At 63.5% G+C, this 54967-nt stretch carries 55 protein-coding genes, 2 tRNA genes and 1 pseudogene (1 of these 58 only partly in view); 26 read left to right on the top strand and 32 right to left on the bottom strand.

Annotated features, from left to right (window positions below):
- Positions 1 to 79 precede the first annotated feature (79 nt).
- Entirely contained in the window at positions 80 to 1420 is a 1341-nt protein-coding gene (gene gdhA, locus FEM01_RS08875; protein ID WP_138219048.1) for an NADP-specific glutamate dehydrogenase, read from the top strand.
- 361 nt (positions 1421 to 1781) lie between these two features.
- Here the strand turns inward: gdhA and FEM01_RS08865 are convergent, their stop codons facing one another.
- From FEM01_RS08865 to FEM01_RS08850, 4 genes are all read right to left on the bottom strand, one after another.
- Positions 1782 to 2279 (bottom strand): GreA/GreB family elongation factor, encoded by a 498-nt coding sequence (locus FEM01_RS08865; RefSeq protein WP_138219047.1) that lies wholly within the window; start codon positions 2277 to 2279, stop codon positions 1782 to 1784.
- A 134-nt stretch (positions 2280 to 2413) separates the two neighbouring features.
- Positions 2414 to 2770, bottom strand: coding sequence for a hypothetical protein (locus FEM01_RS08860; RefSeq protein WP_138219046.1), 357 nt, complete (start codon positions 2768 to 2770; stop codon positions 2414 to 2416).
- A 137-nt stretch (positions 2771 to 2907) separates the two neighbouring features.
- Entirely contained in the window at positions 2908 to 4761 is a 1854-nt protein-coding gene (locus tag FEM01_RS08855; protein WP_138219045.1) for a DUF4105 domain-containing protein, read from the bottom strand.
- A 79-nt stretch (positions 4762 to 4840) separates the two neighbouring features.
- Entirely contained in the window at positions 4841 to 5329 is a 489-nt protein-coding gene (locus FEM01_RS08850) for a DUF3015 domain-containing protein (RefSeq protein WP_138219044.1), read from the bottom strand.
- A 243-nt stretch (positions 5330 to 5572) separates the two neighbouring features.
- Between FEM01_RS08850 and FEM01_RS08840 the strand changes: the two genes are divergently transcribed.
- The 5 genes from FEM01_RS08840 to FEM01_RS08820 all read left to right on the top strand — a co-directional run bounded on the left by FEM01_RS08840 (position 5573) and on the right by FEM01_RS08820 (position 10468).
- Positions 5573 to 8011, top strand: a complete 2439-nt coding sequence (locus FEM01_RS08840) for a Lon protease family protein (protein WP_138219042.1) — start codon at positions 5573 to 5575, stop codon at positions 8009 to 8011.
- Positions 8012 to 8172: 161 nt separating this feature from the next.
- Positions 8173 to 8511 (top strand): hypothetical protein, encoded by a 339-nt coding sequence (locus FEM01_RS08835; RefSeq protein ID WP_138219041.1) that lies wholly within the window; start codon positions 8173 to 8175, stop codon positions 8509 to 8511.
- Between the two features lie 301 nt (positions 8512 to 8812).
- Positions 8813 to 9301 carry a TIGR00645 family protein gene (locus FEM01_RS08830; RefSeq protein WP_138219040.1) on the top strand — a complete coding sequence of 163 codons (489 nt, stop codon included), beginning with the start codon at positions 8813 to 8815 and terminating at the stop codon, positions 9299 to 9301.
- A gap of 158 nt (positions 9302 to 9459) precedes the next feature.
- Positions 9460 to 9765 carry a DUF6482 family protein gene (locus FEM01_RS08825; protein ID WP_138219039.1) on the top strand — a complete coding sequence of 102 codons (306 nt, stop codon included), beginning with the start codon at positions 9460 to 9462 and terminating at the stop codon, positions 9763 to 9765.
- An 85-nt stretch (positions 9766 to 9850) separates the two neighbouring features.
- The gene (locus FEM01_RS08820) at positions 9851 to 10468 is read left to right on the top strand and encodes an FKBP-type peptidyl-prolyl cis-trans isomerase (protein WP_138219038.1); all 618 of its coding nucleotides are present in this window, start codon (positions 9851 to 9853) and stop codon (positions 10466 to 10468) included.
- Positions 10469 to 10606: 138 nt separating this feature from the next.
- Here the strand turns inward: FEM01_RS08820 and FEM01_RS08815 are convergent, their stop codons facing one another.
- From FEM01_RS08815 to FEM01_RS08805, 3 genes are all read right to left on the bottom strand, one after another.
- Complete coding sequence (locus tag FEM01_RS08815; protein ID WP_138219037.1) at positions 10607 to 10852, bottom strand: PA4570 family protein; 246 nt, start codon at positions 10850 to 10852, stop codon at positions 10607 to 10609.
- A 146-nt stretch (positions 10853 to 10998) separates the two neighbouring features.
- On the bottom strand, positions 10999 to 11340 hold the full coding sequence (locus tag FEM01_RS08810; RefSeq protein ID WP_138219036.1) for a zinc ribbon domain-containing protein YjdM: 342 nt from the start codon (positions 11338 to 11340) through the stop codon (positions 10999 to 11001).
- A gap of 196 nt (positions 11341 to 11536) precedes the next feature.
- A complete protein-coding gene (locus FEM01_RS08805) occupies positions 11537 to 12505 on the bottom strand; it encodes a polyprenyl synthetase family protein (protein WP_138219035.1) in 969 nt (322 codons plus the stop codon).
- 244 nt (positions 12506 to 12749) lie between these two features.
- Between FEM01_RS08805 and rplU the strand changes: the two genes are divergently transcribed.
- The 5 genes from rplU to FEM01_RS08780 all read left to right on the top strand — a co-directional run bounded on the left by rplU (position 12750) and on the right by FEM01_RS08780 (position 16435).
- Positions 12750 to 13064, top strand: coding sequence for a 50S ribosomal protein L21 (rplU, locus tag FEM01_RS08800; RefSeq protein ID WP_003247466.1), 315 nt, complete (start codon positions 12750 to 12752; stop codon positions 13062 to 13064).
- 37 nt (positions 13065 to 13101) lie between these two features.
- Positions 13102 to 13359, top strand: coding sequence for a 50S ribosomal protein L27 (gene rpmA / locus FEM01_RS08795; RefSeq protein ID WP_003247464.1), 258 nt, complete (start codon positions 13102 to 13104; stop codon positions 13357 to 13359).
- A 188-nt stretch (positions 13360 to 13547) separates the two neighbouring features.
- Positions 13548 to 14771, top strand: a complete 1224-nt coding sequence (gene cgtA, locus FEM01_RS08790) for an Obg family GTPase CgtA (protein ID WP_138219034.1) — start codon at positions 13548 to 13550, stop codon at positions 14769 to 14771.
- 78 nt (positions 14772 to 14849) lie between these two features.
- Complete coding sequence (proB, locus tag FEM01_RS08785) at positions 14850 to 15968, top strand: glutamate 5-kinase (RefSeq protein WP_138219033.1); 1119 nt, start codon at positions 14850 to 14852, stop codon at positions 15966 to 15968.
- A gap of 23 nt (positions 15969 to 15991) precedes the next feature.
- Complete coding sequence (locus FEM01_RS08780; protein ID WP_138219119.1) at positions 15992 to 16435, top strand: CreA family protein; 444 nt, start codon at positions 15992 to 15994, stop codon at positions 16433 to 16435.
- 143 nt (positions 16436 to 16578) lie between these two features.
- Here the strand turns inward: FEM01_RS08780 and mksF are convergent, their stop codons facing one another.
- From mksF to mksB, 3 genes are read right to left on the bottom strand one after another with little or no spacing between them, the layout of a single operon-like run.
- Positions 16579 to 19410: an Mks condensin complex protein MksF gene (gene mksF, locus FEM01_RS08775; RefSeq protein ID WP_138219032.1), complete on the bottom strand. Its 2832-nt coding sequence runs from the start codon at positions 19408 to 19410 to the stop codon at positions 16579 to 16581.
- On the bottom strand, positions 19407 to 20114 hold the full coding sequence (mksE, locus tag FEM01_RS08770; RefSeq protein WP_138219031.1) for an Mks condensin complex protein MksE: 708 nt from the start codon (positions 20112 to 20114) through the stop codon (positions 19407 to 19409). Before mksE ends, mksF begins: the two co-directional genes overlap by 4 nt.
- Positions 20104 to 21390, bottom strand: coding sequence for an Mks condensin complex protein MksB (gene mksB, locus FEM01_RS08765; protein WP_138219030.1), 1287 nt, complete (start codon positions 21388 to 21390; stop codon positions 20104 to 20106). The genes mksE and mksB overlap by 11 nt, the downstream gene beginning before the upstream one ends.
- Before the next feature lie 285 nt (positions 21391 to 21675).
- Between mksB and FEM01_RS08760 the strand changes: the two genes are divergently transcribed.
- Positions 21676 to 22461 carry an energy transducer TonB gene (locus tag FEM01_RS08760; RefSeq protein ID WP_138219029.1) on the top strand — a complete coding sequence of 262 codons (786 nt, stop codon included), beginning with the start codon at positions 21676 to 21678 and terminating at the stop codon, positions 22459 to 22461.
- On the top strand, positions 22454 to 22909 hold the full coding sequence (rimI, locus tag FEM01_RS08755; RefSeq protein ID WP_138219028.1) for a ribosomal protein S18-alanine N-acetyltransferase: 456 nt from the start codon (positions 22454 to 22456) through the stop codon (positions 22907 to 22909). Before FEM01_RS08760 ends, rimI begins: the two co-directional genes overlap by 8 nt.
- A gap of 30 nt (positions 22910 to 22939) precedes the next feature.
- Here rimI and FEM01_RS08750 read toward each other — a convergent pair whose 3' ends face one another.
- Together FEM01_RS08750 and FEM01_RS08745 are read right to left on the bottom strand one after the other, a co-directional pair.
- Positions 22940 to 23194, bottom strand: coding sequence for a hypothetical protein (locus FEM01_RS08750; RefSeq protein WP_138219027.1), 255 nt, complete (start codon positions 23192 to 23194; stop codon positions 22940 to 22942).
- 395 nt (positions 23195 to 23589) lie between these two features.
- Entirely contained in the window at positions 23590 to 24750 is a 1161-nt protein-coding gene (locus FEM01_RS08745; protein WP_138219026.1) for a hypothetical protein, read from the bottom strand.
- Between the two features lie 65 nt (positions 24751 to 24815).
- Between FEM01_RS08745 and FEM01_RS08740 the strand changes: the two genes are divergently transcribed.
- Positions 24816 to 25385: a D-Ala-D-Ala carboxypeptidase family metallohydrolase gene (locus FEM01_RS08740; protein ID WP_138219025.1), complete on the top strand. Its 570-nt coding sequence runs from the start codon at positions 24816 to 24818 to the stop codon at positions 25383 to 25385.
- Here FEM01_RS08740 and FEM01_RS08735 read toward each other — a convergent pair.
- Positions 25340 to 26230: a LysR substrate-binding domain-containing protein gene (locus tag FEM01_RS08735; protein WP_138219118.1), complete on the bottom strand. Its 891-nt coding sequence runs from the start codon at positions 26228 to 26230 to the stop codon at positions 25340 to 25342. The genes FEM01_RS08740 and FEM01_RS08735 overlap by 46 nt on opposite strands.
- A 132-nt stretch (positions 26231 to 26362) precedes the next feature.
- Between FEM01_RS08735 and FEM01_RS08730 the strand changes: the two genes are divergently transcribed.
- Positions 26363 to 26980 (top strand): LysE family translocator, encoded by a 618-nt coding sequence (locus tag FEM01_RS08730; RefSeq protein WP_138219024.1) that lies wholly within the window; start codon positions 26363 to 26365, stop codon positions 26978 to 26980.
- Positions 26981 to 27135: 155 nt separating this feature from the next.
- On the opposite strand, the gene FEM01_RS08725 is transcribed toward FEM01_RS08730, so the two are convergent.
- Both FEM01_RS08725 and FEM01_RS08720 read right to left on the bottom strand, forming a co-directional pair.
- A tRNA-Met gene (locus FEM01_RS08725) sits at positions 27136 to 27212 on the bottom strand.
- Positions 27213 to 27308: 96 nt separating this feature from the next.
- Positions 27309 to 28238: a FecR family protein gene (locus FEM01_RS08720; RefSeq protein ID WP_240791738.1), complete on the bottom strand. Its 930-nt coding sequence runs from the start codon at positions 28236 to 28238 to the stop codon at positions 27309 to 27311.
- Between the two features lie 194 nt (positions 28239 to 28432).
- Between FEM01_RS08720 and FEM01_RS08715 the strand changes: the two genes are divergently transcribed.
- The 3 genes from FEM01_RS08715 to FEM01_RS08710 all read left to right on the top strand — a co-directional run bounded on the left by FEM01_RS08715 (position 28433) and on the right by FEM01_RS08710 (position 31266).
- Positions 28433 to 29638 carry an MFS transporter gene (locus tag FEM01_RS08715; RefSeq protein WP_138219023.1) on the top strand — a complete coding sequence of 402 codons (1206 nt, stop codon included), beginning with the start codon at positions 28433 to 28435 and terminating at the stop codon, positions 29636 to 29638.
- A 195-nt stretch (positions 29639 to 29833) separates the two neighbouring features.
- Positions 29834 to 29977 carry a hypothetical protein gene (locus FEM01_RS24155; protein WP_171030921.1) on the top strand — a complete coding sequence of 48 codons (144 nt, stop codon included), beginning with the start codon at positions 29834 to 29836 and terminating at the stop codon, positions 29975 to 29977.
- A 125-nt stretch (positions 29978 to 30102) separates the two neighbouring features.
- The gene (locus FEM01_RS08710) at positions 30103 to 31266 is read left to right on the top strand and encodes an MFS transporter (RefSeq protein WP_138219022.1); all 1164 of its coding nucleotides are present in this window, start codon (positions 30103 to 30105) and stop codon (positions 31264 to 31266) included.
- Here the strand turns inward: FEM01_RS08710 and FEM01_RS08705 are convergent.
- Together FEM01_RS08705 and FEM01_RS08700 are read right to left on the bottom strand one after the other, a co-directional pair.
- Positions 31239 to 32195, bottom strand: a complete 957-nt coding sequence (locus FEM01_RS08705) for a FecR domain-containing protein (protein ID WP_138219021.1) — start codon at positions 32193 to 32195, stop codon at positions 31239 to 31241. The two genes, FEM01_RS08710 and FEM01_RS08705, sit on opposite strands and share 28 nt — an antisense overlap.
- Positions 32182 to 32697 (bottom strand): sigma-70 family RNA polymerase sigma factor, encoded by a 516-nt coding sequence (locus FEM01_RS08700; RefSeq protein ID WP_138219020.1) that lies wholly within the window; start codon positions 32695 to 32697, stop codon positions 32182 to 32184. Before FEM01_RS08700 ends, FEM01_RS08705 begins: the two co-directional genes overlap by 14 nt.
- Positions 32698 to 32864: 167 nt before the next feature.
- Here FEM01_RS08700 and FEM01_RS08695 point away from each other — a divergent pair, with 167 nt between their 5' ends.
- From FEM01_RS08695 to FEM01_RS08685, 3 genes are all read left to right on the top strand, one after another.
- On the top strand, positions 32865 to 33491 hold the full coding sequence (locus FEM01_RS08695; protein ID WP_138219116.1) for a DNA-3-methyladenine glycosylase family protein: 627 nt from the start codon (positions 32865 to 32867) through the stop codon (positions 33489 to 33491).
- 113 nt (positions 33492 to 33604) lie between these two features.
- Positions 33605 to 34648, top strand: coding sequence for a bifunctional DNA-binding transcriptional regulator/O6-methylguanine-DNA methyltransferase Ada (gene ada, locus FEM01_RS08690; protein ID WP_138219019.1), 1044 nt, complete (start codon positions 33605 to 33607; stop codon positions 34646 to 34648).
- A 54-nt stretch (positions 34649 to 34702) separates the two neighbouring features.
- Positions 34703 to 37102 carry a DUF3772 domain-containing protein gene (locus FEM01_RS08685; protein ID WP_138219018.1) on the top strand — a complete coding sequence of 800 codons (2400 nt, stop codon included), beginning with the start codon at positions 34703 to 34705 and terminating at the stop codon, positions 37100 to 37102.
- A 118-nt stretch (positions 37103 to 37220) separates the two neighbouring features.
- On the opposite strand, the pseudogene FEM01_RS08680 reads toward FEM01_RS08685, so the two are convergent.
- The 13 genes and pseudogenes from FEM01_RS08680 to FEM01_RS08620 all read right to left on the bottom strand — a co-directional run.
- Positions 37221 to 37373 (bottom strand): annotated as a pseudogene (locus FEM01_RS08680) (DUF3422 family protein); the annotation flags it as partial.
- 121 nt (positions 37374 to 37494) lie between these two features.
- Positions 37495 to 37749 (bottom strand): hypothetical protein, encoded by a 255-nt coding sequence (locus FEM01_RS08675; RefSeq protein WP_138219017.1) that lies wholly within the window; start codon positions 37747 to 37749, stop codon positions 37495 to 37497.
- Between the two features lie 471 nt (positions 37750 to 38220).
- A complete protein-coding gene (locus FEM01_RS08670; RefSeq protein WP_138219016.1) occupies positions 38221 to 39651 on the bottom strand; it encodes an aldehyde dehydrogenase family protein in 1431 nt (476 codons plus the stop codon).
- Between the two features lie 13 nt (positions 39652 to 39664).
- Positions 39665 to 41164: a purine-cytosine permease family protein gene (locus FEM01_RS08665; RefSeq protein WP_138219015.1), complete on the bottom strand. Its 1500-nt coding sequence runs from the start codon at positions 41162 to 41164 to the stop codon at positions 39665 to 39667.
- An 86-nt stretch (positions 41165 to 41250) separates the two neighbouring features.
- Positions 41251 to 41640 (bottom strand): YybH family protein, encoded by a 390-nt coding sequence (locus FEM01_RS08660; RefSeq protein ID WP_138219014.1) that lies wholly within the window; start codon positions 41638 to 41640, stop codon positions 41251 to 41253.
- A 232-nt stretch (positions 41641 to 41872) separates the two neighbouring features.
- Entirely contained in the window at positions 41873 to 42973 is a 1101-nt protein-coding gene (ychF, locus tag FEM01_RS08655; RefSeq protein WP_138219013.1) for a redox-regulated ATPase YchF, read from the bottom strand.
- A 23-nt stretch (positions 42974 to 42996) separates the two neighbouring features.
- Entirely contained in the window at positions 42997 to 43581 is a 585-nt protein-coding gene (gene pth, locus FEM01_RS08650) for an aminoacyl-tRNA hydrolase (protein ID WP_138219012.1), read from the bottom strand.
- Positions 43582 to 43660: 79 nt separating this feature from the next.
- Positions 43661 to 44257: a 50S ribosomal protein L25/general stress protein Ctc gene (locus tag FEM01_RS08645; protein ID WP_138219011.1), complete on the bottom strand. Its 597-nt coding sequence runs from the start codon at positions 44255 to 44257 to the stop codon at positions 43661 to 43663.
- A gap of 123 nt (positions 44258 to 44380) precedes the next feature.
- Complete coding sequence (locus FEM01_RS08640) at positions 44381 to 45322, bottom strand: ribose-phosphate pyrophosphokinase (protein ID WP_016391678.1); 942 nt, start codon at positions 45320 to 45322, stop codon at positions 44381 to 44383.
- A 45-nt stretch (positions 45323 to 45367) separates the two neighbouring features.
- Positions 45368 to 45442: transfer RNA gene (locus FEM01_RS08635), tRNA-Gln, on the bottom strand.
- Between the two features lie 19 nt (positions 45443 to 45461).
- On the bottom strand, positions 45462 to 46322 hold the full coding sequence (gene ispE, locus FEM01_RS08630; RefSeq protein ID WP_138219010.1) for a 4-(cytidine 5'-diphospho)-2-C-methyl-D-erythritol kinase: 861 nt from the start codon (positions 46320 to 46322) through the stop codon (positions 45462 to 45464).
- Between the two features lie 4 nt (positions 46323 to 46326).
- Positions 46327 to 46947, bottom strand: coding sequence for a lipoprotein insertase outer membrane protein LolB (gene lolB, locus FEM01_RS08625; protein ID WP_138219009.1), 621 nt, complete (start codon positions 46945 to 46947; stop codon positions 46327 to 46329).
- 3 nt (positions 46948 to 46950) lie between these two features.
- Entirely contained in the window at positions 46951 to 48672 is a 1722-nt protein-coding gene (locus FEM01_RS08620; protein ID WP_138219008.1) for a tetratricopeptide repeat protein, read from the bottom strand.
- A 257-nt stretch (positions 48673 to 48929) separates the two neighbouring features.
- Here FEM01_RS08620 and hemA point away from each other — a divergent pair, with 257 nt between their 5' ends.
- The 5 genes from hemA to murI are packed head-to-tail and all read left to right on the top strand — an operon-like array spanning position 48930 to position 53657.
- Positions 48930 to 50207, top strand: a complete 1278-nt coding sequence (gene hemA, locus FEM01_RS08615) for a glutamyl-tRNA reductase (protein ID WP_138219007.1) — start codon at positions 48930 to 48932, stop codon at positions 50205 to 50207.
- The gene (gene prfA, locus FEM01_RS08610; protein WP_138219006.1) at positions 50204 to 51286 is read left to right on the top strand and encodes a peptide chain release factor 1; all 1083 of its coding nucleotides are present in this window, start codon (positions 50204 to 50206) and stop codon (positions 51284 to 51286) included. Before hemA ends, prfA begins: the two co-directional genes overlap by 4 nt.
- Position 51287: 1 nt before the next feature.
- Positions 51288 to 52118, top strand: a complete 831-nt coding sequence (gene prmC / locus FEM01_RS08605; protein ID WP_138219005.1) for a peptide chain release factor N(5)-glutamine methyltransferase — start codon at positions 51288 to 51290, stop codon at positions 52116 to 52118.
- A complete protein-coding gene (locus tag FEM01_RS08600) occupies positions 52112 to 52867 on the top strand; it encodes a molybdopterin-synthase adenylyltransferase MoeB (RefSeq protein ID WP_138219004.1) in 756 nt (251 codons plus the stop codon). Before prmC ends, FEM01_RS08600 begins: the two co-directional genes overlap by 7 nt.
- Positions 52860 to 53657 carry a glutamate racemase gene (gene murI, locus FEM01_RS08595; RefSeq protein ID WP_138219003.1) on the top strand — a complete coding sequence of 266 codons (798 nt, stop codon included), beginning with the start codon at positions 52860 to 52862 and terminating at the stop codon, positions 53655 to 53657. The genes FEM01_RS08600 and murI overlap by 8 nt, the downstream gene beginning before the upstream one ends.
- Before the next feature lie 92 nt (positions 53658 to 53749).
- On the opposite strand, the gene FEM01_RS08590 is transcribed toward murI, so the two are convergent.
- On the bottom strand, positions 53750 to 54442 hold the full coding sequence (locus FEM01_RS08590; RefSeq protein WP_138219002.1) for an SDR family oxidoreductase: 693 nt from the start codon (positions 54440 to 54442) through the stop codon (positions 53750 to 53752).
- A 321-nt stretch (positions 54443 to 54763) separates the two neighbouring features.
- On the bottom strand, positions 54764 to 54967 hold the final stretch of the coding sequence (gene phrB / locus FEM01_RS08585) for a deoxyribodipyrimidine photo-lyase (RefSeq protein WP_138219001.1). Its footprint extends 1209 nt past the window's final position; 204 of the gene's 1413 nt are visible here — the last part of the coding sequence; its start codon lies off the right edge, out of view; it ends in the stop codon at positions 54764 to 54766.

The following is a 54967-nucleotide window of genomic DNA, read 5'->3' as shown; positions in this document are numbered from 1 at the left end:
TGCCCTGTTGTAGTGCGATTGCTTCTTGGTACATTCGCGAAAAAACCAATAAACAATCCCTCTTGGTGAGACGTCTACCATGATCGAATCTGTCGACAATTTCCTCGCACGCCTGCAACAACGTGATCCCGGACAACCGGAATTCCACCAGGCGGTGGAGGAGGTGCTGCGTACCCTGTGGCCGTTCCTCGAGGCCAACCCGCACTACCTGCAAGCCGGTGTCCTCGAGCGTATCGTCGAGCCCGAGCGCGCCGTGCTGTTCCGGGTGTCGTGGGTCGATGACCAGGGCAAGGTCCAGGTCAACCGTGGGTACCGCATCCAGATGAACAGCGCCATCGGCCCGTACAAGGGCGGCTTGCGCTTCCACCCGTCGGTGAACCTGAGCGTGCTCAAGTTCCTGGCCTTCGAGCAGACCTTCAAGAACTCCCTGACCTCGTTGCCCATGGGCGGCGGCAAAGGCGGCTCGGACTTCGATCCAAAGGGCAAGAGCGACGCCGAAGTGATGCGCTTCTGCCAGGCGTTCATGAGCGAGCTGTACCGCCACATCGGTGCCGACTGCGACGTGCCGGCCGGTGACATCGGTGTGGGCGCCCGTGAGATCGGCTTCATGTTCGGCCAGTACAAGCGCCTGGCCAACCAGTTCACTTCGGTGCTGACCGGTAAAGGCATGACCTATGGCGGCAGCCTGATCCGCCCGGAAGCCACCGGCTACGGTTGTGTGTACTTCGCCGAAGAAATGCTCAAGCGCCAGGACAAGCGCATCGACGGTCATCGCGTGGCGATCTCCGGTTCGGGCAACGTCGCCCAGTATGCGGCGCGCAAGGTGATGGATCTGGGCGGCAAGGTGATCTCGCTGTCCGACTCCGAAGGCACGCTGTTCTGCGAAGCTGGCCTGAACGATGCCCAGTGGGAGGCGCTGATGACGCTCAAGAACGTCAAGCGTGGTCGCCTCAGCGAACTGGCCGGCGATTTCGGCCTGGAGTTCCGCAAGGGCCAGACTCCGTGGAGCCTGCCGTGCGATATCGCCCTACCGTGCGCGACCCAGAACGAGCTGAACCTCGACGATGCCCGCACGCTGCTGGGTAATGGCTGCATCTGCGTGGCCGAAGGCGCCAACATGCCGACCACGCTGGATGCCGTGGACCTGTTCATCGAAGCAGGCATTCTGTACGCACCGGGCAAGGCATCCAACGCCGGCGGCGTCGCCGTGTCGGGCCTGGAAATGTCGCAGAACGCCATGCGCCTGCTGTGGACGGCTGGTGAAGTGGACAGCAAGCTGCACAACATCATGCAGTCGATCCACCACGCGTGCGTGCACTACGGGCAAGAGGCCGATGGCACGGTCAACTACGTCAAGGGCGCGAACATCGCGGGCTTCGTCAAGGTGGCCGATGCCATGCTGGCGCAAGGCGTGGTCTGATCCGAGATCGCAGGGGGCCGCTTTGCGGCCCTTTCCGGCCGGTCCGGCGCCCCGGCAAGGCCGCTCCTACAGTGGAACGCGATAGCTGAATGATCGCAGGCCCCTGTAGGAGATCACCCAGCCCTTTGGGCTGCGCTGTCGCGCAGAGAACTGATTTCGCAAGCGCTCCGCGTACCCTGTGGGAGCGGCGGTTCGGCGCCCCGACTTGCCCGCGAAGCAGGCGACTCGGTGTATGGCACCGGCTTTGCCGGTGTTCGCGGGCAAGCCCGCTCCCACAGATTCCTTCTAAATCAACAAGTTATGTGTAGTTCTATGAGAGCGGCCTTGTGCCGCGAAAGGCTGCAAAGCAGCCCCATGGCCCTCAGCCCTCAACCAAGATCTCCACAACCTCGATCATCTGATCGCCTGCCGGCCTGCGCCACAATACTTCATCCCCAGGCGCGGCCCCCAGCAACGCCCGTCCCAGCGGCGAGCCCCAGTTGATCAGGCCCTGCGCGGCATCGGCCTGATCCTCACCCACCAGTTGCACCTCATGCTGCTGCCCCTGCTCATCGACAAACCGCACCCAACTGCCAATCTGCACCTTCTCGGTAGAACTGGCGGCGGGCACCACCTGGGCACTCTGCACCCTGGCCGTGTAGTAACGCAGGTCGCGTTCGGTGTCGGCCATGCGCTGTTTGTCGGCGCGCTCGCCTTGGGCGTGCAGCTCGCTGCGCAGGGCGTTGAGCGATGCCACGCGCTGCTGCAACTGCGCCAGGCCCTGGGCGGTGAGGTAATTAGGCTGGTCGCTGACACGCCGCTCCACCGGCTGGCTGGCCTGTGCAGCGGCCTGGTCTTCGTTGACGAATGCTCGGCTCATCTCAGCTCCAAGTGGCAAGCTTCAAGCTTCAAGCTGATCGGTGTTGCCCCAGAGCAGGCGTCGATCAGGCAGCGCTTGTGCTTTTGCTTAGAGCTTACTGCTTGCGGCTTGAAGCGGGCATGTCCGTTTGCGACTCAGTTACGCCGAAAGGCGCGTGCCGCACCTTGGTCTTTTTCGCGTTGCCAGTCGCGATCTCGTTCATCCCAGTAACGCTCGCGATACTGGCGCGTGTCTTCGTTGCTCTGCATCGCATTGCACTGACGGAACCCATCGTCCCAGCCGGTTTCGTACTGGCGCTCGTGCAGGTAGCGCGGAACGTTCTTGCGAAAGTCGCCGACCATCAGCCCGGCCGCTTGCCGGCCACTGCTGCAGCCATCCTGGAAACCGTCGGCGTATGCAGGCGGATAGCCCTGATTGACCATCTGCTCGTGGGTGGTTTCGCACCCTGTCAGCCACAACGCCACGCACATGCCCAACCCGTACCGCCACATGACTACCCGACCTTTGAAATGATGCTCGAAAGTCTAGGTGCTGATTTGTCGGGGGGGTGTCAAAACAGTGTCAAAGAGTCGCTGGGTTCACACGCGACAAGCTGCATCGCGGGTCGCCCCGCGACGCGTTCCACGGTTCAGTACTGGTACCACTTCAACTCCAGCATCACCTCGTTCTGCGCCGTGGCGAGGTGGCTGAACTGACGTGACGCGCTCAGGCGCAGGCCAAGGTTCTGGCTGACTTCCCATTGCTGGTTGAGGCTGACGCTGCGGCGTACTTCGCCATTGGTGAAGTAGTCGCCCTTGGCTTCCAGGGTCAGGTTGCCCAGCGGGTTGCGCCACAACACCCCGCCGTTGAACCCTGCGGCGGGCGAGACGAACTCGGCGAAGTCATTGTGGTGCTCGATACGTACGGTGCCCAAGGCAAAACCAAGCAGATCGTCAGCCAGTTGCCAGGTACCACCCGCACCGCCATTCACATGGCTGACCAGCACTTCGTCGTCGTGCTTGCCCGGCACCCGTTCAAGGCCCCCGGCCACTTGCCACGACCAGGGCTTTAGCAGCTCGTTGCGCGGTGTCAGCGAGCGGATGGTGGCCAGGTCCAGGCGCTGTACCTGCCAGTCATTGCCTTCGTACTGGCGCAACTTGAGTTGCAGGATCTCGATTTGCGCACCCAGCGGGAAGCCGTACAGGTTGTCGTTGAGGTCGTGGTAGGCCATGCGCAGTCCGTATTCGGCGAAGGCGCGGTCTTCCCGGGTCCCGACACCCAATTGCCAGGTGCGTGACTGGTGCCCGTCCTCGGGCAGGCCTGGGCGCTCGACCTGCAAGGGCGGTGGTGGATTGCGGTTGATCGCACGCAGCAATTCGAAGCTGCGCGCGGCCTGGGCCGGGTCGCGTTGCTGGCCGTTGGCGCGGTAGCGTTCCAGGCGATACGCAGCGTCCTGCACCAGCGCTTGGCGCTCGCGGGGCAGGGCAGTGAAGTCGGGGTCTTGCAGGTGAGCGGTGTCGGCACTGATGGCTAGCACATGCTGTTTTTCGGTGTGCGCCAAGGGCTCTGCGCGGGCCAGCAGCTCGCGTTCGCGGGAGGGGCGGTAACGTACGTCGGTGACCAGTCCAGACTGTTTCACCGCCTTGACCGTATCGGTCGGGATCGCGGTCAGCCCGAATTGCGAGGTCAGGTCCAGGCCGGGACGCGCTACCTGGAGCAGTTCCAGCAGGCGGTAGGAGCAGTTCTCGTCGAAGAAGAAATAATCGAACTGGATCTGTTTGAGTTCCCAGACGTGCTCGACCATGCGCCCGGTCTCTTCGGGGGTGAGGTCCAGCTGGTATTCCCACAGGTCGCGGTTTTCCAGGCTGCGGTATTCAGACAGTTTTTCCTGGTAGGGCATCAGCGCGAACAAGCCTGGGTAGCCGCCCATCAGGCCTTTCCAGGCATACAGGATGCTGTTGTCGCTGCCCTCGATGTAGGCGCCGAAGTTGATCGCGTAGCTGAGCAGGGTGGTGTCGTCGCGCTGGGTATTGGACTGGTCGATACGCAGTAGGGTGTGGCCGAACATCGATGACGGGCTGTTGAGGTAGGCCGCCGGGAAGATGAGTGCCGCGCTGTGCGGGTCGATGGCCTTGTACCAGGTTGCGAACTCCTGGCAGTCCGGTTGCGGCAGGTCGGTCAGGTTCAGTTGTTCGCGCAACCAACGGGTACGTGCCGGGAATACGCATTGGGCATGCTTGTCGCCCAGGTTTGCCGGCGCATACAGCGCCTTGAGCGTGGCTTGCAGTTCCTGGTCGGGGTGGTGCGCGCCATCCTCGGCAAGGAAAAAGCGTCGGTCGTCCACATAGCTGCGCCAGCCGCCGAGCTTGGCCGTCTCGTAGTGGCCGAGGGCGATCCAATAAGGCGTGGCGGCGAGCTGTTGCAGGCGAGCCGGGTCCAGTTGTGGTGCGGCGTGCAGCGGTGCGCTGGCGATCAGCGCCAAGGGAGCGAGGCGTTTGAGCATGTCGGGCAACTACATCCTGATGATGCCGGAGGGTGAAGCGCCAGAACCCGCCCCGTGATCGGGGCGGGAGGCGCGGGGCTCAAGCCTCGGTGGCGTACTTGGCCAGTTGTGGATCGCTCTTGAGTACGGCCAGGGTGTTGCTGTGGACCGTCTCGGCAGTGACATCGGCGCTGCTGAAGATCTGTTGGAAGTGCTCGTGGGTGACGGCAGCGAAGTGCGCGCGGTCTTCAGGCGCGACGCCGAGCACTACGGCGTAGGTGGTCAAGGCTTCGCCCTGGCCCTTGGCCATGTCTTCGGAGAGTTCGTTCATCATGCCGTTCATGGCGAACCAGGACTTGCCGCCATAGCTCAGGGCTGCCTTGGTCGAGCAGCCGTTGGTGCCGGAGGTCATGCCAAAGGTAGCGTTGCCGGAAGTGCCGTTGGTGGTGGAAGCCAGGAAGTGGGCCGGCGTGCCTCGCTGGCCTTCGAACAGCATGTTGCCCCAGCCGCAGTTCGGGCCGCCTGGCGCTTCGGCCATGGCGTTGATCGAGACAGCGGCGAACAGAGTACCCAGAAGAATCCGTTTCATAGCATTGTTCTCATTCTAAAGTGACGTACCAAGGGTCAGGGACTGGCAACCAGGTTGCCAGTACAGGGAAGCTTTCCACCCCCCCGCGCAGCTTGGAGTTTAGGCGCGATCCAAAGGTTGCGTTGCTTATTGCGAAAAATTGCATTGCCATGCTTGCGACATAAAGTCCGGCGCAGCCTTGCCAGCTGCGCGCAGGCAGCGCCAGAATGCTGTCCATCTGCCCCGCCGAAGTAAGGAAACCCAATGCCCGATCCTGTCGCCTCGCGCCTGCGTCTCGCGCCCGAAGCCCTGACCCGGCGTTTCTCCGCTGAACAGTTTGCCTTCTCCAATACCGACGATCTGGAGCCATTCCGTGGTGTGCTGGGCCAGGAGCGTGCCGTCGAGGCCCTGCAATTCGGCGTGGCCATGCCGCGCCCCGGTTACAACGTGTATGTCATGGGCGAACCGGGCACCGGCCGCTTTTCTTTCGTCAAACGCTACCTGAAAGCCGAGGGCAAGCGCCAGGCTACCCCGGCCGACTGGCTGTACGTCAACAACTTCGAAGACTCCCGCGAGCCGCGTGCACTGGAGCTGCCGGCGGGTACGGCGCATGCGTTCATCAGTGACATGAACGGCCTGATCGACAACCTGCTGGCCACCTTCCCGGCGGTGTTCGAGCACCCCTCTTACCAGCAGAAGAAAAGCGCCATCGACCGCGCCTTCAACCAGCGTTACGACCGCGCCCTGGATGTGATCGAGCGCGCCTCGTTGGAAAAGGACGTGGCGCTGTACCGCGATAGCAGCAACGTCGCCTTCACGCCCATGGCCGATGGCAAGGCGCTGGACGAGGCTGAGTTCGCCCAGTTGCCCGAAGACGTGCGCGAGCGCTTCCACGAGGACATCGCCGAGCTGGAAGAGCGGCTGAACGAAGAGCTGTCGAGCCTGCCGCAGTGGAAGCGCGAGTCCAACAACCAGTTGCGTCAGCTCAACGAAGAGACCATCACCCTGGCCTTGCAGCCACTGCTGGCACCGCTGTCGGAGAAGTACGCCGAGAACGCCGCCGTGTGCGCCTACTTGCAGTCGATGCAGCTCAACTTGCTGCGCACGGTGGTCGAGCAACTGGTGGAAGACAGCAAGACCGATGCGCTGGCGCGCAAGATGCTCGAAGAGCAATACGCGCCAAGCCTTGTGGTCGGCCATCCTGCCAATGGTGGGGCGCCGGTGGTGTTCGAGCCGCATCCCACCTACGACAACCTGTTCGGGCGTATCGAATACAGCACCGACCAGGGGGCGTTGTATACCTCCTATCGCCAGTTGCGCCCTGGGGCGCTGCACCGCGCCAATGGCGGCTTCCTCATCCTTGAGGCCGAGAAAATGCTCGGTGAGCCGTTCGTCTGGGATGCCCTCAAGCGTGCCTTGCAATCGCGCAAGCTGAAGATGGAGTCGCCGCTGGGCGAACTGGGCCGTGTTGCCAGCGTCAGCCTGACACCGCAGATGATCCCGCTCAGCGTCAAACTGGTGATCATCGGCTCGCGCCAGTTGTACTACGCGTTGCAGGATCACGATTCGGACTTCCAGGAGATGTTCCGGGTGCTGGTCGACTTCGACGAAGACATGCCCATGGTCGACGAGAACCTGGAGCAATTCGCCCAACTGCTGCGCACCCGCACCAACGAGGAGGGTATGGCACCGCTGACCAGCGACGCGGTGGCGCGTCTGGCCACCTACAGTGCACGCCTGGCCGAAAACCAGTCGCGCTTGTCGGCGCGTATCGGTGATCTGTTCCAGTTGGTCAGCGAGGCTGATTTCATCCGCCAGCTGGCCAATGACGAAATGACCGATGCCGGGCACATCGAACGGGCGCTCAAGGCCAAGGCCACCCGCACTGGGCGAGTGTCGCAGCGGGTGCTGGACGACATGCTTGCCGGGATCATCCTGATCGACACCGAGGGCGCGGCGATTGGCAAGTGCAACGGCCTGACCGTGCTTGAAGTGGGGGATTCGGCCTTCGGCATGCCTGCACGCATCTCGGCCACCGTCTACCCCGGTGGCAGCGGCATCGTCGATATCGAGCGTGAGGTCAACCTGGGCCAGCCGATCCACTCCAAGGGGGTGATGATCCTCACCGGTTACCTGGGCAGCCGTTATGCTCAGGAATTCCCCCTGGCGATTTCGGCGAGCATTGCCCTGGAGCAGTCCTACGGCTATGTCGACGGCGACAGCGCCTCGCTGGGCGAGGCCTGCACGCTGATCTCGGCGCTCTCGCGTACGCCGCTCAAGCAGTGCTTCGCCATCACCGGCTCGATCAACCAGTTCGGTGAGGTACAGGCAGTCGGTGGGGTGAACGAGAAGATCGAAGGCTTCTTCCGCCTCTGCGAGGCCCGTGGCCTGACCGGCGAGCAAGGGGTGATCATCCCGCGCGCCAACGTCGCCACGCTGATGCTTGATGAGCGCGTGCTGCAGGCGGTAGAAGCCGGACGCTTCCACGTGTACGCCGTCAGCCAGGCCGACGAGGCCCTGAGTTTGCTGGTAGGCGAGGAGGCTGGCGCGTTGGACGACAAAGGCGAGTTCGCCGAGGGCAGTGTCAACGCGCGAGTGGTCGAACGGCTGCGGGTGATTGCCGAGATGATCAGCGAGGAAGACATCAAGGAGGCCGAGAAGGAGCGCCTGGAGGAGGTAATCGCCCAGGGCAAGGCTGAGTAAGTCAATAAACTGGCGTCGAGGCACATTGCTACCGTTCGGCGCCGGTTTTCTAACTTTTTCGTCCGTCGGCTAAGGTGGAACTAAGGGACGGTATCAAGGTTCAGGATGGAAACAGCCCGAACGGTTCGGGCTGAACAGGGCATCTCAGAGGGGACGCCGCCATGCGCAACCTCAGCCTCACCCGCCAGTGCCTGGGCCTGGTGACGCGTATCGAATGCAGCATCCGTCCACTGGCTGGCGACAACGGTATGTGGACCTTGCTGTTCGCCGCCGGCATGGCCGGCGAACAACCTTCGGCGATCAAAGCCCAGGGGCCGTTCCATGGCCCGATGGTGGCCGAGTCGGTGATGAATGCCATTGTCGACAGCCTCACCCTGCACGGTTATCAGGTCGCACAAGACCCACAGATCTGGTGCCTGCACTTGCAGGCGCAACTGCGCAAGATCAACGGCGAGCGCTGTCGCAACCTCGGTGACTATCAGTTCCATCCCGAGACCTGAGCCTGCTGGTGGACCTGTAGGAGCGGCCTCGTGTCGCGAAAGGGGCGCGTAGCGGCCACAGGTTATCAGCGCAAAATCTGAAATAGCCGGGGCTGTTGCGCAGTCCTTTCCGGCCGGTCCGGCGCCCCGGCAAGGCCGCTCCAGTGACATGTAGTTGTCAGCCCTCATTCTGCGCGCCTCAGAAACACGGCCCAGGTTTGAGCACGACACATGCGGCAACCCGCCGCAGACTTTTGCTGTCACAGGTGGCTGGCTATACTCGCGCTCGCTTATCCGCCACCTATTGAGTCCCCCACTGTCCATGGAACGTATTCTTGAAAATGCGATGTATGCCTCGCGCTGGCTGCTCGCCCCGATCTACTTCGGCCTCTCGTTGGGCCTGCTGGCGTTGGCCCTGAAGTTCTTCCAGGAAATCATCCATGTACTGCCGAATGTCTTCGTCCTCAGCGAAGCCGACCTGGTACTGGTGATCCTGTCGTTGATCGATATGTCGCTGGTCGGCGGCCTGCTGGTGATGGTGATGTTCTCGGGGTATGAGAACTTCGTTTCGCAATTGGATATCGACGATAAGAAGGAGAAACTCAGCTGGCTGGGCAAGATGGACTCTTCTTCGCTGAAGATGAAGGTTGCCGCGTCGATCGTCGCGATCTCTTCGATCCACTTGCTGCGTGTTTTCATGGATGCGCAGAACATCTCCACCGACTACCTGATGTGGTACGTGATCATCCACATGACCTTCGTGATCTCGGCGTTCGTCATGGGTTACTTGGACAAGGTCACCAAGCACTGATCCCCCCATTCGCGGGTGAACCGGTTCCCATGGCCTATGGGAGCGGGTTCACCCACGAAAACGGCAACGCCGCGCAACTGACGAGCGGTGCCTTGCCTATTCACAGGTTCTGTACAAAAAATGATCGCTCATGCGTATTGCCGCAGCGAGGTGCATTCATGAACCTGCATCAGCTCAATGCCGAGGCCAGGGCTGGCCATGTCGACGAACTCAATCTGATCGCCATCGAGGGCGGTGACTACCTGATCGAGGCGCGGGTCAACGGCCGGGCCCACCCCTTGTCCGATCCCCGTGGCGAGCGCTTGCGTGTGCATTCGGTGGAGGATGCGCGCAAGCTTCTACAAACCCTGCCGTTGTTGTCGATGAACCTGGTGCACGGGTCTGTGCAGGACGAGATGTGCGGCATGGGGGCTCATCCAGCGGAAGACCTCAAGGTGCCGATTTCCCAGCGTTCGGCCTGGTAGCTGCTTCGCGCCGTGCCGGTGTGCTAGGCTGCTCGCCCTTTTCATCAGGGCGTAGATGTCGTGCGCCCTCAAGCGGAGCAAGCTCATGTCCGAACTCAACCTGTCCACCGACGAAACCCGCGTCAGCTACGGCATCGGCCGCCAGCTGGGTGGTCAGCTGCGTGACAACCCGCCACCGGGCGTCAGCCTGGACGCTATCCTCGCCGGCCTGACCGACGCCTTCAACGGCGCCGACAGCCGCGTCAGCGAAGCCGACCTGTCGGCCAGCTTCAAGGTCATCCGCGAAATCATGCAGGCCGAAGCCGCTGCCAAGGCCGAAGCCGCTGCTGCTGCCGGCAAGGAATTCCTGGCCGAGAACGCCAAGCGTGAAGGCATCGTTACCCTGGCCTCGGGCCTGCAGTACGAAGTGCTGAACGCAGGTGAAGGCGCCAAGCCGACCCGCGAAGACAACGTGCGTACCCACTACCACGGCACCCTGATCGACGGCACCGTGTTCGACAGCTCCTACGATCGTGGCCAGCCTGCCGAATTCCCGGTCGGCGGCGTGATCGCTGGCTGGACCGAAGCCCTGCAACTGATGAACGCGGGCAGCAAATGGCGCCTGTACGTGCCGAGCGAGCTGGCCTACGGCGCCCAAGGCGTCGGCAGCATCCCGCCGCACAGCACCCTGGTGTTCGACGTCGAGCTGCTCGACGTTCTGTAATCGCCGCTCAAGGCGCGTTGCGGTGGTCCGGCACTCCGGCAGGCCCGCTGCTACAGACCTGCGCAATCCCCAGTGGTTGCGCAGATCCTGTGGGAGCGGGCTTGCCGAACCACCGCGAAGAGGCCGGCCCTGCTGGCCTCAGTTCCAATCTGTTCCCCCAGGGCGCAATGCCCGTGCATAGCAGAACAGAAACAGATTCCTCACCAGCTCCTTGAGCACGCCCGGCTCGCTGGAATTCAAACCCATCAGGTCCAGGTCGCCCTGGTCGCGCAGTTCGTCGAGTGCATCTTGTTCGAGCACGGCGCAGACTTCGCCAGTTTCGCGGTGCAGGATGCGCAGGTAAGGGTGAGGGCGGTCGAGCCAGGCGTCGATCAGGTAGGTCATGGCTGTTCTCCTTGGAAAGCATTTCCAATGAGAATAATTCTTATTATCAAAATAGCAAGAGACTATTGGAAGATTTCTTCCCAATGGTGCCAGTGATCCTGTTGCAGGATCTGTCAGGGCCGCCCTGAAGACGGCCCCGAAGAGGGTCAGACCTTGCGCACGAACTCGGACTTGAGCTTCATCGCGCCAATGCCGTCGATCTTGCAGTCGATGTCGTGGTCGCCATCGCACAGGCGGATGTTCTTGACCTTGGTGCCGACCTTGACCACCAGCGACGAGCCCTTGACCTTGAGGTCCTTGATGACGGTAACGGTGTCGCCGTCCTGCAGCACGTTACCCACCGAGTCTTTCTTCACCACGTCATCGTTGGCGGCTTCGGCTTCACCGCTGGCCGACCACTCGTGGGCGCACTCGGGGCAGATCAGCTGGGTGCCGTCCTCGTAGGTGTATTCGGAGTTGCATTGGGGGCAGGGCGGCAAAGTGCTCACGTTCGATCCTTAACAGATGGGGCGGGTAAAGGCGCACATTGTATAAGGTTTTGCTTGGGAAATGAATTTTCCCTGCGCCAAAGCATTCGCGGTGGTCCGACACTCCGGCAAGCCCGCTCCCCCAGGAACAGTGCATGGCCTGTGGGGGCGGGCTTGCCGGAGTGTCGGACCACCGCGAAGAGGGTGGCGCAATGCTTTAGTGGGTACGCGCTACGGCAAACTCGCTCAACTCGACCAGTGCATCGCGGTACTCGCTGGCGGGCAGCACTTCCAGGCAGGCAATGGCACGGGCAACGTAGTCGCGGGCCATTTGCGCGGTGTAGGCCAGGGCGCCGGAAGCTTCCACGGCGATGCGGATTTGTTCGAGGTCCTCAAGGCCACCTTTCTGGATCGCCTGGCGTACCAGTGCTGCTTGCTCCGGCGTACCTTCGCGCATGGTGTAGATCAGCGGCAGGGTGGGTTTGCCCTCGGCCAGGTCGTCGCCGACGTTCTTGCCCAGCGTCTCTGAGTCACCCTTGTAGTCCAGCAGGTCATCGACCAGTTGGAAGGCCACGCCCAGGTGGTCACCGAAAGTGCGCAGCGCTTCGCGCTGTTCATCGGTGGCCTCGGCCAGCGCTGCGGCGCTGTGGGTGGAGGCTTCGAAAAGCATGGCGGTCTTGCCGCGAATGACCTCCATGTACACCTCTTCGGTGGTGCTGGCGTCGCGGACACGCGACAGCTGTAGCACTTCGCCTTCGGCGATCACCCGGGTGGCCTTGGAAAGGATCTGCATGACCGGCATCGAGCCCAGCTCGACCATCATTTCGAACGATCGCGAATAGAGGAAGTCGCCTACCAGCACGCTGGGTGCGTTGCCCCACAGGGCGTTGGCGGTGGAGCGGCCGCGGCGCATGCCGGACATGTCCACGACATCATCGTGCAGCAGCGTGGCGGTGTGCAGGAACTCGATGGTGGCAGCCAGCAGGCGCAGGTCGTCGCCTTCACGGCCTAGAGCCTTGCCGCACAGCAGCACCAGCAGCGGACGCAGGCGCTTGCCGCCAGCGGAAGTGATATAGTCGCCGATCTTCGATACCAGCGGCACGCGCGAGGTCAGCTGTTTCTTGATGATCTCGTCGACGGCGCTGAAATCGTCAGCTACCGCGCGGTAGAAGGATTGGGGTTGCATCGGCTGCTCCAGTGAGGTTGCGCGGCATGCTAGGTCGCGGGTATCGGTGTGTCAAGGCGCGCTGCCCGTGGGCCCAGGCCGGTACTTGCAAGGCTTTCTGCGGTTGCGTACAATCGCGCACCCTACATTCCTGGGCAGCACCTGCCTTACGCAATTGCACCAGGCCGTTCCAGCCTTGTGCAGCCATGCCAGCCAATACTCATCATATAAAGCGCTGGGTGAGCAGGATTATCGGAGATTCAAAATGTCCTACGCAGTAATCGTTACCGGCGGCAAGCAGTACAAAGTCGCTGAAGGTGAATTCCTCAAGATCGAAAAGCTGGAAGTCGCCACTGGCGAATCCGTGACCTTCGATCGCGTTCTGCTGGTCGCCAACGGTGAAGAAGTCACCATCGGTGCTCCAGTTGTTGCTGGCGCTAAAGTTGTGGCCGAAGTCGTTTCGCAAGGCCGCCACGACAAGGTTCGCATCATCAAGTTCCGTCGTCGTAAGCACCACATGAAGCGCATGGGCCACCGCCAGTGGTTCACCGAAATCAAAATCACCGGTATCCAGGCTTAATCGCCCCGATCCCCTGAATTTATTGGAGAATTGAACCATGGCTCACAAGAAGGCTGGTGGTAGTACTCGTAACGGTCGCGACTCAGAATCGAAACGCCTTGGCGTGAAGATGTATGGTGGCCAGGTTATCAAGCCGGGCAACATCATCGTCCGTCAGCGCGGCACCGAATTCCACGCTGGCTACGGCGTTGGCATGGGCAAGGATCACACCTTGTTCGCCAAGATCGAAGGCGTGATCAAGTTCGAGAAGAAAGGCGAGTTCATGCGCCGCTACGTGAGCATCGTCGCCGCTTAATCGCGACGTCGCTCCAGAAGCCCCGTCATGCGACGGGGCTTTTTCGTTTGTGGTGAGCCTCTTGCAAAGCTGTATTGTTTGGGCTGCCGGCGTTGGTTTCTGGTTCGTACGGGGCCGCCGCGCTCATCTTCGCAAGAGCCTCAGGTTTTCTGTTTTTCGACTCGTCATCCGACGAGAGGCGGTTTTGAATGAAGTTTGTAGACGAAGTATCGATCCGGGTTAAGGCCGGTGACGGCGGCAACGGTTGCATGAGCTTCCGCCGCGAGAAATTCATCGAGAACGGCGGCCCCAATGGTGGTGACGGTGGCGACGGTGGTTCGGTGTACATGGTGGCCGACGAGAACCTCAACACCCTCGTCGACTATCGCTACACCCGTCACCACGAAGCCCAGCGCGGCCAGAACGGCGGCAGCACCGATTGCACCGGCAAGAAGGGCGACGACCTGTTCCTGCGCGTGCCGGTCGGCACCACCGTGATCGACGCTTCGACCCAGGAAGTCATTGGCGACCTGGTCACCCCCGGTCAGAAGCTGATGGTCGCCCAGGGTGGCTGGCACGGCTTGGGTAATACCCGTTTCAAGTCCAGCACCAACCGGGCGCCGCGCCAGACCACCCCCGGCAAGCCAGGCGATCAGCGTGACCTGAAGATGGAAATGAAGGTCTTGGCTGACGTGGGCTTGCTCGGTCTGCCGAACGCGGGCAAGAGCACGTTCATTCGTGCAGTCTCGGCGGCCAAGCCGAAGGTCGCCGACTACCCGTTCACGACCCTGGTGCCCAACCTGGGCGTGGTCAGCGTCGACCGCTGGAAGAGCTTCGTGATCGCCGACATTCCCGGTCTGATCGAAGGCGCCTCCGAAGGCGCCGGCCTGGGTATCCGCTTCCTCAAGCACCTTGCCCGCACCCGCGTGCTGCTGCATCTGGTCGATCTGGCGCCGCTGGACGGCAGCAGCCCGGCCGATGCCGCCGAAGTGATCATCAACGAGCTGGCGCAGTTCAGCCCGGCACTGGTCGACCGTGAGCGCTGGTTGGTGCTGAACAAGGCCGACATGATCATGGACGACGAGCGCGATGAGCGCGTCAAGGAAGTGGTCGAGCGTCTGAACTGGGATGGTCCGGTGTACGTCATCTCGGCTATCGCCAAGCAGGGTACCGAGAAGCTCAGCCACGACCTGATGCGCTACCTCGAAGACCGCGCCGACCGCCTGGCCAACGACCCGGCCTATGCCGAGGAGCTGGCTGAACTCGACCAGCGCATCGAAGACGAAGCCCGCGCCCAGTTGCAGGCCCTGGACGATGCCCGCACCTTGCGCCGTACCGGCGTCAAGAGCGTGCACGACATCGGCGATGACGATGACTGGGACGATTTCGAGGACGACGAAGACGGCCCGGAAATCATTTACGTGCGCGACTGACCGGTTGCAGTACACTGAACGCCGCTCGAATGAGCGGCGTTTTGGTATCTACAGATTCGACACAGGTTGGAAGAGAAGATGCGAAGCAAGGTGACTGGCGCCAAGCGCTGGGTCGTGAAGATCGGCAGCGCGCTGCTGACCGCCGACGGCAAGGGTCTTGACCGTGGTGCCATGGCGGTGTGGGTCGAGCAGATGGTGGCCCTGCGTGAAGCGGGCGTGGAACTGGTTCTGGTGTCCTCCGGGGCCGTGGCGGCCGGCATGAGCCAGCTGGGCTGGACCTCGCGACCGAGTGCGATGAACGAGTTGCAGGCGGCGGCCTCGATCGGCCAGATGCGCCTTGTGCAAGCCTGGGAGTCGAGCTTCGGCGAGCACGGCAAGCACACCGCGCAGATCCTGCTGACCCACGACGACCTCTCCGACCGCAAGCGTTACCTCAATGCCCGCAGCACCCTGCGCACCCTGGTCGACCTGGGCGTGGTGCCGGTGATCAACGAGAACGACACCGTGGTCACCGACGAGATTCGCTTTGGTGACAACGACACCCTTGCTGCACTGGTGGCCAACCTGGTGGAAGCCGACCTACTGGTCATCCTCACTGACCGCGACGGCATGTTCGACGCCGATCCGCGCAACAACCCCGAAGCCCAGCTGATCTACGAAGCCCGTGCCGATGACCCGGCGCTGGATGCCGTGGCGGGCGGCACCGGTGGAGCCCTGGGACGTGGCGGCATGCAGACCAAGCTGCGCGCTGCACGCCTGGCTGCCCGCTCCGGCGCCCACACCATCATCATCGGTGGCCGTATCGAGCGCGTGCTGGACCGCCTGAAGGGCGGTGAGCGCCTGGGCACCCTGCTGTCGCCCGAGCGCGGCATGCTCGCCGCGCGCAAGCAATGGCTGGCGGGCCACCTGCAAACCCGTGGCACCCTGGTACTGGACGCCGGTGCCGTGCAGGCGCTGCGTCAGGCCAACAAGAGCCTGTTGCCGGTGGGTGTGAAGACCGTGCAGGGCAGTTTCCGCCGTGGCGAAATGGTCGTGTGCGTTGGTCCTGACGGTGTCGAAGTGGCACGCGGCCTGGCCAACTACAGCGCGCTGGAAGCGCAGAAAATCATCGGTCAGCCGTCCGATGCCATTGAAAGCCTGCTGGGCTACAGCGCGGAGCCGGAACTGGTGCACCGCGACAACCTGGTGTTGGTCTGAAGGAGGTTCGCGTGCTGAAAAGGATGATTGCCGTGGCAGCCCTGGCGCTGCCAATGCTGGCCGGTGCCGAGGAGATTGGCCAGGTGTCGACCGTGTTCAAGTTCGTCGGCCCCAACGACCGCATCGTGGTCGAGGCCTTCGATGATCCCAAGGTCGACGGTGTGACCTGTTACCTGTCGCGGGCCAAGACTGGCGGCATCAAGGGTGGGCTGGGGTTGGCCGAGGACCGCGCCGAGGCTTCGATCGCCTGCCGTCAGGTCGGGCCGATTCAGTTCAAGGGGGAACTCAAGGACGGCGAGGAAGTGTTCAAGGAGCGCACCTCGCTGGTGTTCAAGACCATGCAGGTAGTGCGCTTCCTAGACAAGAAGCGCAATACGCTGGTGTACCTGGTGTACAGCGACCGCCTGATCGAAGGCAGCCCGCAGAACGCGGTGACGGCGATTCCAATCGTGCCTTGGGCGCAGTAATTTTTAGTTAGTAGTTGCGAGGGCTTGGCCCTCGTTCGCGGGCAAGCCCGCTCCTACAGGTAGCGCGCAGTCCATGAATGTGACGCGGGCCCTGTGGGTGCGGGCTTGCCCGCGAATGGGGCCGCAAGGCGGCCCCGGCTTCCTCAGGCCAGTTCCTCGGCCTCATCCTCGCGCACGATGGCCTTCACCTCGTCGCGACGGCTGATGTATTTCCAGTCCGCCTCGTCGATGTAGATGCCATTCGGTCCGCTGCCACCTTCCAGGTCGATCGCCACACGTGCTGACACCTGCGGCTTGACGCTCGCCAGGATCGGCACGAAGCCCAGTTGCTGGCTGGTCTCCAGCAGCGCGGCCTGGTTGCGCTCGTCGATGTCTGCGGCCTCGTCGAGGTAGTAGGGCAGGCGGATGCGTCCGGCCAGGTCGCGGTCCATCAAGTGCAGCAACAAGTACATGTTGGTCAGCGCCTTGATGGTCATGGTGGTGCCGTTGGAGGCGGCGCCGTCGATGTCGGCGTGGATCACCGGCTGGCTGTTGATCTTGGTGATCTCGAAGGCTAGTTCGAACAGGTCCTTCAGGCCCAACTGGTTGTGGTTGGCTGCCACCAGTCGCGCCAGGTATTCCTTGGCCTCTTCGTTCTTGTTGTCCTGCTCGGCGCTTTGCGTGAGGTCGAACACCGACAGGGTTTCGCCTTCCTCGTACTGGCCGGCGCTGTGGATGATCTGGTCGATGTGCTTGAGCGCTTCCTTGTTCGGCGCCAGCACTACGCGGAAGCTCTCCAGGTTGGAAACCTGGCGTTTGTTGATCTCGCGGTTGAACAGCGCCAATTGGTGTTCGAGGCTGTCGTAGTCGCTGCGGATGTTGCGCAGGGTCCTGGCGATGTCGGTGACCGCCGCGCGCCGCGCCTTGGCCAGCGTCAGCGCCTCTTCGGTGCGGTGCGAATAGGCGTTGATCAGCAGTTGCAGGCGGCGTTCCATATCGTCTTCGCTGTCGAACTTGGCCACGCCTTTGAGGCGTACCTGGGCGTACAGCGCCTCGATCTGGTTATCCACGCGTTGCAACGCTTGCCAGCTGTCCTGGTAGTCGTTGAGCAGCGGCAGCAGGTTGTCCATCGAGTCGTCGATGGCCTCCATGAACGGCGTGCCGAACGGCAGGTCGGCTGGCAGCAACTGGCGACGGCGCAGGGCGTCGTCGAGGGTGCGCTGCTTGGCTTCCAGGTCGGCGATCTGGCGGCCCACCAGTTGCAGCTTGGCCGACAGTTGCTGGACGCGCTCGGTGAAGGCGTCGCTGGAGCGCTTGAGCTCGTCCTGGGCGGCTTCGAACTGGGCCAGTTGCTCGAGTTTCTCGGGTTCCTCGGCGCTCAGGGTTTCGCTGCGGCGGAAGTCTTCCAGGGCTTTTTGGGCATCGAGCACCTGCTGGTACAAGGCCTCGGCCTGGGCCTTGCTGGCGGCGCGGTCCAGGGCCACCGACTGCTGGGTCTTGAGCTGCTTGAGTTCTTTTTCCAGGCGCTCTTTCTGGTCGCGCAGGGCGGCGCGATCAGCCAGCGCCTGTAGGGCAGGCGGGTCGATGTGGGAGATATCGATGGACAGCCCCGGTACTTCGAAGCGTTCGCCCTTGAAGCGGTCGAGCACGCCTTCGAGGGTTTTCACCCAGACATCGCTGTCGTCCAGCTCGATGCCGCGTTCGCCCAGCGGCAGGCTGAACAGCGCACCGTTGAACAGGCGCATGAGGCGATCGACGTCCTGCTGCGAGAACTCCTCGCGCAGACGTGCGTAGCTGTTGTTGTCGGCGTGGTCGAGCTGCTGCTTGACCGCCTTGACGCGTTTTTCGAGGTCGCGCACGCGCTCGTCGAGGTCTTCGGCGGAGAACTGGCGCGATTGCGCCAGGGCGCCGGCCAGCTCGTCATGCGCGTCCTTGGCCGCCAGCAGTTGCTGCTCCAGGACCTTGACGTCCTCGACCAGGGCGAAACGGTGCTTGAGCACCGCCAGCTCGCCCAGCCAGCGCTGCACGCCGGTGATCTCGCGCTCCAGGCGCATCAATTCCTGGGTGCCGCCGCGCTGATCGTTCTGCAGGCGATCCTGCTCGCTGCGGTAGTGTTCGGCCTGGATGGTCAGCTCTTCCTTGCGTGCCATGCCGTATTCCTGCCAGGTGCCCAGCAGGTTGTCGAGCACCGGCGAGATGCGGTGCAGTTTGCCGCGCAGGATGTCACGTTGGGCCACGCCGCCAGCCAGGGCCTCGACCAACGGGCCTGCGGCAACCAGAGCGTTGTAGTCGCCCTCCATGCGGCGCACGTCGCGGAACGCTTCCTCGCAGGCGGCGATGTAGTCGACGCTGCCCGAACGCAGGCTGTGCTCGAAGGCATCGAGGAACAACTGCTTGAGCTTGGCGGCGGTGATCTCGCGCATGTGCAGCAGGTTGATGAACAGCGCGCGGAAGGTCTTCAGGCTCTGTTCGCTGGTCGAGCGCAGCGGAATCAGGGTGAGGTCCAGTGGCACCGAGGTGTGCCCGCCGACCAGCAGCCGGCGCAGTTCGTCCGGCTTGAGTTCATAGGCTTTGAGCCCATGCTGCTCAAGGTTGGTGAACAGCTCTTTCTGGCGCAGGCAGGTGTCGTTTTTCTGGTAGTGGGCCAGGTCCAGTTCGCCCTGGTAGGCAAAGAACTGGTGGCCGAAGCCGCCGCCCGGGCCACGCCCGACCACGCCAATCACGTGCGGGCCGTGGGGCAGGTTCAGTTCGCAGAGGATGTAGCTGGTGTCGCTGGCGAAGTAGAAGCGGCGCGACTGTTCCAGGCTGTACTTGCCGAAGCTCATGTCCGACATGCGCGCCAGGATCGGGAATTGCAGCGCGTTGATCGACGCCGATTTACCCAGGTTGTTGGCACCATAGACCGACAGCGGGTGTTCCAGGGGGAACAGGCCCAGGCTGTAGCCGGCGGTGTTGAGCAGTGCGAAGCGGCGAATGCCGTAGCGTTCCTGGCTCATGCGTCAATCTCCTGTTGCTCTTCGCGGATCGCCCGGGCCAGGGCGTCTTCTTCGCTCTCTTCGCCGTCGAACGGCGACAGGTCCAGCGGATCGTCGGTGCGGTTGAGTTCTTCGGGGGTCTCTTCGACCACCAGCACCGGGACTGGCAGCGGCAGGTCGCTGTGCAGCGTGGCAGCCAGGTCGCGGTCCTGCTGCACCGATAGGCATACGTCGAGGAAGCGGTGCATCGGCGGCAGGAAGCGGTAGATACCGCCTTCTTCATGGGCGAAGCCCAACTGGGTCATGCGGCGCAGGATCTTCTCTTCGAGTTCCTCGACGCTCTGCACTTCGGCTTGCAGGAACAGGTCGCGGTACTTCTCTAGCAGCGAAGGCAGCTCGTCGCGGCCGATACTGCCGCCGTCGAGCACGGCCATTGGGTCGCGGCCCTGGTCGGCGAGGTGCTCGACCAGGATGAAGGTGAACAGCGACAGGCGCTGGGCGGTCTTGTTGACCTGCGCGGCAGCCTGCTCGGGGACGAAGTAGTAGAAACCACGGGTATCGCAGACCAGCTCGAAACCGAGCGCCTTGAACAGGGTGCGGTACTGGTCCTGGAAGTTCGACAGCTGGGCGTACAGCTCCGGGTCGCGGCGGCTGACGTGGAAACCCTTGAACAGCTCGCGGAAGATCGGCGCGAGCTGGGACAGTTCGGAAAGATCAAGATGCATTGGCTGGGCTCGCGGTGGATTCGGTGGCAGCAGGTTTTGGCTCGCGGCTGGACGTCAGGGCGAAGGAACGCAGGCTGACCATATGTTCGCGGGTGAGGTATTGCTGGCGATCGAGGCGTTCGCGGCTGAAGCGCTTCTCGCGCGACAGGCGCGAGAACCAGTACAGCAATTCGTCGGTGGCGCCTTCGGGCTCTTGCTCAAGCAGCCAGACCATCAGGTCCGGCAGCGGCAAGGCATCTTCGCAGCGTTCGAGCATTTCCTTGACCGTGCGCGGCGCACGCGGCAAAGGGCCTTTCTGCGTCTTGTGCGCCTTGGGGAAGCGCGCAGGCTTGGGCTCGAAGCGGGCCAGGGCGTAGACGTAGGCCTCGACCTGGCTGGCGCTGCCGAGGAAGGTGCTCTGCGGGCGGGTGAACATCGGCATGGCCGCCTGCGGCACGGCATCGATGCCCTTCTTGCGGATCACCGACAGGGCCAGCGCCGCGCCACGGGTCACGGCATTGTGCCGACGCGCCTCTTCGCGCAACGGCAGCAGTAACTCGCGGGCATGGCGCAGAGTGAGCTGGGCGCTGGTCTGCATCTCGAGGATACGCGCGTGGGTACGCAGCAGCATGTCGTCGTCGACCAGGTGCCCCAGTCGTGCCTGTTCGCCCAGCAGGCGCAGCAGCACGGTCTCGACCTTGCGCACGCCCTGCTCGAAGGCGCCGTCAGCGTTGACCAGCTGGATCATCGGCTCGACGTATTCGTCCCAGGTCGCCAGGACTTCGGCGTAACGCTGGCGCAGCGGGATCTGCCGGTTACTGGTCTTGGCCCGTTCGGCCACGGCAATCAGCGCTTGCTCGTCGTTGTCGAGCTTCTTCAGTACATCGCGTACGCGCATGTCGAGCAGGCGCAGTTGGCGCGCCAAATCGTCGCTGTCGCGGTTGTCGAAGGCATCCTGAATATGCCCGGCCAGGCGCTCCAGGTGGCGCAGGTAGGCTTCGATCTCCAGGCACAAGCCCAGGCGGTGCTCGCGGCGCAGATAGGCGAGGAAATCGTGGATTTGCGCGTTGAGTTCGAAGCGGTTCGGGCTCTTGGCCACCGGGACCAGGATGTCCAGGCGAATCCAGATGTCGAGCAGCTGGGTAATGTCCTGCGGGGTGCTTTCTACCTGCTGTCGGGCCAGTTGCTGGCGTAGCTCGATCAGGCTCAGGGTGCCCTGGTCGAAGCGCTCGCACAGCGGCTCGATCAAGGCCCAGTGTTCGGCTAGGGCGCGCAGCACGCGCTTGGGTTCGATCATTGGCGGGTCGACTCGTTGCCAAATAAAAGGCGCGATTGTACTGCATCCGAGGGGGAGGATTTCACCCCTTGGTCTGTAATGGGGGATTACCCTGGTTTGTGTGGGGGATTCACTGGCCTCTTCGCGGGCGTGGCGCCGTCCGTCCGGCTGGTACGGTACCTGTGGCAGCCGGCTTGCCGCGAAGAGGCCGAAGTTGCCGATAAATTTCCGTCGCCCCATTGCGGCGCTATGCCGCCAACGGCGTTAGAATGCCCGCCTGATTTCGCCCACCCGGATATCCACCCCTTGCTGATCGAATCCCGTCGCCGCGCCTACCTGTCTGCCATGCAAGTGGTGCACTGGCTGCCGCGTGCCGAACTGCCATTCGCTGCACCTTCGCGCCCGGAGCTGCTGCTGCCGGTGGCGCCGGTCGAGGATGTGGATTTCGAGGTGCGCCCGCAGGCTCCGGCTGCGACGCCTGCTGAAGCGCCCCAGGCGCGTACGCTGGAGCGGCCGAAAATCGAGGTGCCTCGCCCTGGCGTGGCGAAACCTGCGGTCAAGCCGGTGCAAACCGAGCAGCAAGCTCCTGCGCCGCGTCCGGTGCGTGTGCCGCCGCCGCGTTTCGCCCTGCAACTGCTGCGTGCCGGCAGTTGCCTGATACTGGTGGAGCTTGCCACCGGCCAGCCGTTCCAGAGCCGCGACCCTTCGTACCTGCTGCTCAAGGACCTGCTGCGCGCCGCCGGCCTGCCGGATGCGCCGCAGTTGGTCGGCGAGCCGGTGCGTTGGCCGTTGCTGGTGCGCGGCAACCTGGACCAGGGGCCGGAGGCAGCGCGGGACTTCGTGCAAGGCTTCATTGCCGCGCGCCTGGAAGACGCCCCCTGCACCTGTCTGTGGCTGGTTGGCCTGCCGGCCGTGCGTTTTGCCGGCCAGGCCGATGCGGATGCCTATTACCAAGAACTCAAGGTCGACCTGCTGGGTGACGCCTGGGCGCTGCCGGGTCTTGAACTGTTGATGGACGAGCCGCAGCGCAAGGCCCACGTCTGGAAAGCCATGCGCCAGCTGATGGCGCGCTGGAAGCGTGTAGATGAGTGACTCGATCAGTTTCCGCCCGGCCACCGAAGCGGATCTGGATGCCCTGCTTAAAATCGAATATGCAGCCTTCAGCCATCCTTGGACCCGGGGCATCTTCACCGATGCCCTGAAGTCCTACGAAGTGTGGCTGATGTTCGAAGGCCAGCAGCAGGTCGGCCACGGTGTAATCAACGTGATCATCGATGAAGCGCACCTGCTCAACATCACCGTCAAGCCGCAGAGTCAGGGCCGCGGTCTGGGCCTGCGCCTGCTCGAGCACCTGATGGCGCGGGCCTACCAGCTCAATGGGCGTGAGTGCTTCCTGGAGGTGCGGGCCAGCAACCAGTCGGCGTATCGCCTCTACGAACGCTACGGTTTCAACGAGATCGGCCGACGTCGCGACTATTACCCGCTGGCGGGTGGTCGTGAAGACGCGCTGGTGATGGCCTGTACATTGCTCGAAGACTGATTGCGGTCGCGTGAACCGCTTGCAGTCGGTTCAATCTGCCCGGCTACGCTTGAGCGCATGTTCGGCCAGTGCCCGGCTCATCTGGGCGTTGTGCGCGGCGTTGACCAGCATCCCCAGGCCGGGCTCGCCGGCCATGGCGCAACAGTATTCGTCGATGGTGTCCTCGACCCCACGCATCAACTGAATGGCGTGGGCCAGCGCATCTGCGCCGGGCATATCGTCGTTGATGGTGAAAAAATCACGGTTGGGTTTGCCAGGGTGCGGATCGGGGGCGGGCTTGCTCATGATGCTTCTCCTGTTCAGGGGAAAGGCCGCTGGCGTGGTCCCTCTCACGGGACAAGGGGTGGCAACCGCAACGCGGGGTGAGAGACCGGCGAACAGACAACTCCGGCAGGCATGAGCCTCCCGCGCACGGTAGCCATTGAGAGCGGTGCTTCTGTTTCGTAGGGCATTTGGTGACGACCCGAGGAAGTTAGCCCTGAGAACCTTTAGCGACAACGGAGAAGCTTCTTTGGCGCGCGTAGGGTAATTCCCAAGGCCGGCAGTCATGAAGCATTTGGTTTCAGGTTCGGCAATGCCCATGGGCACGCCTGCGTTTCTGTGGGCGCAGCGTTGTGTCGCGATGGGCCACAAGGCCGCCCCCACAGAGGTTGGAGTCAGGCATCAAGGAAGCGGGATGCTCAGATGCTCGGCTCGATCTCCACCGGTTTGCGCAAGTCCCTCAAGCTGCGCGTCACCACGCCGGTATTGCACTTGGCCGCTGCCTGATCGGGCGTCATCTTGCGTATGCTGCGGTAGAACAGCTCGCAGGTCTGTTTCTTCTGGGTCACCTGCCATTTGCCGGTGCAGGCCTGCAGGGTCAGCTTGGCGTCGGCCTGCGGGTTGCGGCCCATGCCGGCTTGCCAGCAGGCGGCCGACAAGTCCTGGCCCATCATCTTCAGGCCGGCAGCATCGGCCTTGTCCTGATCGCCGCCGTTGTTTGCCGGGTCGGCGGCGTACCAGATGGCGCTCGGGTGGTTGGCGCCGAGTACCGGCACCTGGGCGGCGCCTGTTTCAGGGCTGATCGATACCAGGCCGAGCACGTCCAGCTTCGGCCCATATTGTTGTGCGATCCACGCACGCACCGGCGCGCCGAAGGCGACCATCGGCAGCGCGGTCCTACCGTTGTGGGTGAGGGCCATCTCCTTGACCATGCGCAGTTGATAGTCGCGGAAGTAGTCGTAGGTGCCTTCCAGGGTGCTGCCTGCACTGGCAGGGGCGGCGATGGGGGCGATGTCGATGATGGTCTGGTAGGCCGGGGTGCTGGCCGCCTCAACGCCGTTGAAGGTCAGTAGCTCGGCCCAGCGATCGGTGGTATTGGACTTGAGGTAGTCCTGATAGCGGGTCAGCGAATAGTCCGGTGGGAAGTGCAGCAGCTCGATGCTGCGGCGTTGTTCCAAGGCCATCCCCAGGGGCAGGAACAGGTACCAGTCGTAGGACCACTTGCCGTCCTGGTTCAGCTTGCTGGCGCCTTGGTAGGCCAGCTCGCCAGTGTCGAGCAGCTTGCGCAGCGGCTCGGTGTACCCGTCGGGCACGCCGCTGATGCGCGCCCGCAGGGTGTCGTGTTCACGCTCGACCTTGACCTGGGCGGTGCTGTAGCCGTCGCGCTGCACGCTCTGGGTCAGGTAGTGTTCGACGGTCTGCTCCAGCGTCCAGGCCCGGTAGCAGATCACGTGGCAGTTGTTGGGGAAGGCGAACAGGCGAGTGACGCGCTGCGCGTCACCGAGGTCGATCTGCGCATCGGCGCAGGCCAGGCTGCTGAAGGCGAGGGCGGCCAGGCCGGTTGCTGCAATCTTGTGCATGCTTAACTCCTTGTGTGTGGCCGCCAGAACGGCGGGCGACCTATGGTGGATGAAGAGGTGGTCGAATGAAAAGTGCCAAGGCATGGCTACTGGCCATCGGCTTGGCCGGGGCGCTCTCGGCCCAGGCTGACGAGCGTGATCTACGGCGCTTCGCCGCGTGGGCCGGGGATCATGAAACCGGTGCGTTTCGCCAGATGCTGGTGCAGGCGCGGCTGTACGGCGTGGTGCCGATCCATCAACTGCTGCGCTCGGCGTCGGATTGGCGCAAGTGCCGCGCCGAGCCCTTCGCAGTGCCGCCGGCCAGCCAATGGCCGGCAGTCCGCTCGACCGTAGCGTTGTTGAAAGTGCTCGGTGAGCAAGGCGTCTTACGCGAGTACGAGGTGGTCTCGGCTTACCGTGACGGGCCGCTCAATCGCTGTGCGGGCGGGGTGCCGGGCAGCGCGCATCTGCGCGCGTTCGCCGTCGACCTGTTGCTGGCGCCAGGGGCAGACGCCACGCGGCTATGCCAGTTCTGGCAGCGGCACGGGCAGGCGTGGAACATGGGGCTGGGGCGATATCCGTCAGGGCGGATTCATATCGATACGGCAGGCTATCGCACATGGGGCGGCGCGACGTTTTGCCCCAGGCCCAGCTGAGTCAGGCATACCTGGCATTCGTTGGTGACCCAGTCGGCGAAGCGTTGACGCTTGCCGTTGTCGTGCAGTGGCTGAGGGCTGAGCAGGTGGTAGCTGGAGCCGTCGCGCAGAAATCCGAACGGTGCTTCTAGCTGAGTGCTGTGCAACTCGTCGCTGACCATCAGCGCCGAGGCCATGGCCAGGCCAAGCCCGGCGCTGGCCGCCTGGATCGACAGGTAGAAGTGCTCGAAGTCGCTACGTGATGGATAGCTTGGGGTTTGCCCGCCCAGGCGTTGCCAGGTGGCCCAGGCACTGGGGCGGGTGGTGCTGTGCAGCAGGCGCTCGCCGGTGGCGCCTGGCGTACGCACCGGGCCGATCCATTCATCGCAGATCTTCAGGCTGTGCAACTGGCGGTCCCACTCGAAGTCATCGCGGCGCAGCGCCAGGTCGATGCCTCCACGGGCGAAGTCCACCGGGCCACCTGCGGCGACCAAGTGCAATTGCACGTCCGGGTGGGCGGCGTGAAAGCGTGGCAGGCGCGGTATCAGCCAGCGCATCGCGATGGTTGGCTCGCAGGAGAGTACCAGCACGTTGTCGTGAGGTGGCTGGCGCAGGCGCTGCACGCTGTCTTCGAGTTGCTCGAAGATCGCCCGTGTGGTGTCGTGCAAGTCGCGACCGGCGCGGGTCAGGTGCACGGCGCGGTTGCGCCGCTCGAACAGCGCCACGCCGAGGTCCTCTTCAAGCAGACGAACCTGACGGCTGACCGCGCCGTGGGTGACGTGCAGTTGTTCGGCGGCGCGTACGAAGCTTTCGAGGCGGGCGGCCAGGTCGAAGTAGCGCAGTGTGGCAAGTGGCGGCAGTTTGATCATGAGCGGGCGCAGTGGCGGGGGTATGTGTGAGTAAAACTAGCAGGTTTGCGCGACTATAAATCGATTTTTCCTGGCAGCGCTGGCCTCGATACTTTCACTTCAGTCAGTTTTCATCGAGGAATATTCGCTGTGCACGAACTCATCGCAGTTGCCCTGTTCACCCTGCTGGCGGTCATCAGCCCCGGCGCCGATTTCGCCATGGTCACTCGAAGCAGCTACGCCCAGGGACGCAAGGCCGGGCTGGCTGCCGCCGTGGGCATCGCCCTGGGCGTGCAGGTGCATGTGCTGTACACGGTACTGGGCATCGCCTTGATCATCCGCCAGAGCCCGGCCTTGTTTCTGGGTATGAAAGTGCTGGGGGCGGGTTATCTGATCTACCTGGGCTACAAGTCGCTGACCAACACCACCCGGATCAGCCTGCAGGGGCAGTCCCAGGGGGAGTACGCAAGCCTCGTCCAAGCCTTGCGCAGCGGATTTCTGACCAATGCCTTGAACCCCAAGACCATGCTCTTCGTGGTCAGTGCCTATACCCAGGTGGTGCAGCCGGGCAGTGCGCTGGCGCTGAACTTTGCCTACGGCGCATTCATGTCGCTGGCCCACTGGTTGTGGTTCAGTCTGGTAGCGGTGTTCTTTTCGAGCGGTGCGCTGCGCCGCGCGATGATCGAGCGCCAGGTGCTGGTGGATCGGGTGATCGGTGCGGCCTTGATCGGGCTGGGGGTGGCCGTCGCAGTGGCGGGGGTGCGCTAGTGCCCTGTCTCGGAAATAAGCGGCTCACTTTTGGCAGCGCCTTGGCCGAACACCCAAGCCACTCGCCAAAAACGAACGTATTTCCGAGACAGGACGCTAGGACTTTCACGCGCACAAATAAAAAGGGCTTATCTTTCGATAAGCCCTTTTGAAATTGGTGGCTACACAGGGACTTGAACCCCGGACCCCAGCATTATGAATGCTATGCTCTAACCAACTGAGCTATGTAGCCAACTTGGCGCGCATTATTAGCTCGAAACGCTAAGCTGTCAACACTCATTCCAAAAAAAATTTCCAACCTTTCAAAAACTTAGCCGGGCAGCCCACGTCAGTAAGCGACCAGCCAGTGGCCAAGTACGCCTTGCAGGCGCAGATGTTGTTCGCTGGCCAGCCGCGCCAGGCTCTGGGCCGGGTTATCCAACGTGAAATTGCCGTTGATGCGCCGGGCCGCGCTGTGCTCATCGAGCAGCCACACCCGCTGACCGTGGTAGCCCGCCAGGCGCTCCAGCACTTGACCTAGCGGCATGTCGCGGGCGACCAGCTGGCCGCGCCGCCACGCATCGGCGGCTCCGGCATCGATCTTTTGCGTGGCGTTGATACGCATGTCGGTGAAGGTCACCCGCTCGCCGGCATTGACCATACGCTGGTCGCCGCCCAGGGATACCGACGCCTTGCCGGCGAGCACCACCAGTTCATCGTGGTCGCGGTAGCGGGCAATTTGCAGCCGCGTACCGAATACCTGGATGCGCGCGTCGTCCACTTGCACGTCCATGGCCCGGCCGTCGAGCATCACTTCCACGTACACCTGACCTTGTATCAGGTGCAGCAGACGGGTACGTCCACGCAGGTCGACGTTCATGGCGCTGGCACTGTCCAGGTGCAGGGTGGAGCCATCGGCCAGGCGCACGCTACGGCGTTCGCCGCTGTCGGTGTGCAGCTCGCAGCTCAGGCGCTGCAGCATGGGCCAGTAAAGTGAGGCCAGCCCCGCCAACAGTGCCAGGAAGGCGGCACCCAACCACAGTCCGACACGGCTGCGGCGCAGTGCGGTGATCCGCGGGCGCGGCCGGGCAGCAGGGGCCTGTACCTGTTGCCAGTAAGCTTCGAGCTGGGCATAAGCGTGTGCGTTCAGCGGGTCCTGACACCAATGGCCGAAGGCTTGGCGCACGGCCTCGCTGCAACCGGGTTGGCGTAGGCGCGAGAACCAGTCCAGGGCTTCCTGCTCGGGGTCGGGCTGCTGCAAGGCGGGCATCGGGCTCATGGATCGGGCTGCTCGCAAGGTCGGGGCGGGTAGGCCCAGCGTTCACAGGGGGAATAGACAGAGGATGCTAAATATATTGAGAACCATTTACAAGTGCGTGTCGGATGGAAGGTCGGCGGGGGAATAAAAAGGTAGCTTCGTATCTATTCGTTTCAGGATAATCGGATCCCAACCTGCGCACGGACTCCTAGCCCATGGCTAACAGCAGTACCTCGACCCTCCCCGGCAGTTCCTCGGCCAGCCCGCTGGTGATGCGCATCATCACCTTCTGCGCCCTGGCGCACCTGATCAACGACCTGATCCAGTCGGTGCTCCCGGCGATCTATCCGATGCTCAAGGCCAACTACGACCTGAGCTTCACCCAGATCGGCCTGATCACCCTGACGTTTCAGGTCACCGCCTCGCTGCTGCAGCCGTGGGTGGGGCTTTTCACTGACAAGCGTCCAACGCCCAACTTGCTGCCACTGGGTACCCTGTGCACCCTGGTGGGGATCGTGATGCTGGCATTCGTCGGCAGCTTCCCGATGATTCTGCTGGCCTCGGCGCTGGTGGGCATCGGTTCGTCGACCTTCCACCCGGAAACCTCGCGCATCGCGCGGCTTGCGTCGGGTGGGCGCTTCGGTCTGGCCCAGTCGACCTTCCAGGTGGGTGGGAACGCAGGTTCCGCGTTTGGCCCGTTGCTGGCCGCAGCCATCGTCATTCCGTTCGGCCAGACCCACGTGGCGTGGTTCGGCCTAGCGGCGCTGTTCTTCTTCGGCGTGACCTTGATGCTGCGTCGCTGGTACATCGAGCATCTCAACCAGGCCAAGGCGCGCAAGGCAGTGCAGGCGAGCCACGGCATCTCGCCACGGCGCGTCAAGTTGGCGCTGGTGGTGTTGGGCCTGCTGGTGTTCTCCAAGTACTTTTATATGGCCAGTTTCACCAGCTACTTCACCTTTTACCTGATCGAGAAGTTCCAGCTTTCGGTGGCCAGTTCGCAACTGCACCTGTTCCTGTTCCTCGGCGCAGTGGCCGCCGGCACCTTCTTCGGCGGGCCGATTGGTGATCGCATCGGGCGCAAGGCGGTGATCTGGTTCTCGATTCTTGGTGTGGCGCCGTTCACCCTGGCGCTGCCGTATGCCGACCTGTTCTGGACCACCGTGCTGAGCCTGGTGATCGGTTTCATCCTGGCCTCGGCGTTCTCGGCCATCGTGGTGTATGCCCAGGAACTGGTGCCGGGCAACGTGGGGATGATCGCCGGGATCTTCTTCGGCCTGATGTTCGGCTTCGGCGGGATCGGCGCGGCGCTGCTGGGGTATGTGGCTGATCTGCGCGGCATCGAATACGTGTATGGCGTGTGTTCGTACCTGCCGTTGTTCGGGCTGCTGGCGGTGTTCCTGCCGTCTACTGGCAAGCGCTGAGTGCTGCACCGCTGCCTCTGTAGGGGGCGATCTTGCATGAGGCTGAAATCCTGGGGCTGCTACGCAGCCCTTTCGCGGCACAAGGCCGCTCCTACAGGGGGCCCAGGTCGGGCACTGTAGCGGACGATGATTGACGCGGTGCAAGCGCCTGCCCTAGAGTGCCTGCACCATTTCCCCACCTGCGTAGTTCAAGCGATGCGCCGTATCGATGTGTTCAGCTCCCCCCGCCAGCCTGTCGCCCCGACAGCGCGCCGCGCGTGGCCGAGCGACACGGTGCTCAAGCGTCGGCGCAGCGTGCTGTTTGCCTTCACCTTCTCGCCACACCTTGCCCTGAACTGATCCGCGCCCCTGCGTGCCGCGTTTGTCCCGCGCCATGGCGGGCGCCTGTGTTCGAACATCTTTCAGCGGTTTTTCAGCCGGCCAGGGCCCTGTGCCCCTGCGCGCCGGCTTGCAAGGAGTGGTACATGAACATGCGTTTGCTGGTCGGCCTTCTGTTCGCCGTGTCGGTGGTGGGTTTCAGCCTGGGGGCGAGCCTGCCACTGGTATCGTTGCGCCTGCACGAGGCCGGTGCCGGCACACTTGAAATCGGCATCATCTCGGCGATCCCCGCAGCGGGGATGATGCTTTCGGCGTTCATGGTCGATGCCTGCTGCAAGCACCTGACCCGGCGCGTCATCTACCTGCTGAGCTTCAGCCTGTGCGCTATCAGCATTGCCGGGCTCGAATGGGCTTTCGACTCGCTGTTGTGGCTGGCCGCGCTGCGTCTGGGGTTGGGCATTGGCATGGGCATCGCGATCATTCTCGGCGAGTCGTGGGTCAACGAGCTGTGCCCGGAGCACAATCGCGGCAAGATCATGGCCCTGTACGCCACCAGTTTCACCGGCTTCCAGGTGCTCGGCCCGGCGCTGCTGGCGCTGCTGGGCGCCGACAGCCCGTGGTTGGTGGGTGTGGTCAGCGCCTGCTATGGCCTGGCGTTGTTGTGCATTCTGTTCACCGTGCCCAACGACCATGTCGCCCACGCAGAAGGCGAAAAGAGCTTCGGCCTGGGCGGCTTCTTCCGTGTGGCCCCGACGCTGTGCGTGGCGGTGTTGTTCTTCTCGTTCTTCGATGCCGTAGTGCTCTCGCTGCTGCCGGTGTACGCCAGCAGCCACGGTTTTGCCGTGGGCGTGGCGGCGCTGATGGTGACAGTGGTGTTCGCCGGCGACATGGTTTTCCAGTTGCCGCTGGGATGGCTGGCCGACCGGGTCGAGCGCACTGGGCTGCACCTGGTTTGCGGGCTGGTGGCGATGAGCATCGGTATCGCCTTGCCGTGGCTGCTGCAAGTGACGTGGCTGCTGTGGCCGCTGCTGGTGGTGCTGGGCGCGGTTGCAGGGGGCATCTACACCCTGGCGCTGGTGCTGATTGGGCAGCGTTTCAAAGGCCAGGACCTGGTGACCGCCAACGCCAGCGTCGGTTTGCTGTGGGGCGTGGGCAGCCTGGTCGGGCCACTGCTCAGCGGCGCGGCGATGGACGTGGCCCCACATGGCCTGCCCATGGCGCTGGCGTTGATGGCCGGTGTGTTCGTGTGCTTTGCCCGTCAGGCCTATTGCCGCTCGCGCCGTCAGGCGGCGTCGATGCTCACCCAGTAACGCGTGCGGTAGTCGATGCGCACCGGCAGGCTGCGCGCAATCAGCAGCAGGATCTGGTCGGTGTCGGCCAACTGGTAGGTGCCGGACACCCTCAGCCCGGCAACCGCCGCAGCGCAGCGTACAAGGCCTGGGCGGTAGCGCGACAGCTCGTCGACGAACTCGCCCAGGGGCATCTGCTGCACGCTCAGCACGCCTTCCGTCCACCCCCAGGGATCCGCGCGCAGGTGGGCGGGTTGGACCTTGCCCTGGCGGGAAATCTGCAGTATTTCGCCCGCTATGACCGGCTGCTCGGCTACCGAGGCGGGGAACAGCGTGACCTCGCCCCGGCGCACCGCCAGCAGCATACCCGAGGCGTTTTCCCGCAACAGCAACTGGCCGCCCTGGGTGGCCAGCGCGCCTATTGGCGTGTCGATGCGAAACGGGCGGTTGTCATTGGCGTTGCTGTCCAGGCTGATTTCACCCTGCACCAGGGTGAGCTGGCGCAGGTTGGCGCTGTAGCGCAGATCGATGGCGCTGTCGGTGTTCAGGTGAATGTGGCTGCCGTCGTTGCCTTGCAGTTCGCGGCACTCGCCCGTGGCGGTGGTGCTGTCGGCGAGCATGGCCGACAGGCCCAGCGGCTCACGCGCGGTCCAGCCAAGCGTACCGGCCGCGGCCAGCAACGACAGGAACTTGAGATGCTCACGTCGGCCCATGCGTCGGCGTTCGCTGCCGGCGAGGGTGCGTCGGCTGAGTTCGCCGGGCAGGCTGGCCAGTTCGTCGCCCAGGTCGCTGACCCGTTGCCAGGCCAGCGCGTTGTGCGGGTCGGCGGCCAGCCACTGCTGGAACTGCCGCTCAAGGCACGGCCCTGGTTTGTCGTAGCGCAACTTGACCATCCAGTCGATGGCTTGGTCGACGCGCGCCTGGGAGGGGGCTTGATCAGGCATCGGCATAGCGCAACCGATAGCAGACGCCCAATGCCTTGGTCAGGTCGCGTTCGACGGTAGCCCGCGAAACGCCCAGGCGCAGGGCAATCTGCGGCAGGCTTAGGCCATCGAGCTGCGCCATGAGGAAGGCTTGTCGGGTACGCGGCTTGAGCCCCTGCAACGCGTGGTCGAGGCGCTCAAGGGCATCGAGCAGCAGCAGCCGATGCTCTGCGCTTGGCGCTTCGAGTTCAGGCAGGCTGGCCAGGCTTTCGAGGTACGCTTTCTCCAAGGCGCGGCGGCGGTACTGATCGATCATCAGGCCGCGCGCGATACTGCTCAGGTAGGCCCTGGGTTCTTTGAGCGGCGATATCTGGCGAGCTTTGAGCAGGCGCACGAAGGTGTCCTGGGCCAGATCGGCGGCCTGCTCCCGGCAGCCGACCCGTGCGCCCAGCCAACTGCGCAGCCAGCGGTGATGGGCGTGGTAGAGCAAATCGACCTCGGCCGGTTTCAGCGTGTCATCGATCTGCATCGTCGGAAGCGCCTTGCCTGGAGAATGTGATTGTTAATTGTTCTCAATTCTATGCGGGCGGTATGGCCAGATCAACGGTATGCCAAGGAATCACCGCGCAAGATCCAGGGTTTCACCGATAAACGGTTGGACTAGGCTTGTCCCTTTACCTGTGTGCGACACCTTCGATGATCCTTGCAGACCTTGCACCGCAGGCCCTGGAAGACGGCGCCTGTTTTCTTGCCAGGCAAGATCCCGACTGGGCGCGGCATATCGCCGCGATCGGACCATGCCTGCACGCCGCCACCCCAGGCCGTGAGCCTTATGAAGCGCTGGTGCGGGCAATTGCCTACCAGCAGTTGCACGCCCGGGCAGCGGAGGCGATTCTTGGACGGCTGCTGGCGATGTTCCCCGCGCAGGCATTTCCCAGCCCCGAACAACTGCTCCAGGTGACCCCGCAAGTGATGCGCAGCTGTGGCTTTTCGGCGAGCAAGGCTGCGACCCTGCATGGCATTGCCCAGGCGAGCCTCGACGGCATCGTGCCCAGTCGGGCACAGGCGTTGACTCTGTGCAACGAGGTATTGATCGAGCGCTTGGTGAGCCTGCGTGGGGTCGGGCGCTGGACGGTAGAGATGCTGCTGATCTACAGCCTGGAGCGTTCGGATATCCTGCCGGTGGATGACTTTGGCGTGCGCGAGGGGTATCGGCGCATGAAGGGGCTGAGCAAGGCCCCGACACCTGCGCAGATGCGGGTGCTGGGGCAGGGCTGGAGCCCGTATCGGACCTTGGCGGCGTGGTATCTATGGCGGGCCTGATAGGGCAGTCGATAAGGATCTGCGATGCCGACGTAGAGTTACTTGCAAGAATCGGAGTGATCGCGCCAACCTGGCCTGTCAGGCTGAGCCTATCGTTACCCACAGAGGCCATCATGAACCGAGCCTATACCACCGACGCCGAGCGCTGGCATGCCGTGCAGGCCCGTGATGCCGCAGCCTGTGAGCATTTCGTGTATGCCGTGCGCACCACTGGCGTGTACTGCCAGCCGGCCTGCAAGGCACGCTTGGCCAAGCGCGAGAACGTCGAATTCTTCGACGCAGCCGAGCAGGCCGAGGCTGCCGGCTACCGGGCTTGCAAGCGCTGCATGGCCAGCCCTAGGCGCACCGACCTTGTGGCCCAGGCCTGTCGTTTGATCGAGGCGCAGGACATCGCCCCCAGCCTCGATCAGTTGGGCGAAGCGCTGAACATCAGCCCGTTTCATCTGCATCGCCAGTTCAAGGCCGAGACCGGCCTCACCCCCAAGGCCTACGCTTCGGCGTTCCGTGCCCAGCGCCTGCGTGAACGCCTGGGCGCTGCTGACAGCGTCACCGAGGCCATCTACGACGCCGGCTACAACTCCAACAGCCGCTTCTACGAAAGTGCCGGCGAACGCCTGGGCATGCGCCCGCGAGAGTACCGCGCAGGCGGCACCGGGGCGGTGATCCGCTTCGCCCTGGCTCAATGCGCGCTGGGGGCGATCCTGGTGGCGCAGAGCGAGCGGGGTATCTGCGCGATCTTGCTGGGCGATGAGCCTGAAACGTTGCTCAACGAGCTGCAAGATACCTTCCCCAAGGCGTGCTTGATCGGCGGCGATGCAGCGTTCGAGCGTCTGGTGGCCGAGGTGATCGGATTTGTCGAAGCCCCGGCGTTGGGCCTGGCGCTGCCGCTGGACGTGCGAGGCACGGCGTTTCAGGAACGGGTCTGGCAGGCGCTGCGTGAAATCCCACCTGGCACGCGGGTCAGCTACACCGACATCGCTGAGCGCATCGGCGCACCCAAGGCGGTACGCGCCGTTGCCCAGGCCTGCGCGGCCAACACCCTGGCGGTGGCGATCCCCTGTCACCGCGTGGTGCGTCGCGACGGCGACCTCAGCGGCTATCGCTGGGGCATCGAGCGCAAGCAGCAGTTGCTGGACCGAGAAACGGCATCCTCCTGAGCGCACGGACCGCGTAGAATTCACGCCCTGTCGAGTTGTATAGAGGAAGTTTCGATGAGGCGTGTCAGCCTTAAGCGATTTTATGTGGGGATTCTGGCCGTGTTGTTGTGGGTGGTCTCCCCAGCCTGGGCCGCGCCGGCTACACCGGTATCGCGCCTGGCGGTGGCCGAACAGCAGGTGTTGGACGAGAACGCTAGTCTGGAAGACCTGAGTGAACGGCTCGACCAGATCCGCCAGGGCGTCACCAGCAACGCCAACGATGATCTGCTGGCGCAGTTGCGCCAGTCGGCCTTGCAGGTGCAGCGCCAGGCCGATGCGCTGGCCACCCAGCGCACCGCCGATGTGCAGCGTTTGGACGACCAGCTCAACGTGCTCGGCGCGCCGTTGCCGGAGGAGGCCGAGAGCCTCACCCGCCAGCGCAAGCAACTGACGGATGCGAAAAACGCGGTGCTTGCTGAGCAGAAGGACGCCACCACGCTGACCCAGTCGGCCCGCGACCTGTCCACACAGATCGTCAACCTGCGCCGCAGCCTGTTCAACTCGCAGATCACCAGCCGCGCCGCCAGCCCATTGAGCCCGGCATTCTGGTCGAGCCTGATTCGCCCTACCGACGATGACGTGGCGCGCCTGCGCGATTTGCGTGGGGAAGTCGCCGACGCCGTGGCCAGCGCTTTCAGCCCCGAGCATCGCTGGCTGTTCCTCGCCGCACTGGTCGCGGCGGTGCTGGTCTGGACCCTGGTGCGACGGCTCTTCGAGCGCCTGCTGGCCGATGCCATGATTCGCTGGCTGCCCGAGGGGCGCCTACGCCGCAGTGCCCTGGCACTGAGCGTTGCCCTCGCCACCCTCGGCACCATTGCCGGTTCTGTGTCGCTGCTGCGCTGGGGGCTTGAGAGCAGTGCCGAGCTGGGCACGGACCTGGCGAGCCTGACCAATCACATTCTGACCCTGGTGGTGTTCAGCGCATTCATTTCGGGCCTTGGCCGCGCCATGCTGATGCTACAGCGCCCGTCCTGGCGCCTGCCGCCGATCCCTGACCAGGTGGCAAGCGCATTAGCTTGGTTCCCGCAGGTGCTGGCGCTGGCGCTGATGGTGCTGCTGACCCAGGAACGTATCAACAGTGTGATCGGCACCAGCCTGGCGCTGACCCTGGCCACCAATGGCCTGACCGCGTTGGTGGTGTCGCTGTTGTTCGTCACCGCCCTGGTGGGCTACCGCCGTACCCGCCGTGCGCATGGCCTGGAGCGGCCCAAAGGCTTGGCTGGGTTGATCCCGTTCGTGATCGTGGTGTGGGTGCTGGCGATACTGCTGACCCTGCTGACGGGCTACCTGACCTTGGCGTACTTCCTCACGGCCAAGCTGCTGTGGGTCAGCGTGGTGACCACCTGCGCCTACCTGCTGACCAGCGTGTTCGGCGACGTGTGCGAAACCCTGCTGTCGCCGCGTCAGCCAGGTGGCCTGGCGCTGGCCTCTGCGCTGGGGTTGCAGCAACGTCACCAGGCCCAGGCCAGCACGGTACTGGCCGGGATCGGGCGTACGCTGCTGCTGTTCGTCGCCGCACTGCTGGTGTTCATGCCTTCCGGCACCAGCCCTGGTGAGCTGCTGATGAGCCTGTCGGACTGGGATGGCACCGGTGGCAAGGTGCTTGGCAACCTGAACATCGTGCCCCAGGACATCTTCCTGGCGGTGGCGATCTTCCTCGGCGGCTGGTTCGCGATCCGCGTGGTCAAGCGCTGGCTGAGCGAGCGTCTGTTGCCAGAAACCGACATGGACGCGGGCATGCGTGCCTCCTTGGTGACCCTGGTCGGTTACCTCGGCTTCCTGTTCCTGGCCATGCTGGTGATGTCCACCTTGCACATCAACCTCACCAGCCTGACCTGGGTGGTCAGTGCGCTGTCGGTGGGTATCGGTTTTGGCTTGCAGCAGATCGTGCAGAACTTCATCTCGGGCCTGATCCTGCTCACCGAGCGTCCGGTCAAGGTGGGCGACTGGGTGAGCCTGGCCGGTGTGGAAGGTGATATCCGTCGCATCAACGTGCGCGCCACCGAGATCCAGATGTCCGACCGCTCGACGGTGATCGTGCCCAACTCGCAGTTCATTTCGCAGAACGTGCGCAACGTGACCATGGCCAATGCCCTGGGCGTGGTCGGCATCACCCTGACCCTGCCGTTGGAGACTGACCCTGCGAAAGTGCGCGAGGTATTGCTGGCGGCGTACAAGGAGCACGACAACATCCTCGATGCACCGGCCAGTTCCGTGACCTTCAAGGACTTGACCAGCAGTGGCATGGTGATAGCCGTCAGCGGCTACGTGGCATCGCCACGCCAGGTGTCTAGCACGCGCAGCGACCTGTTGTTCACCATCCTTGGGCATTTGCGCGACGAAGGCATCGCCCTGTCATCGCCAGCGAGCATGGTGTTGTTGCAGGACAGTACGAAGCCTGCCGAGCCTACGTAAATCCTGTGTGCCGGGCCGCTCCTACAGCGACTGTGTTGCATCAGCGTGATCAGTGCTGCTTGGCTTTGTGGATCCTCAGCAGGATCACCAGCAGCACCAACACCGAGTTGATCACCTGCGCCGCATCGGGGCGGGCGCTTCGGGGCAGCAGCGCCTGGCAGGCAGCATGGCCGCCGAGCAGGGCGATGTGAAACACATGGGCTGGGCCGTCGAAATACAGCGACGGGCGGGCGTGCAGTTCGTTGTGCAGGGCGATGCGTTGAGGGTGCATGAAGGTCCGGCCTGGTCTTGTGATTATTGGGCTGCCAGGAAGTGGGACTCTGCGGCAAGGGGGAAAAATCACCGGATCGATCGAGGGAGCGGCCTGCTCCCTCGGGTGGCGTGCGTGTGGATCAGCCGCCGTTGCGTTTCAACGCATGTTCGGCCAGTGCCAGCCCCATCTGCACATTGCGCGCGGCGTTGACCAGCATGCCCAGGCCGGGTTCGCCGGCCATGGCGCAGCAGTATTCGTCGAGGGTGTCTTCGATGCCGCGCATCAGTTGGATAGCGTGGACCAGTGCCTCGGGGGCGGGCATGTCGTCGTTGATGGTGTAGAAGGGGCGGTTTGGGGATGTTGGTGGTGATGAATCGGGTACAAACTTTTCCATTGTGAATCTCCCAGATTGGTCAGGAGCTGCACGCTGATCCCTCTCACAGGATTGGGTGGCAGCTGGACGCGGGGTGAGAGACCGGAGACCTGGGAACCCGGCCAGGACGAATCCTGCCCGCGTACAGCTGCCGCAAAGGCTGCAAACCAGATATCAGGCTCTCACACCCGGTCGCCGAAACGGCGACTCGGGGAAGTTAGTCCTGCTGGTGGTTTTCGACAATTCAGACACGTCGGCAGCGCGCGTAGGGTAATTCCCAAGCGATCTAGCTTTGAAGCACTTTGTTGCGGGTTCGGAAATGTCTGACAGCTAGGTCTGATTTGCCACCGACCGACCCTGTGTTCGTCGATAGCCTTGCATCGCCTGTGAGATCGAGCGCCGCCCGCGCGGCGCTCGATCTCACAGGCGCCTAAACCCTTTCGGCGAACACCTGCCGGTCTCCCCGAGCCCGTGAAAGGAATACCTACAAACTCACCCCAAACACCGCGTCACATGCTTCACCGACTGATACCCCGAAAGCCCCCAAGGCCCAAGCTCGCGGCCGATACCACTGCCCTTGGTGCCGCCCCACGAGGTCTCGACGAATACCGCCTGGATCGAGTTGATCCACACATGCCCCACCTCCAGCGCATCGGCCACGCGCTCGGCACGTTCCAGGTCGGCAGAGCAAACCGTGGCCACCAACCCGAAGCGGCTGTCGTTGGTCTGGGCAATCGCTTCGGCTTCAGTGGCAAAACGCCGGGCGCACAGCACTGGGCCGAAGATCTCTTCGTTCCACAGGCGGCTGCTCTTTGGCACATCCACATACAGCGTAGGGCTGACGAACCAGCCATTGCGGTCCAGCGACGTGCCGCCTGCCAGGCACTGCAAGCCTTCTTCGCGGGCGGTGGCGAAATAGCTGGCCACCTTGAGCCATTGCGCCTGGCTGGTCAGCGGGCCCATGTCCACTTCTTCGACCAGCGGGTTGCCTACCCGCAGTTGCTCCAGCGCAGCTTGCAGGCGTGCTAGCAGGGTCTCGGCGATACCTTCTTGGACCAGCAGCCGAGAGGTGGCCGAGCACATTTGCCCGGCGTTCCACGTGATGCCGGCGACGATCCACTCCACCGCCTGATCCACGTCGCAGTCGTCGAACACCACGATTGCCGACTTACCGCCCAGCTCCAGGGTCACCGGGCGGCACTGCGCGGCGGCGGCGCGCATCACCTGGCTGCCGACGCCGTTGCTGCCGGTGAACGAGAGCTTGTCCAGGCCGCTGTGGCCGCTTAGGGCGGCGCCGGTCTCGGCTTTGCCATTGACGATGTTCAGCACGCCACCGGGCAGGCCCAGCTGCTCGGCGATCTGGCCGTAGACCTGCTCGATCAGCGGGGTTACCTCGGAAGGCTTGAGCACCACGGTGCAGCCAGCGGCCAGGGCCGGGGCGAGCTTCCAGGCGCTGGTCACCAGCGGGAAGTTCCACGGCACGATCAGGCCGACCACGCCCACCGGCTCCAAGCGGGTGCGCGCGCTGAAACCTGCGGCGGCCAGGGGCACGTCGCGGTTCTTGGCCGGCAGTTGCTCGGCCAGCTCGGCGTAGTAGGCGAAGGTGGCGATGGCGTCGTCCAGGTCGATCTCGGCCTCGTGGCGCGGTTTGCCGTTGTTGCGCATTTGCAGGGCGATCAGGGCCTCGCGGCGCTGGCCGAGCTGTTCAGCGAAACCCCGCAGGTAGGCGGCGCGCTCGGCGGCGCTGACCTGCTTCCAACTGGCCAGGGCGCGGCGCGCGGCGGCTACGGCCTGATCGACCTGGGCGCTACTGGCGGCCATCAGTTCGGCGAACGGCTGACCGTCAGCGGGGTTGTGGACAACGATGCAGTCGTTGCCCTGGCCTTCGACCCAACGGCCGTCGATGTAGTGAGGAGTGGTCATGAACAGATTCCAATCAGGCCATTTCGGCCGTGGTCACAGGCTTGACGGGCACGCGTTTGCAGCGCACCCAGCGCGGGCCGTTGGGGCCATACACGCCAGCGGGTTCAGGGAACAGGTTGAGCAGGATCAGGTACAGCACGCCGGCGATACCCAAGGTGACTGGCAGGCTCAGGTCGATACCCCCGGCCAGCTCGCCCAACGGGCCGACGAACTGCCCCGGCAGGTTGACGAAGCACAGGCCGATCGCTGCGCTGGGGATCCATGCGCCCATGCCGCGCCAGTTCCAGCCGTGACTGAACCAGTAATGCCCGCCTTGCTGGCCGCGAGTGAACACTTGCAAGTCGTCGGCATGGTAGAAGCCGCGGCGGGTAATCAGGCCGAGGATCATGATCACCATCCACGGGCTGGTGCAGGTGATGATCAGCACGGCGAAGGTCGACACGCTCTGCACCAGGTTGAAGGTGAATCGACCGATGAAAATGAAACCGATGGCCAGCACGCCGATCAGCAGGGTGGCGGCGGCGCGGCTGAGCAGGCGCGGGAACACGCTGGACATGTCCAGGCCCGTGCCGTACAGCGCGGTGGTGCCGGTGGACATGCCGCCGATCACCGCGATCAGGCACACCGGCAGGAAGAACCAGCCTGGCGAAACCGCCAGAAGCCCGCCCACGTAGTTGTTGGCGGCAATGTAGTCCGGCGCCTGGCTGGCCACCAAGGTGGCGGTGCACAGGCCGAACAGGAACGGGATCAGCGTGGCGGCCTGGGCGGCGATCACCGCCAGCATGATGCGCCGCTTGGGCGTGGCGCGCGGGATGTAACGCGACCAGTCGCCGAGAAAGGCGCCGAACGATACGGGGTTGCTCATGGCCAGCAGCGCTGCACCCACGAACGCCGCCCAGAAGCCCGCCTGGCCGAGGTTGACGCTGCCGGCGAAGCCTGCATCGAACGGCCCGGCAAAGGCCACGATGCCCAGCAGGAACAGCAGGCTCGACGCCCACACAGCGATCTTGTTCACCCACAGCATGAAGCGGAAACCAAAGATGCACACCACCAGCACCAGGACGGCGAACAGGCCGTAGGCCAGGCCCAGGGTGAGGTCGGTTTCCGGTAGGCCGACCAGGCGCTTGGCTCCGCCGACCAGGGCGTCGCCCGAACTCCATACCGACAGCGAGAAGAACGCCACGGCGGTCAGCAGTGACAGGAACGAGCCGACGATACGCCCATGTACGCCGAAGTGCGCGCCTGAGGACACGGCGTTGTTGGTGCCGTTGAGGGCGCCGAACAGGCCCATCGGCGCGAGGATCAGCGCGCCGATGCCGACCCCCAGCAGAATTGCCCAGACCCCGGCCTGGAACGACAGCCCGAACAATACCGGGAAGCTGCCGAGCACGGCGGTGGCGAAGGTGTTGGCGCCGCCGAAGATCAGGCGGAACAGGTCCAGGGGGGAGGCATCGCGTTGATCGTCAGGGATCTGTTCGACGCCATTGGTCTCGATACCGGTCGAGTGGCTCATGGGGTGCTCCAGCGCGTGTGTTGTCGGCCTGTGGCAGGCCTTGTTGTGGGTGCGATGGCAGTGCGGCAGGGCCGCGTTTCAAAGGGTCAGGCTGGCGATACGACCGACAGGTGCTCGTGGCACGCCAGCCAGCGCTCGCCGCACAGGCGGAACACGATGGTTTCGCGCTCGTTCAGCGCCAGCTCTTCGCCGCCGACACGCAGGCGTGTGGCTACGTCGTGCATGAAGATCGCCACCTCGCCCTGCACGCTCACCTTCACGTTGCTGGACGTACAGCCGAGCACGGCAAAACCTTCGGCCTGCCAGCCGGCCCAGACCTCTTCGTAGGCGCGGCGAGACAGCAGAGGGTGCGGCAAGGTGTGGAAGAGGAAGGTGGCGTCTTCGCTGAAGCAGGCGAAGTAGCGTGCGGTGTCGTTGCTGGCGAAAGCAGCAACCAGGTCGGCGGCGGCCTGGCGTACCTGAAGTGTCTGGTCCACGGGAGTGGCCTCACGGTTCTTGTGATTGTGGTGAAGCGATTCTGGTGGGGGGCGCAGATGGGAAAAATCGCTAGGGGCAAATAATCAGTTCAGGAAATTGTGAACTGATGCGGTGACCGTGAGCTGGGCATCACCGTGCGGCTTGAGCGGCCAGCGTGGGACGGTCCCAAAAACACAAAACCCCTCGGGCGCGAGCCCGAGGGGTTTTGTTCGACAACGGCTTCGGCGTTGATCAGACGTTGAAGCGGAAGTGCATGACGTCACCGTCCTTGACGATGTAGTCCTTGCCTTCCAGGCGCCATTTGCCGGCTTCCTTGGCACCGCTTTCACCCTTGAACTGGATGAAGTCGTCGTAGGCCACCACTTCGGCGCGGATGAAGCCTTTTTCGAAGTCGGTGTGGATCACGCCTGCGGCTTGTGGCGCAGTGGCGCCGACGCGCACGGTCCAGGCGCGGACTTCCTGTACGCCTGCGGTGAAGTAGGTTTGCAGGTTCAGCAGCTCGTAGCCGGCGCGGATCACGCGGTTCAGGCCAGGCTCTTCCAGGCCCAGGGCTTCGAGGAACATGTCTTTCTCTTCACCGTCGTCCAGCTCGGCGATTTCGGCTTCGATCTTGTTGCACACCGGCACCACGACCGCGCCTTCTTCCTCGGCAATGGCCTTGACCACGTCCAGGTGCGGGTTGTTCTCGAAGCCGTCTTCGGCAACGTTGGCGATGTACATGACCGGCTTGCTGGTCAGCAGGTGGAAGCCACGGATCACGGCCTTCTCGTCGGCGCTCATGTGCTTCATCAGGCTGCGCGCAGGCTTGCCTTCAGTGAAGTGCGGGATGAGCTGCTCGAGGATGGCTTTCTGTGCCAGGGCGTCCTTGTCACCGCCCTTGGCGTTGCGCGCGACTTTCTGCAGTTGTTTTTCGCAGCTGTCGAGGTCGGCGAAGATCAGTTCGAGGTCGATGATCTCGATGTCGCGCTTGGGGTCGACGCTGTTGGAGACGTGGATTACGTTCTCGTCTTCGAAGCAGCGCACCACATGGGCGATGGCATCGGTCTCGCGGATGTTGGCGAGGAACTTGTTGCCCAGGCCTTCACCCTTGGAGGCACCGGCTACTAGGCCGGCGATGTCGACGAACTCCATGGTGGTCGGCAGGATGCGGTTAGGCTTGACGATCTCGGCCAGTGCAGCCAGACGCGCGTCGGGCATCGGCACGATGCCGCTGTTCGGTTCGATGGTGCAGAAGGGGAAGTTCTCCGCCGCGATACCGGACTTGGTCAGGGCGTTGAACAGGGTGGACTTGCCGACGTTGGGCAGGCCGACGATGCCGCAATTGAAACCCATGGGAATTCCCCTTTGTAGAGATGTCAGGCCTTCTGGCTGTGCAGCTCGCGCATCGCCTTGGCGAAGTCGCCTGCGAGCACGTCCGGCAGCACGCCGAGGGCAAAATCGATGCTGGCGTCGAGCTTCTCCTGTTCGGCGCGCGGCGCACGACCCAGGACGAAGTTGGAGACCAGTTTGGCGTCGCCCGGGTGGCCGATGCCAAGCCGCAGGCGGTGGAAGTCGTTCTGGTTGCCGAGCTGCGCGATGATGTCGCGCAGGCCGTTATGCCCGCCATGCCCGCCGCCCTTTTTGAGCTTGGCGACGCCTGGAGGCAGGTCGAGTTCGTCGTGGGCCACCAGGATGGCGTCCGGTTTGATCCGGAAAAAATTCGCCAAGGCCGCCACGGACTGGCCGCTGCGGTTCATGTAGGTGGTGGGTATCAACAAACGAACGTCGTTGCCCTGATGGCTGAACTTAGCCGTCAGGCCGAAATACTTTTTATCAGCGGACAGCGAGACACGCTGCGCGCTGGCAATGCGTTCAACGAAAAGAGCCCCTGCGTTATGCCGGGTCTGTTCGTATTCGGGGCCGGGGTTACCCAGGCCGACGATCAACTGGATGGCGGTCACGTCAGGGGCTCTTCCTTGGAGTTGGTGGGTTACCGTGCGCGCGGCACTGTAACCCGATCAACACCGGCGTGCGAGTGGATTACTCGGCAGCGCCTTCTTCAGCGTCAGCGGCTACGCGCGGGGCGTGGACGTTGGCAACCGCTTTGTCATCACCGTGGGCCAGAGCGACGAACTCTACGCCTTTCGGCGCTTTCAGGTCCGACAGGTGGATGATGGTGCCAATTTCGGCCTTGGACAGGTCGACTTCGATGAACTCAGGCAGGTCCTTGGCTTCGCAGGACACTTCGATCTCGGAAACGACGTGCGAAACTTCGCCGCCTTTCTTGACCGGAGCTTCTTCACCGACGAAGTGAACTGGAACCTTGGCGGTCAGCTTCTGGCCAGCAACGACGCGAACGAAGTCGGCGTGCATGATGAAGCCTTTGGCCGGGTGACGCTGCATGGCCTTGACCACGACGTTTTGCTTGGCGCCGTCGACGTTCAGTTCGATCACGTGGCTGAAGGCCGCTTCGTTTTCGAACAGCTTGGCGATTTCCTTGGCCACGATGGTCAGGGATTGGGCTTCTTTATCGCCACCGTATACAACGGCAGGGATGCTCGCGGAGTGACGCAGGCGGCGGCTCGCACCTTTCCCCAGGTCAGTACGCGCTTGGGCGTTCAGGATGAAGTCAGTCATTTTGTTTCTCCAAATTAGCCTCCCGCAAGGCGTTTGCGACCAGCGCCAGGCGGGGATGGCAAAAAAGCCCCGCCCCAACAACCAGTGTTGGGGCGGGGCGCTTTTCGTCAGCCGGTGTTCCGCTTAGCGGAACATCGCACTGATCGATTCTTCGTTGCTGATGCGGCGTACCGCCTCAGCGACAACCGGTGCGATATCCAGCTGGCGGATACGGTCACAGGCTTGAGCAGCGGCGGACAGCGGAACGGTGTTGGTCACCACCAGCTCGTCCAGTACCGACTTCTCGATGTTCTCGATCGCGCGGCCCGACAGGACAGGGTGCGTGCAATAGGCGTAAACCTTGGCAGCGCCGTGTTCTTTCAGGGCTTTGGCCGCGTGGCACAGAGTCCCCGCGGTGTCGACCATGTCGTCTACCAGGATGCAGGTGCGCCCTTCGACGTCGCCGATGATGTGCATCACCTCGGAGTGGTTGGCCTTTTCGCGACGTTTGTCGATGATCCCGAGATCAACACCCAAGGACTTGGCGACGGCACGCGCACGTACCACGCCACCGATGTCCGGGGAGACGATCATCAGGTTCTCGAAACGCTGGTCCTCGATATCGTCGACCAGTACGGGCGAGCCGTAGATGTTGTCGACCGGGATATCGAAGAAACCCTGGATCTGGTCAGCGTGCAGGTCGACGGTGAGTACACGGTCGATACCCACGACAGTGAGCATGTCAGCGACGACTTTGGCGCTGATGGCTACACGTGCCGAACGCGGACGGCGGTCCTGGCGGGCGTATCCGAAGTAAGGAATCACGGCGGTGATTCGCGACGCTGAGGAGCGGCGGAAGGCGTCGGCCATCACTACCAGTTCCATCAGATTGTCGTTGGTAGGGGCACAGGTTGGCTGAATGATGAAGACGTCCTTACCACGAACGTTTTCGTTGATTTCAGCACTGATTTCGCCGTCGGAGAACTTACCGACAGAAACATCACCCAGTGGAATATGCAGCTGACGTACTACACGCCGAGCCAGATCGGGGTTTGCATTCCCCGTGAAGACCATCATCTTGGACACGCGCAGTACCTGAAGGCTGAGGGTAACCTGGATGAGTATAAGAAATGGCAGGGGCGGCTGGATTCGAACCAACGCATGGCAGGATCAAAACCTGCTGCCTTACCGCTTGGCGACGCCCCTGTATCTGTTGCTGCGAACGCTAGGCGCTCGACTTCTTGATCAGACTTTGCAGCTTGCGATGCAACATCGAAATATTGCTTCCTTTTGCCACAAACCCTGTTTGGGTCTCTGAAAGAAGGGCCAGAACTCTATCAGCTTCGGCTTTGCTTGGGAAGGCCCCAAACACACAACTTCCAGTGCCGGTCATTCGAGCTTCCGTATATTTGCCCAGTGAATTCAGCGCATTGCGAACTTCTGGATAACGTTGCTCTACCACCGGTTGGCAGTCATTTCGACTGTTTCCCTCGGGAACGGGGCGCATCTTAAGGGGGAGGGAATCACGTGTCAACTCTGGATGCGAAAAAATTTCCGCTGTGCTGACAGACACTTGCGGCACCAGCACGACGTACCAAGGCTCGGCGGGCTCGACCGGGGTAAGTTGCTCGCCGACGCCTTGGGCGAACGCTGCAAAACCACGTACGAACACCGGCACGTCGGCACCCAGGGCAAGCCCGAGGGCGGCCAGACGATCTTCGTCCCAGTCCAGTTGCCACAGGTGGGCCAGTGCCACCAGGGTGGTTGCGGCGTCGGAGCTGCCGCCACCGATGCCGCCGCCCATGGGCAGGATCTTGTGCAACCAGATGTCGGCCCCCAATGCCGTGCCTGACTGCGCCTGCAAGGTGCGCGCGGCGCGCACGATCAGGTTGCTGTCGTGGGGCACGCCGTCGATCTCGGTATTCAGGCGGATCTGGCCGTCTTCACGCAGGGCGAAGCTCAGCTCGTCGGCGTGGTCGAGGAACTGGAACACCGTCTCCAGCTCATGGTAGCCGTCCGGGCGCCTACCGGTGATGTGCAGCCACAGGTTGAGCTTGGCCGGGGCGGGGAGTACCAGTTTCTGCATCGTATCAATGCCCCAACTGACGCGGCTGCCAGTCCTTGACTACCACGGTCACATCGAGGTTTTCGCCGTGCAGCTTCAGGCGTTCGGGCAGCCAGTAACCATTCTGCTCTTTATAGCTGAGGTACTCGACCTGCCAGCCATCCTGGGTCAGTGCGGCCAGGCGACTGTCGTTGTCCAGCGTCAGTTGGCTCTTGCTGTCCGGGGCCGGCAGGCCGCGGACCCACCATACCAGGTGCGACACCGGCAGGCGCCAGCCGAGTTGTTCTTCGAGCAGCGCTTCGGGGCTCGCCGCTTCGTAGCGGCCCTGGTTGGCGACTTCCAGCGTGACACCCGCGCCGGGGCGGCCAGTCAGGCGCGCGGCGCCACGGCCGAGCGGTCCGGCCAGGCGGATATCGTAGTAGTCCTGGCGTTGCAGCCAGAACAGCGTTCCGCTACCGGAGTCGCGGGGGGCACGGATGCCGACCTTGCCGCTGATCTGCCAGCCATCGAGCGTGCTCAATTGCTGCTTGTGTGCACGCCACAGTTGCGGGTCGCCGTGGCCGCGCACGGCCTCCTGGGTGCCGAAACCGGCGCAACCGGCCAGCAAGGCGATGAGGGTGAAGGTGATGCAATGACGCAGGAACATGGTTTACAGGCTCTCGGATCCGGTCAGGCGCAACAAGGTCTTGCGCAGGATGGGGCTGTCGGGTTGCGCTTCAAAGCCTTTGGCCCAGAACTGGCGGGCTTCGCGGCGCTTGCCATTGGCCCACAGCACCTCGCCCAGGTGGGCTGCGACTTCGTGGTCGGGGAAGCGCTCGTAGGCTTGGCGCAACAGGCGCTCGGCCTCGTCGAGCTTGCCCATGCGGTAGTTGACCCAGCCCAGGCTGTCGAGCACAGCCGGATCGTCCGGGGTGAGTTGGTGGGCCTTGTCGATCAGGGCCTTGGCCTCGGCGTAGCGGGTGGTGCGGTCGGCCAGGGTGTAGCCCAGGGCGTTGAGGGCCATGGCGTTCTCTGGCTCGCGAGCGATGATTGCGCGCAGGTCCTTCTCCATTTCCGGCAAGTCGTCGCGTTTTTCGGCAAGCATGGCGCGGGTATAGAGCAGGTTCAGGTCGTCGGGATAGCGTTTGATCGCCTGTTGCAGCACATGGTCGGCCTCGGCCTCCTTGCCGTTGTTACCCAGGCTTTCGGCCTCGATCAGGTACAGCTGGATGGCGTAGTCGGGCTGGGCTTCGCGGGCTTCGGCGAGCAGTCGCGAGGCCTCGGCGCTGCGGCCGTTGGCAATCAGGATATCGGCCTGGCGCAGTTGTGCTGGCAGGTAGTCTGGCCCGGCGCCGACCAGTGCGTATTCGCGCAGGGCGGCAGCTGGCAGGCTGCGTTCTTCGCGGATGCGGCCAAGGTTGAAGTGGGCAGCATCGGTGTTGGCGTCGCGCTCGACCATTTCCTGCAGGTAGCCCTCGGCTTCGTCCCAGTGCTTGGTTTCCATGCACACCAGGGCCAGCGAGTAACGAATTTCGTCGTCTTCAGGGTATTGCTGCAGCAGGCTTTCGAACTCGGCCTTGGCGTCGTCGATACGGTCCTGCTCGACCAGTGTGCGCGCATAGGTGATGCGCAGGCGCTTGTCGTCGGGGTTGTCGCGAATCGCACCGCGCAGCAGGGGCAGGGCCTCGGGGCCGCGGTCGAGGGTTTGCAGCAGGCGTGCGCGCAGCAGAATCGGGGCGATCTCACCGTTTTGCGGCGGATGGGCTTCAAGCAGCTCCAGGGCCTGCTCGGGCTTATTGTCCTGGTTCAGTAGCAGCGCCTTGCCAAACACCAGCTGGCCGTTGTCAGGGTACTTCTTGAGCAGGCGCTCGAAGCTCTGCATCAGACCGTCGCGGGTGCTCTGGTCGGTTTCGGCGGCAGACAGGGCGAGGAAGTCGAAATGCGTGTCGCCCTGACCTTGCAAGACCTTTTCCATGTAGGTCATGGAATCGTCATAGCGACCGGCGCGGGCCAGTTGGATGGCGGCGGCGCGCTGTGCGTCGAGGTTGTCCGGGTCGTTGCGGGCCCAGATCAGCGCGGTGTCCAGTGCAGGTTCGTCGGCACCCAGGTATTCGGCGATGCGATAGGCACGCTCGGAAACCCCAGGGTCCTGGGTTTTTTCCGCCTGGTCGGCGTAATTGGCCAAGGCGATGTCGAAGCGGTTGCGCTGGCCGGCCAGCTCCGCTACCAGCAGGCTGTACAGGGTGTCCTGTTTGAACGAGCCATACACCACGGGCTTTTCCGCGCTTTTGCCGGCGGCATCGGCGGGCGGCTGGGCGTCCGTCTTCGGGGCCAGGCTCTGGCAACCCTGGAGCAGGGCGAGGGCAAGCAACAATGCGTAGGATTTGTTCATAAAAGAGGCTTAATAGAAGGGCTCAGCCGGCGGTCGGAGCATGATGACACAAGCGCCGTGGCAAACCCACCCGCGCAGCATCTGGTTAATTGCGACCATCGTGAGCAGGGGGAGGTTCCGGGGCACTGCCCCTGCGAAGCCGCTTGCTACGTGTGGGTGAATCGTTTGACGCCATGACGACAATAGCGAACGGTGGTTGTTCTGGAACCTGCGAAGTAGGACAATTATCGGCTTCACGTCCCAACCAGCGACCTTGCATGGCCTTTCTTGCACTTGGTATCAACCATAAGACTGCCTCGGTAGACGTACGCGAGCGCGTGGCGTTTACGCCAGAGCAGCTGGTCGACGCCCTGCAGCAGCTCTGCCGACTGACCGCCAGCCGCGAGGCGGCGATCCTGTCGACCTGCAACCGCAGCGAGCTTTATATCGAGCAGGACCACCTTGCCGCCGACGCCGTGCTGCAATGGCTGGCCGACTATCACCAACTGAGCCTGGATGAACTGCGTGCCAGCGCCTACGTCCATGAAGAGCATGATGCAGTCAAGCACATGATGCGCGTGGCCTCGGGCCTGGACTCGCTGGTGCTGGGCGAGCCGCAGATCCTCGGCCAGATGAAGTCCGCCTACGCCGTGGCGCGCGAGGCCGGCACCGTCGGGCCGCTGCTCGGTCGGTTGTTCCAGGCCACCTTCAGCGCCGCCAAGCAAGTGCGCACCGATACCGCAATCGGCGAGAACCCGGTGTCGGTGGCGTTCGCTGCAGTGAGCCTGGCCAAGCAGATCTTCTCCGACCTGGGCCGCAGCCAGGCGCTGCTGATCGGCGCGGGCGAAACCATTACCCTGGTGGCCCGCCACCTGCACGAGCAGGGCGTGCGTCGCATCGTGGTGGCTAACCGTACGCTGGAGCGTGCGAGCATCCTTGCCGAGCAGTTCGGTGCCCATGCGGTGCTGCTGGCGGATATCCCGCAAGAGTTGGCCAACAGCGATATCGTCATCAGCTCCACCGCCAGCCAGTTGCCGATTCTGGGCAAGGGCGCGGTGGAGAGCGCGCTGAAGCAGCGTCGGCACAAGCCGATTTTCATGGTCGACATCGCCGTGCCGCGCGACATCGAGCCGCAGGTGGGTGAGCTGGACGACGTGTACCTGTATACCGTCGACGACCTCCATGAAGTGGTTGCGGAAAACCTCAAGAGTCGTCAGGGCGCGGCCCAGGCTGCCGAAGAGCTGGTTTCGGCCGGTGCCGACGATTTCATGGTGCGCCTGCGTGAGCTGGCGGCGGTGGATGTGCTCAAGGCCTACCGCCAGCAGAGCGAACGCCTGCGCGATGAAGAATTGCAAAAAGCCCTGCGCTTGCTGGGCAATGGCGGTAACCCCGAGGAGGTGCTGATGCAGCTGGCCCGGGGCCTGACCAACAAACTGCTGCACGCCCCCAGCGTACAGCTGAAAAAGCTCTCTGCCGAGGGCCGCCTTGATGCGCTGGCCATGGCCCAGGAACTCTTTGCCCTCCACGAGGGCTCGACGGACAAATTCCCGCAATGAAAGCGTCGCTGCTGAACAAACTGGACACGCTCCAGGATCGCTTCGAGGAACTCACCGCCTTGCTCGGTGACGCCGAAGTCATTTCCGACCAGACCCGCTTTCGCGCCTATTCCCGCGAGTACGCCGAAGTGGAGCCGGTCATCACTGCTTATAAAGAGTGGCGCAAGGTCCAGGATGACCTCGAAGGTGCCCAGGCGCTGCTCAAGGACGCCGACCCGGACTTGCGCGAGATGGCGGTAGAGGAGGTGCGCGAGGCCAAGGAGTTGCTGGTCGGCCTGGAGTCGCAGCTACAGCGCATGCTGCTGCCCAAGGACCCCAACGATGGGCGCAACGTGTTCCTCGAAATACGCGCCGGGACCGGTGGCGACGAGGCGGCGATCTTCTCCGGCGATTTGTTCCGCATGTATTCGCGCTACGCCGAAAAGCGTGGCTGGCGCCTGGAAATCCTCTCGGAGAACGAGGGCGAGCATGGCGGCTACAAGGAAATCATCGCCCGCGTCGAGGGTGAGAGCGTGTACGGCAAGCTCAAGTTCGAGTCCGGGGCGCATCGCGTGCAGCGTGTGCCTGAGACCGAGTCTCAAGGGCGTATCCACACCTCGGCCTGTACCGTGGCGGTGCTGCCTGAGCCTGACGAGCACGTGGCGATCGAGATCAACCCAGCGGACCTGCGCGTGGACACCTACCGCGCCTCCGGCGCTGGCGGCCAGCACGTCAACAAGACCGACTCGGCGATTCGTATCACCCACTTGCCTACCGGCATCGTGGTCGAGTGCCAGGAAGAGCGGTCGCAGCACAAGAACCGCGCACGTGCCATGTCCTGGCTGTCGGCCAAACTCAACGACATGCAGACCAGCGCCGCGCAAAGCGCCATTGCCAGCGAGCGTAAGTTGCTGGTGGGCTCGGGTGATCGCTCCGAGCGCATCCGCACCTACAACTACCCACAGGGTCGGGTCACGGACCATCGCATCAACCTCACCCTGTATTCCCTGGACGATATCCTGGCCGGTGGCGTAGAGGCGGTGATCGAGCCTTTGTTGGCCGAATACCAGGCCGATCAGCTGGCCGCGCTGGGGGATTGAAATGACCATCATCGCCAGCCTGCTGCGCAACGCGCAGCTGCCCCAGTCGCCGACCGAGCGCCTGGACGCCGAACTGCTGTTGGCTGCGGCACTGGGTAAGTCGCGCAGTTACCTGCACACCTGGCCCGAGCGCATCGTCAGCCGAGAGGCGGCCGAAACCTTCGAAGGTTTTCTGGATCGTCGGCGTGGCGGTGAACCGGTGGCCTACATCCTCGGTCAGCAGGGCTTCTGGAAGCTCGATCTGGAAGTGGCGCCACACACGTTGATTCCGCGCCCAGACACTGAGCTGCTGGTGGAAACGGCCTTGCAGTTGGTGCCTGCCACGCCTGCGCGAGTGCTCGACCTGGGCACCGGCACGGGCGCTATTGCCCTGGCCTTGGCCAGTGAGCGTCCGGCATGGCAGGTGAGCGCCGTGGACCGTATAGAAGAGGCCGTAGCCTTGGCCGAGCGTAATCGCCAACGCCTGGGGCTGGGCAATGTGCAGGTGCGCATGAGCCACTGGTATGACGCCTTGGTCTGTGAGCGCTTCGATGTGATCCTCAGCAATCCTCCGTATATCCGGGCTGACGATCCGCATCTGGTGGCTGGCGATGTACGCTTCGAGCCCAGCAGCGCCCTGGTTGCCGGCGAAGACGGCCTCGATGACCTGCGGGTGATCGTCGCCCAAGCTGCGCAGCACCTGTTGCCTGGTGGCTGGCTGCTGCTCGAGCATGGCTACGACCAGGCCCCGACGGTGCGCGAGTTGCTGGTTGCCGGTGGCTTCGTCGAGGTTAGCAGCCGGGTCGACCTCGGTGGTCATGAGCGTGTCAGCCTGGGACGCCGGCCATGCTGAGCGATGCGGAGCTGCTGCGCTATAGCCGACAAATCCTGTTGTCGCAGGTGGATATTGATGGTCAGTTGCGCCTGAAACACGGCAAGGCCTTGGTCATCGGGCTCGGAGGCCTGGGCTCGCCTGTGGCGTTGTACCTGGCGGCGGCGGGCGTCGGCGAGCTGCACTTGGCGGACTTCGACACCGTTGACCTGACTAACCTGCAACGCCAGATCATCCATGACAGCGACAGCGTTGGGATGAGCAAAGTGGATTCGGCGATTCAGCGGCTACAGGCGATCAACCCAGAGATCGGCCTGATCGCCTACCGCGAGGCGCTGGATGAAGATTCCCTGGCCGGCGCAGTCGCCGCAGTGGACGTGGTTCTGGACTGCTCCGACAACTTCGGCACGCGCGAGGCGGTCAACGCCGCGTGCGTGGTCGCCGCCAAACCCTTGGTCAGCGGCGCGGCGATCCGCCTCGAAGGCCAGTTGTCGGTGTTCGATACCCGCCGCGACACAAGCCCCTGTTACCACTGTCTGTACGGGCATGGCAGCGAGGCCGAGCTGACCTGCAGCGAGGCCGGTGTGATCGGCCCGCTGGTTGGTCTGGTGGGCAGCTTGCAGGCGTTGGAAGCACTCAAGCTGCTGGCCGGATTCGGCGAGCCGCTGGTCGGCCGCCTGCTGCTGATCGACGCCTTGAGTACGCGCTTGCGTGAGTTGCGCGTCAAGCGTGACCCGGCCTGCGCAGTGTGCGCGAACCGCCATGGCTGAACGCGCGGCGCCGATTGGCGTGATGGACTCGGGGGTCGGCGGCTTGTCCGTGCTCGCCGAGATCCAGCGCCTGCTGCCCAGTGAATCGCTGTTGTACGTGGCCGATAGCGGCCATGTTCCCTATGGCGAAAAATCCCCCGACTACATTCGCCAGCGCCTGCGCCACATTGCTGGGTTTTTTCGTGAGCAGGGCGCCAAAGCCATGGTGCTGGCGTGCAACACCGCCACCGTGGCGGCGGTCGCTGACCTTCGCGAACGCTACCCGCACTGGCCGTTGGTGGGTATGGAGCCTGCGGTCAAGCCGGCGGCGGCGGCTACCCGTTCTGGCGTGGTCGGCGTGCTGGCCACCACGGGCACGCTGCAGAGCGCCAAGTTCGCAGCTCTGCTCGACCGCTTCGCCAACGATGTGCAGGTCGTGACCCAGCCATGCCCGGGGCTGGTGGAGTGCATCGAGGGCGGCGACCTGGACAGCCCAGCCGTGCGCCAATTGCTGGCGGGCTATGTCCAGCCGTTGCTGGCAGCGGGGTGCGACACCTTGATCCTGGGGTGCACGCACTATCCCTTCCTGCGCCCACTGCTGGCCGGTATGGTTCCAGCGCAGGTGGCGATCATCGACACTGGCGCGGCGGTAGCGCGCCAGTTGCAACGCCTGCTGGATGCGCGCGACCTGTTGGCTGCCGGACCCGCCCAGGACACGCGCTTCTGGAGCAGCGGCGAGCCTGAGCGCCTGCACGCCATATTGCCGCTCCTGTGGAATCGAGCCGACAGCGTTCAACGTCTCCCGATGTAAAAAGCGCGTGGAGCAACGCCGAAATCATTGTAGGCATGGTGCACCGCATGCCGTTGTAAACGGGCCGATTAGCGTAAGGCGGCCGCCTGGTTTCAGTTCGGCAACGGCCAGAGGCTGTCCGTATTGAGTACTTCAAGCACCAACTCACGCTCGCGCACGTCCAGGCGTGCGACCAGCTCCTGGGCCGTGCGCTGTGGGTCCCAGTCTTCTGGCATGGCCAGCGGCAACGGGCTCTTGAGTGGTTGCGGCGCCACCACGGTCAGGTCGATCTTTAGGACGCTGAGCGCCGGACGCTGTTCGCGTAACCAATGGTGCAGGCTGTTGCAGGCTGTGGTCGGTTGGTTGGGGTTGTACAGCTGTTGCGCGGCATGACGGCTGAGCACCGCCATCACCTGCGGCCTGTTTCCTGCCTTGAGCAAGCCCAACGCCGCGCCGAGGCAGTGTTCGCTGGCCTGCAGGTTACTGGTGACGATCGTGTCGAACAGCCGGTCAACGCCAAGGCTTGCGTCAAGATAGTCGCAAGTGCCGGCGTTGATGATCAATGTGTCGAGTGTCCCCCAGGCCTCTTGCAAGCGCTGGCCAGCGGCCTGTGCCTGTTCGGCCTTGTGCAACGCGCCCGGCAGGCGCAACAGCTGCTTACCAAAGTGTTGGTTCAATTGATCAAGCTGCTGGCTCTCCCGGCCACTGGCGGCGACTCGGTGGCCCTGTTCGAGCAGCCGTTCGACCAGTGCCACGCCAAGCCCGGAACTTGCCCCTGTCACCCAGATACTACGTCGCGTATTCACGTTTATGCCTCTGACCTGTCAGCCCGACAGACCACTTGTGCCCAGGCGTGCCGACGACTACGTTCGGGATCAATTATCGAGTAGCAACATTATAGAGTTGTATCAAATAGTCACGAGGAGTTCGGCGGGCTGTACACAGTTCTGTGTTACATGGCGCAAGTCGAGTATGTAATGGCCAAAAAGCGGTCAGCACGGGCAGGGCTGCGCCCGCCCAGCATGCAAATGCGGGGATAGAGTGGGGCGCATCGCGCTTGTGCGGTCTTGGCCTGCTAGCCGAGAGGGTGACCTGCATTTTGCGCGATGCGCTTTGAGTCGTCAGCGCTAGAGGTTCTTGAAAGCGTCAAGTGCGCGTTGGCGCGTGCTGTCGAGGTCCACCAAGGGCGCAGCGTAGGGGGCGGCATCGAACAGACCCGAGGGCCTCTTGGGGGCGTGGATGGTTTTCGCATCCAGGTGCCGCAGCTCAGGTATCCAATGCCGGATGAACTGCCCATGTGGGTCGAAACGTTGCGATTGGGTGATCGGGTT

The sequence above is a fragment of the Pseudomonas mosselii genome (assembly GCF_005796105.1).
GTDB lineage: Bacteria > Pseudomonadota > Gammaproteobacteria > Pseudomonadales > Pseudomonadaceae > Aquipseudomonas > Aquipseudomonas mosselii_C.
This window is presented reverse-complemented; position numbering and strand designations above follow the sequence as displayed.

Bases quoted from the DNA above. Each gene is read 5' to 3' on its own strand.
- gdhA (WP_138219048.1), top strand. From the start codon at position 80: ATGATCGAATCTGTCGACAATTTCCTCGCACGCCTGCAACAACGTGAT.
- FEM01_RS08865 (WP_138219047.1), bottom strand. From the start codon at position 2,279: ATGAGCCGAGCATTCGTCAACGAAGACCAGGCCGCTGCACAGGCCAGC.
- FEM01_RS08860 (WP_138219046.1), bottom strand. From the start codon at position 2,770: ATGTGGCGGTACGGGTTGGGCATGTGCGTGGCGTTGTGGCTGACAGGG.
- FEM01_RS08855 (WP_138219045.1), bottom strand. From the start codon at position 4,761: ATGCTCAAACGCCTCGCTCCCTTGGCGCTGATCGCCAGCGCACCGCTG.
- FEM01_RS08850 (WP_138219044.1), bottom strand. From the start codon at position 5,329: ATGAAACGGATTCTTCTGGGTACTCTGTTCGCCGCTGTCTCGATCAAC.
- FEM01_RS08840 (WP_138219042.1), top strand. From the start codon at position 5,573: ATGCCCGATCCTGTCGCCTCGCGCCTGCGTCTCGCGCCCGAAGCCCTG.
- FEM01_RS08835 (WP_138219041.1), top strand. From the start codon at position 8,173: ATGCGCAACCTCAGCCTCACCCGCCAGTGCCTGGGCCTGGTGACGCGT.
- FEM01_RS08830 (WP_138219040.1), top strand. From the start codon at position 8,813: ATGGAACGTATTCTTGAAAATGCGATGTATGCCTCGCGCTGGCTGCTC.
- FEM01_RS08825 (WP_138219039.1), top strand. From the start codon at position 9,460: ATGAACCTGCATCAGCTCAATGCCGAGGCCAGGGCTGGCCATGTCGAC.
- FEM01_RS08820 (WP_138219038.1), top strand. From the start codon at position 9,851: ATGTCCGAACTCAACCTGTCCACCGACGAAACCCGCGTCAGCTACGGC.
- FEM01_RS08815 (WP_138219037.1), bottom strand. From the start codon at position 10,852: ATGACCTACCTGATCGACGCCTGGCTCGACCGCCCTCACCCTTACCTG.
- FEM01_RS08805 (WP_138219035.1), bottom strand. From the start codon at position 12,505: ATGCAACCCCAATCCTTCTACCGCGCGGTAGCTGACGATTTCAGCGCC.
- rplU (WP_003247466.1), top strand. From the start codon at position 12,750: ATGTCCTACGCAGTAATCGTTACCGGCGGCAAGCAGTACAAAGTCGCT.
- rpmA (WP_003247464.1), top strand. From the start codon at position 13,102: ATGGCTCACAAGAAGGCTGGTGGTAGTACTCGTAACGGTCGCGACTCA.
- cgtA (WP_138219034.1), top strand. From the start codon at position 13,548: ATGAAGTTTGTAGACGAAGTATCGATCCGGGTTAAGGCCGGTGACGGC.
- proB (WP_138219033.1), top strand. From the start codon at position 14,850: ATGCGAAGCAAGGTGACTGGCGCCAAGCGCTGGGTCGTGAAGATCGGC.
- FEM01_RS08780 (WP_138219119.1), top strand. From the start codon at position 15,992: ATGATTGCCGTGGCAGCCCTGGCGCTGCCAATGCTGGCCGGTGCCGAG.
- mksF (WP_138219032.1), bottom strand. From the start codon at position 19,410: ATGAGCCAGGAACGCTACGGCATTCGCCGCTTCGCACTGCTCAACACC.
- mksE (WP_138219031.1), bottom strand. From the start codon at position 20,114: ATGCATCTTGATCTTTCCGAACTGTCCCAGCTCGCGCCGATCTTCCGC.
- mksB (WP_138219030.1), bottom strand. From the start codon at position 21,390: ATGATCGAACCCAAGCGCGTGCTGCGCGCCCTAGCCGAACACTGGGCC.
- rimI (WP_138219028.1), top strand. From the start codon at position 22,454: ATGAGTGACTCGATCAGTTTCCGCCCGGCCACCGAAGCGGATCTGGAT.
- FEM01_RS08750 (WP_138219027.1), bottom strand. From the start codon at position 23,194: ATGAGCAAGCCCGCCCCCGATCCGCACCCTGGCAAACCCAACCGTGAT.
- FEM01_RS08745 (WP_138219026.1), bottom strand. From the start codon at position 24,750: ATGCACAAGATTGCAGCAACCGGCCTGGCCGCCCTCGCCTTCAGCAGC.
- FEM01_RS08740 (WP_138219025.1), top strand. From the start codon at position 24,816: ATGAAAAGTGCCAAGGCATGGCTACTGGCCATCGGCTTGGCCGGGGCG.
- FEM01_RS08720 (WP_240791738.1), bottom strand. From the start codon at position 28,238: ATGAGCCCGATGCCCGCCTTGCAGCAGCCCGACCCCGAGCAGGAAGCC.
- FEM01_RS08715 (WP_138219023.1), top strand. From the start codon at position 28,433: ATGGCTAACAGCAGTACCTCGACCCTCCCCGGCAGTTCCTCGGCCAGC.
- FEM01_RS24155 (WP_171030921.1), top strand. From the start codon at position 29,834: ATGCGCCGTATCGATGTGTTCAGCTCCCCCCGCCAGCCTGTCGCCCCG.
- FEM01_RS08710 (WP_138219022.1), top strand. From the start codon at position 30,103: ATGAACATGCGTTTGCTGGTCGGCCTTCTGTTCGCCGTGTCGGTGGTG.
- FEM01_RS08705 (WP_138219021.1), bottom strand. From the start codon at position 32,195: ATGCCGATGCCTGATCAAGCCCCCTCCCAGGCGCGCGTCGACCAAGCC.
- FEM01_RS08700 (WP_138219020.1), bottom strand. From the start codon at position 32,697: ATGCAGATCGATGACACGCTGAAACCGGCCGAGGTCGATTTGCTCTAC.
- FEM01_RS08695 (WP_138219116.1), top strand. From the start codon at position 32,865: ATGATCCTTGCAGACCTTGCACCGCAGGCCCTGGAAGACGGCGCCTGT.
- ada (WP_138219019.1), top strand. From the start codon at position 33,605: ATGAACCGAGCCTATACCACCGACGCCGAGCGCTGGCATGCCGTGCAG.
- FEM01_RS08685 (WP_138219018.1), top strand. From the start codon at position 34,703: ATGAGGCGTGTCAGCCTTAAGCGATTTTATGTGGGGATTCTGGCCGTG.
- FEM01_RS08675 (WP_138219017.1), bottom strand. From the start codon at position 37,749: ATGGAAAAGTTTGTACCCGATTCATCACCACCAACATCCCCAAACCGC.
- FEM01_RS08670 (WP_138219016.1), bottom strand. From the start codon at position 39,651: ATGACCACTCCTCACTACATCGACGGCCGTTGGGTCGAAGGCCAGGGC.
- FEM01_RS08665 (WP_138219015.1), bottom strand. From the start codon at position 41,164: ATGAGCCACTCGACCGGTATCGAGACCAATGGCGTCGAACAGATCCCT.
- ychF (WP_138219013.1), bottom strand. From the start codon at position 42,973: ATGGGTTTCAATTGCGGCATCGTCGGCCTGCCCAACGTCGGCAAGTCC.
- FEM01_RS08645 (WP_138219011.1), bottom strand. From the start codon at position 44,257: ATGACTGACTTCATCCTGAACGCCCAAGCGCGTACTGACCTGGGGAAA.
- ispE (WP_138219010.1), bottom strand. From the start codon at position 46,322: ATGCAGAAACTGGTACTCCCCGCCCCGGCCAAGCTCAACCTGTGGCTG.
- lolB (WP_138219009.1), bottom strand. From the start codon at position 46,947: ATGTTCCTGCGTCATTGCATCACCTTCACCCTCATCGCCTTGCTGGCC.
- FEM01_RS08620 (WP_138219008.1), bottom strand. From the start codon at position 48,672: ATGAACAAATCCTACGCATTGTTGCTTGCCCTCGCCCTGCTCCAGGGT.
- hemA (WP_138219007.1), top strand. From the start codon at position 48,930: ATGGCCTTTCTTGCACTTGGTATCAACCATAAGACTGCCTCGGTAGAC.
- prfA (WP_138219006.1), top strand. From the start codon at position 50,204: ATGAAAGCGTCGCTGCTGAACAAACTGGACACGCTCCAGGATCGCTTC.
- prmC (WP_138219005.1), top strand. From the start codon at position 51,288: ATGACCATCATCGCCAGCCTGCTGCGCAACGCGCAGCTGCCCCAGTCG.
- FEM01_RS08600 (WP_138219004.1), top strand. From the start codon at position 52,112: ATGCTGAGCGATGCGGAGCTGCTGCGCTATAGCCGACAAATCCTGTTG.
- murI (WP_138219003.1), top strand. From the start codon at position 52,860: ATGGCTGAACGCGCGGCGCCGATTGGCGTGATGGACTCGGGGGTCGGC.